This window comes from Faecalibacter rhinopitheci, from assembly GCF_015234135.1.
Classification (GTDB): Bacteria; Bacteroidota; Bacteroidia; order Flavobacteriales; family Weeksellaceae; genus Empedobacter; species Empedobacter rhinopitheci.
Map to the genome: position 1 here is coordinate 1 of NZ_JADGIK010000006.1, position 57,671 is coordinate 57,671.

The 57,671-nt window shown below is 29.3% G+C and carries 52 protein-coding genes; 16 read left to right on the top strand and 36 right to left on the bottom strand.

The window, feature by feature from the left end:
• Nucleotides 1–699: 699 nt before the first annotated feature.
• A complete protein-coding gene (locus IM532_RS09355; protein ID WP_194183196.1) occupies nucleotides 700–993 on the bottom strand; it encodes a FoF1 ATP synthase subunit delta/epsilon in 294 nt (97 codons plus the stop codon).
• An 82-nt stretch (nucleotides 994–1,075) separates the two neighbouring features.
• Nucleotides 1,076–2,584: a F0F1 ATP synthase subunit beta gene (gene atpD / locus IM532_RS09360; RefSeq protein ID WP_194183197.1), complete on the bottom strand. Its 1,509-nt coding sequence runs from the start codon at nucleotides 2,582–2,584 to the stop codon at nucleotides 1,076–1,078.
• Nucleotides 2,585–2,775: 191 nt separating this feature from the next.
• Here atpD and IM532_RS09365 point away from each other — a divergent pair, with 191 nt between their 5' ends.
• Nucleotides 2,776–3,702: a bifunctional riboflavin kinase/FAD synthetase gene (locus IM532_RS09365; RefSeq protein WP_194183198.1), complete on the top strand. Its 927-nt coding sequence runs from the start codon at nucleotides 2,776–2,778 to the stop codon at nucleotides 3,700–3,702.
• Nucleotides 3,703–3,734: 32 nt separating this feature from the next.
• Here IM532_RS09365 and IM532_RS09370 read toward each other — a convergent pair whose 3' ends face one another.
• The 7 genes from IM532_RS09370 to IM532_RS09400 all read right to left on the bottom strand — a co-directional run bounded on the left by IM532_RS09370 (nucleotide 3,735) and on the right by IM532_RS09400 (nucleotide 12,195).
• Nucleotides 3,735–5,315 carry a S8 family peptidase gene (locus IM532_RS09370; RefSeq protein WP_194183199.1) on the bottom strand — a complete coding sequence of 527 codons (1,581 nt, stop codon included), beginning with the start codon at nucleotides 5,313–5,315 and terminating at the stop codon, nucleotides 3,735–3,737.
• A 57-nt stretch (nucleotides 5,316–5,372) separates the two neighbouring features.
• Nucleotides 5,373–6,278, bottom strand: coding sequence for a hypothetical protein (locus IM532_RS09375; RefSeq protein ID WP_194183200.1), 906 nt, complete (start codon nucleotides 6,276–6,278; stop codon nucleotides 5,373–5,375).
• Entirely contained in the window at nucleotides 6,275–6,811 is a 537-nt protein-coding gene (locus IM532_RS09380) for an RNA polymerase sigma factor (RefSeq protein WP_194183201.1), read from the bottom strand. The genes IM532_RS09375 and IM532_RS09380 overlap by 4 nt, the downstream gene beginning before the upstream one ends.
• Before the next feature lie 149 nt (nucleotides 6,812–6,960).
• Nucleotides 6,961–9,207 (bottom strand): CotH kinase family protein, encoded by a 2,247-nt coding sequence (locus IM532_RS09385; protein WP_194183202.1) that lies wholly within the window; start codon nucleotides 9,205–9,207, stop codon nucleotides 6,961–6,963.
• 101 nt (nucleotides 9,208–9,308) lie between these two features.
• Nucleotides 9,309–10,304, bottom strand: coding sequence for an aspartate-semialdehyde dehydrogenase (locus tag IM532_RS09390; RefSeq protein ID WP_194183203.1), 996 nt, complete (start codon nucleotides 10,302–10,304; stop codon nucleotides 9,309–9,311).
• Between the two features lie 273 nt (nucleotides 10,305–10,577).
• Nucleotides 10,578–11,507 (bottom strand): T9SS type A sorting domain-containing protein, encoded by a 930-nt coding sequence (locus IM532_RS09395; RefSeq protein ID WP_194183204.1) that lies wholly within the window; start codon nucleotides 11,505–11,507, stop codon nucleotides 10,578–10,580.
• 277 nt (nucleotides 11,508–11,784) lie between these two features.
• The gene (locus IM532_RS09400) at nucleotides 11,785–12,195 is read right to left on the bottom strand and encodes a BrxA/BrxB family bacilliredoxin (protein ID WP_194183205.1); all 411 of its coding nucleotides are present in this window, start codon (nucleotides 12,193–12,195) and stop codon (nucleotides 11,785–11,787) included.
• Nucleotides 12,196–12,303: 108 nt separating this feature from the next.
• Between IM532_RS09400 and rnpA the strand changes: the two genes are divergently transcribed.
• Nucleotides 12,304–12,690, top strand: coding sequence for a ribonuclease P protein component (gene rnpA / locus IM532_RS09405; protein WP_194183206.1), 387 nt, complete (start codon nucleotides 12,304–12,306; stop codon nucleotides 12,688–12,690).
• A gap of 35 nt (nucleotides 12,691–12,725) precedes the next feature.
• On the opposite strand, the gene IM532_RS09410 is transcribed toward rnpA, so the two are convergent.
• From IM532_RS09410 to IM532_RS09465, 12 genes are all read right to left on the bottom strand, one after another.
• The gene (locus IM532_RS09410; protein ID WP_194183207.1) at nucleotides 12,726–12,932 is read right to left on the bottom strand and encodes a hypothetical protein; all 207 of its coding nucleotides are present in this window, start codon (nucleotides 12,930–12,932) and stop codon (nucleotides 12,726–12,728) included.
• Between the two features lie 12 nt (nucleotides 12,933–12,944).
• Entirely contained in the window at nucleotides 12,945–13,547 is a 603-nt protein-coding gene (locus IM532_RS09415; protein ID WP_194183208.1) for a MarC family protein, read from the bottom strand.
• Between the two features lie 108 nt (nucleotides 13,548–13,655).
• The gene (locus IM532_RS09420; RefSeq protein ID WP_194183209.1) at nucleotides 13,656–14,399 is read right to left on the bottom strand and encodes a LytR/AlgR family response regulator transcription factor; all 744 of its coding nucleotides are present in this window, start codon (nucleotides 14,397–14,399) and stop codon (nucleotides 13,656–13,658) included.
• Nucleotides 14,400–14,409: 10 nt separating this feature from the next.
• Nucleotides 14,410–15,915, bottom strand: a complete 1,506-nt coding sequence (locus IM532_RS09425; protein ID WP_194183210.1) for a histidine kinase — start codon at nucleotides 15,913–15,915, stop codon at nucleotides 14,410–14,412.
• Nucleotides 15,916–15,984: 69 nt separating this feature from the next.
• Nucleotides 15,985–16,605, bottom strand: a complete 621-nt coding sequence (locus tag IM532_RS09430) for a hypothetical protein (protein WP_194183211.1) — start codon at nucleotides 16,603–16,605, stop codon at nucleotides 15,985–15,987.
• Between the two features lie 162 nt (nucleotides 16,606–16,767).
• The gene (locus IM532_RS09435; RefSeq protein ID WP_194183212.1) at nucleotides 16,768–18,591 is read right to left on the bottom strand and encodes a BatD family protein; all 1,824 of its coding nucleotides are present in this window, start codon (nucleotides 18,589–18,591) and stop codon (nucleotides 16,768–16,770) included.
• On the bottom strand, nucleotides 18,591–19,442 hold the full coding sequence (locus tag IM532_RS09440; RefSeq protein ID WP_194183213.1) for a tetratricopeptide repeat protein: 852 nt from the start codon (nucleotides 19,440–19,442) through the stop codon (nucleotides 18,591–18,593). Before IM532_RS09440 ends, IM532_RS09435 begins: the two co-directional genes overlap by 1 nt.
• 13 nt (nucleotides 19,443–19,455) lie before the next feature.
• Nucleotides 19,456–20,469 carry a vWA domain-containing protein gene (locus IM532_RS09445; protein WP_194183214.1) on the bottom strand — a complete coding sequence of 338 codons (1,014 nt, stop codon included), beginning with the start codon at nucleotides 20,467–20,469 and terminating at the stop codon, nucleotides 19,456–19,458.
• Complete coding sequence (locus IM532_RS09450) at nucleotides 20,469–21,485, bottom strand: vWA domain-containing protein (RefSeq protein WP_194183215.1); 1,017 nt, start codon at nucleotides 21,483–21,485, stop codon at nucleotides 20,469–20,471. The genes IM532_RS09445 and IM532_RS09450 overlap by 1 nt, the downstream gene beginning before the upstream one ends.
• Complete coding sequence (locus tag IM532_RS09455; protein ID WP_194183216.1) at nucleotides 21,485–22,453, bottom strand: BatD family protein; 969 nt, start codon at nucleotides 22,451–22,453, stop codon at nucleotides 21,485–21,487. The genes IM532_RS09450 and IM532_RS09455 overlap by 1 nt, the downstream gene beginning before the upstream one ends.
• Before the next feature lie 3 nt (nucleotides 22,454–22,456).
• Nucleotides 22,457–23,329, bottom strand: a complete 873-nt coding sequence (locus IM532_RS09460) for a DUF58 domain-containing protein (RefSeq protein WP_194183217.1) — start codon at nucleotides 23,327–23,329, stop codon at nucleotides 22,457–22,459.
• A gap of 14 nt (nucleotides 23,330–23,343) precedes the next feature.
• Entirely contained in the window at nucleotides 23,344–24,327 is a 984-nt protein-coding gene (locus IM532_RS09465; protein WP_194183218.1) for an AAA family ATPase, read from the bottom strand.
• Between the two features lie 262 nt (nucleotides 24,328–24,589).
• Here IM532_RS09465 and IM532_RS09470 point away from each other — a divergent pair, with 262 nt between their 5' ends.
• The 5 genes from IM532_RS09470 (at nucleotide 24,590) to IM532_RS09490 (ending at nucleotide 26,986) form a co-directional block, all read left to right on the top strand.
• Entirely contained in the window at nucleotides 24,590–25,090 is a 501-nt protein-coding gene (locus IM532_RS09470) for an FUSC family protein (RefSeq protein WP_194183219.1), read from the top strand.
• 100 nt (nucleotides 25,091–25,190) lie between these two features.
• Nucleotides 25,191–25,442: a hypothetical protein gene (locus IM532_RS09475; RefSeq protein WP_194183220.1), complete on the top strand. Its 252-nt coding sequence runs from the start codon at nucleotides 25,191–25,193 to the stop codon at nucleotides 25,440–25,442.
• Between the two features lie 279 nt (nucleotides 25,443–25,721).
• The gene (locus IM532_RS09480) at nucleotides 25,722–26,156 is read left to right on the top strand and encodes a hypothetical protein (protein ID WP_194183221.1); all 435 of its coding nucleotides are present in this window, start codon (nucleotides 25,722–25,724) and stop codon (nucleotides 26,154–26,156) included.
• A 13-nt stretch (nucleotides 26,157–26,169) separates the two neighbouring features.
• Nucleotides 26,170–26,403 (top strand): hypothetical protein, encoded by a 234-nt coding sequence (locus tag IM532_RS09485; protein ID WP_194183222.1) that lies wholly within the window; start codon nucleotides 26,170–26,172, stop codon nucleotides 26,401–26,403.
• 181 nt (nucleotides 26,404–26,584) lie between these two features.
• Entirely contained in the window at nucleotides 26,585–26,986 is a 402-nt protein-coding gene (locus IM532_RS09490; protein WP_194183223.1) for a hypothetical protein, read from the top strand.
• A 92-nt stretch (nucleotides 26,987–27,078) separates the two neighbouring features.
• Here IM532_RS09490 and IM532_RS09495 read toward each other — a convergent pair whose 3' ends face one another.
• From IM532_RS09495 to IM532_RS09505, 3 genes are all read right to left on the bottom strand, one after another.
• Nucleotides 27,079–28,770, bottom strand: a complete 1,692-nt coding sequence (locus IM532_RS09495) for a hypothetical protein (protein ID WP_194183224.1) — start codon at nucleotides 28,768–28,770, stop codon at nucleotides 27,079–27,081.
• Between the two features lie 10 nt (nucleotides 28,771–28,780).
• A complete protein-coding gene (locus IM532_RS09500) occupies nucleotides 28,781–29,944 on the bottom strand; it encodes an ABC transporter ATP-binding protein (RefSeq protein ID WP_194183225.1) in 1,164 nt (387 codons plus the stop codon).
• Nucleotides 29,945–30,228: 284 nt separating this feature from the next.
• Nucleotides 30,229–31,419, bottom strand: coding sequence for a phosphoglycerate kinase (locus tag IM532_RS09505; RefSeq protein WP_194183226.1), 1,191 nt, complete (start codon nucleotides 31,417–31,419; stop codon nucleotides 30,229–30,231).
• A gap of 539 nt (nucleotides 31,420–31,958) precedes the next feature.
• On the opposite strand from IM532_RS09505, the gene rpiB reads away from it, so the two are divergent.
• The 4 genes from rpiB to IM532_RS09525 all read left to right on the top strand — a co-directional run bounded on the left by rpiB (nucleotide 31,959) and on the right by IM532_RS09525 (nucleotide 36,952).
• Nucleotides 31,959–32,396 (top strand): ribose 5-phosphate isomerase B, encoded by a 438-nt coding sequence (gene rpiB / locus IM532_RS09510; protein WP_194183227.1) that lies wholly within the window; start codon nucleotides 31,959–31,961, stop codon nucleotides 32,394–32,396.
• A 249-nt stretch (nucleotides 32,397–32,645) separates the two neighbouring features.
• A complete protein-coding gene (asnA, locus tag IM532_RS09515) occupies nucleotides 32,646–33,650 on the top strand; it encodes an aspartate--ammonia ligase (RefSeq protein ID WP_194183228.1) in 1,005 nt (334 codons plus the stop codon).
• 421 nt (nucleotides 33,651–34,071) lie between these two features.
• Nucleotides 34,072–36,231 (top strand): ribonuclease R, encoded by a 2,160-nt coding sequence (rnr, locus tag IM532_RS09520; protein ID WP_194183229.1) that lies wholly within the window; start codon nucleotides 34,072–34,074, stop codon nucleotides 36,229–36,231.
• 43 nt (nucleotides 36,232–36,274) lie between these two features.
• The gene (locus IM532_RS09525) at nucleotides 36,275–36,952 is read left to right on the top strand and encodes a LysE family translocator (protein WP_194183230.1); all 678 of its coding nucleotides are present in this window, start codon (nucleotides 36,275–36,277) and stop codon (nucleotides 36,950–36,952) included.
• Between the two features lie 96 nt (nucleotides 36,953–37,048).
• Here IM532_RS09525 and IM532_RS09530 read toward each other — a convergent pair whose 3' ends face one another.
• Both IM532_RS09530 and IM532_RS09535 read right to left on the bottom strand, forming a co-directional pair.
• Entirely contained in the window at nucleotides 37,049–38,044 is a 996-nt protein-coding gene (locus tag IM532_RS09530) for a glycosyltransferase family 9 protein (protein WP_194183231.1), read from the bottom strand.
• A gap of 7 nt (nucleotides 38,045–38,051) precedes the next feature.
• Nucleotides 38,052–38,477, bottom strand: coding sequence for a SufE family protein (locus IM532_RS09535; RefSeq protein ID WP_194183232.1), 426 nt, complete (start codon nucleotides 38,475–38,477; stop codon nucleotides 38,052–38,054).
• Between the two features lie 330 nt (nucleotides 38,478–38,807).
• Between IM532_RS09535 and IM532_RS09540 the strand changes: the two genes are divergently transcribed.
• From IM532_RS09540 to IM532_RS09555, 4 genes are all read left to right on the top strand, one after another.
• Complete coding sequence (locus IM532_RS09540; RefSeq protein WP_194183233.1) at nucleotides 38,808–39,764, top strand: 2-hydroxyacid dehydrogenase; 957 nt, start codon at nucleotides 38,808–38,810, stop codon at nucleotides 39,762–39,764.
• Between the two features lie 458 nt (nucleotides 39,765–40,222).
• Nucleotides 40,223–40,936 carry a pirin family protein gene (locus IM532_RS09545; protein WP_194183234.1) on the top strand — a complete coding sequence of 238 codons (714 nt, stop codon included), beginning with the start codon at nucleotides 40,223–40,225 and terminating at the stop codon, nucleotides 40,934–40,936.
• A gap of 26 nt (nucleotides 40,937–40,962) precedes the next feature.
• Nucleotides 40,963–42,345, top strand: coding sequence for a chloride channel protein (locus tag IM532_RS09550; RefSeq protein WP_194183235.1), 1,383 nt, complete (start codon nucleotides 40,963–40,965; stop codon nucleotides 42,343–42,345).
• 139 nt (nucleotides 42,346–42,484) lie between these two features.
• Nucleotides 42,485–43,573, top strand: coding sequence for a hypothetical protein (locus IM532_RS09555; RefSeq protein WP_194183236.1), 1,089 nt, complete (start codon nucleotides 42,485–42,487; stop codon nucleotides 43,571–43,573).
• Nucleotides 43,574–43,647: 74 nt separating this feature from the next.
• On the opposite strand, the gene IM532_RS09560 is transcribed toward IM532_RS09555, so the two are convergent.
• From IM532_RS09560 to IM532_RS09600, 9 genes are all read right to left on the bottom strand, one after another.
• Complete coding sequence (locus IM532_RS09560; protein ID WP_194183237.1) at nucleotides 43,648–44,349, bottom strand: OmpA family protein; 702 nt, start codon at nucleotides 44,347–44,349, stop codon at nucleotides 43,648–43,650.
• A 19-nt stretch (nucleotides 44,350–44,368) separates the two neighbouring features.
• Entirely contained in the window at nucleotides 44,369–44,884 is a 516-nt protein-coding gene (locus tag IM532_RS09565; protein ID WP_194183238.1) for a hypothetical protein, read from the bottom strand.
• Nucleotides 44,885–45,012: 128 nt separating this feature from the next.
• Entirely contained in the window at nucleotides 45,013–45,906 is an 894-nt protein-coding gene (locus tag IM532_RS09570; RefSeq protein WP_194183239.1) for a class I SAM-dependent methyltransferase, read from the bottom strand.
• A gap of 1 nt (nucleotide 45,907) precedes the next feature.
• The gene (gene mnmG / locus IM532_RS09575; RefSeq protein WP_317173010.1) at nucleotides 45,908–47,776 is read right to left on the bottom strand and encodes a tRNA uridine-5-carboxymethylaminomethyl(34) synthesis enzyme MnmG; all 1,869 of its coding nucleotides are present in this window, start codon (nucleotides 47,774–47,776) and stop codon (nucleotides 45,908–45,910) included.
• A 57-nt stretch (nucleotides 47,777–47,833) separates the two neighbouring features.
• Nucleotides 47,834–48,250: an rRNA maturation RNase YbeY gene (gene ybeY, locus IM532_RS09580; RefSeq protein ID WP_194183241.1), complete on the bottom strand. Its 417-nt coding sequence runs from the start codon at nucleotides 48,248–48,250 to the stop codon at nucleotides 47,834–47,836.
• A gap of 4 nt (nucleotides 48,251–48,254) precedes the next feature.
• Nucleotides 48,255–50,471, bottom strand: coding sequence for a patatin-like phospholipase family protein (locus IM532_RS09585; RefSeq protein WP_228063702.1), 2,217 nt, complete (start codon nucleotides 50,469–50,471; stop codon nucleotides 48,255–48,257).
• A gap of 82 nt (nucleotides 50,472–50,553) precedes the next feature.
• On the bottom strand, nucleotides 50,554–53,019 hold the full coding sequence (locus tag IM532_RS09590; RefSeq protein WP_194183242.1) for a bifunctional UDP-N-acetylmuramoyl-tripeptide:D-alanyl-D-alanine ligase/alanine racemase: 2,466 nt from the start codon (nucleotides 53,017–53,019) through the stop codon (nucleotides 50,554–50,556).
• Nucleotides 53,006–53,602: a thymidine kinase gene (locus tag IM532_RS09595; RefSeq protein WP_194183243.1), complete on the bottom strand. Its 597-nt coding sequence runs from the start codon at nucleotides 53,600–53,602 to the stop codon at nucleotides 53,006–53,008. The genes IM532_RS09590 and IM532_RS09595 overlap by 14 nt, the downstream gene beginning before the upstream one ends.
• Before the next feature lie 85 nt (nucleotides 53,603–53,687).
• Nucleotides 53,688–54,764: a glycosyltransferase gene (locus IM532_RS09600; protein WP_194183244.1), complete on the bottom strand. Its 1,077-nt coding sequence runs from the start codon at nucleotides 54,762–54,764 to the stop codon at nucleotides 53,688–53,690.
• Between the two features lie 86 nt (nucleotides 54,765–54,850).
• On the opposite strand from IM532_RS09600, the gene IM532_RS09605 reads away from it, so the two are divergent.
• Nucleotides 54,851–56,236: an exopolysaccharide biosynthesis polyprenyl glycosylphosphotransferase gene (locus IM532_RS09605; RefSeq protein WP_194183245.1), complete on the top strand. Its 1,386-nt coding sequence runs from the start codon at nucleotides 54,851–54,853 to the stop codon at nucleotides 56,234–56,236.
• Between the two features lie 454 nt (nucleotides 56,237–56,690).
• Here IM532_RS09605 and IM532_RS09610 read toward each other — a convergent pair whose 3' ends face one another.
• Complete coding sequence (locus IM532_RS09610) at nucleotides 56,691–57,455, bottom strand: O-antigen ligase family protein (RefSeq protein WP_194183246.1); 765 nt, start codon at nucleotides 57,453–57,455, stop codon at nucleotides 56,691–56,693.
• Nucleotides 57,456–57,671 lie beyond the last annotated feature (216 nt).

Sequence of the window (57,671 nt, forward strand, 5' to 3'; positions counted from 1 at the left end):
GCGTTAGCTTCTATGTTTTACAACTTCGAATTTCCTTTAGCTCTATTATTTAAGGATTGACCTAATTTGTATTCGGCTTTTATTTCTTTCGTCTTATATTATAATTTCAAATGAACTTCTCATTAATTCGCAATTCAACTTTCATCGTTTGCGGTTGCAAAGGTAATGCTTATTTTTAAACTACAAAATAAAATCTTAAAAAGTTTTTACTCCCGTTTAAAGCGCTATTACTTCACTGTTTTTTTCAATTTACAATACTACTCGTCTTTCGTATTGAGAGTGCAAATATAGAACATCTTTATTCACTTTACCAAACACATTTTAGAATTATTTCCTACGCTTTAACTAACTCACTGAACCTCCGTAGAATATTTTTTGAAATAAAATTAAAATACGTTATTATTCATTGAATTTATGTAATAATACATTTATGTGTTCTATATAGAAGGTGATTTTATGCCTAATCAACATAAAAAATCTATTATATAAAGGATGTATTTTTTTAGGATTTATATTTATCTTAAAATTTAGAGATTGGCTGACAGTTGAGCTTTTTCGCGTTAGGGATTGCAATGGATATCCTTTGCTAGCTAGCAAAGATAGAAATGGAAAGCCCGACCGAAGGGAACGCCCAAAAAAATATATAAAAAAAGCATCTTAATAAATTAAGATGCTTTTGTATTTTGGATAATGTAGTTATTAGCTTGCTAAAACGATTACATTATTGTTGCTCATTTCTAAAGTTCCTCCTTTGATATCAAATAACAAAGTTTTTGATTGAGATGGAGACGTGTATACTTTTCCTGATTTATTATTAAAATCTTTAAAAGTAGATTCGTGAACAGCAATTTTAATAGTCCCTTCACCTAAAGTAGCTACAATAGGGGCGTGGTTATTTAAGATTTGGAATTCACCATCTTTACCAGGTAAAGTGATTGCATCAATCTCACCGTCAAAAATTACTTGTTCTGGAGTGATAATTTGTAATTGCATATCCGTTATATTTTAAAAAAAAGAGTACTTAGTTGTCTTGTGAAAAGAAACGTAAGCACTCTTTATATCGTTATTCTTTTAATTATTTAACGTCTGCTAACATTTTCTCACCTGCTTCAATCGCTTCTTCGATTGTACCACGTAAGTTGAATGCTGCTTCTGGGTATTGGTCAACTTCACCGTCTAAGATCATATTAAATCCTTTGATAGTGTCTTTGATATCAACTAATACACCTTCGATACCTGTAAATTGCTCTGCAACGTGGAATGGTTGAGATAAGAAACGTTGGATACGACGTGCACGGTGTACAACTGTTTTATCCTCTTCTGATAACTCTTCCATACCTAAGATAGCAATAATATCTTGTAATTGGTTGTAACGTTGTAAAATTTCTTTTACACGTTGAGCTGTTTCGTAATGATCTTTACCTACAATTTCAGGATTAAGGATACGAGAAGTAGAGTTTAATGGGTCTACTGCTGGATAAATACCTAAAGAAGCAATTTTACGATCTAATACTGTAGTAGCATCTAAGTGAGCGAAAGTTGTAGCTGGCGCAGGGTCAGTTAAATCATCCGCAGGAACATAAACTGCTTGTACAGAAGTAATAGATCCGTTTTTAGTAGAAGTAATACGCTCTTGCATAGCACCCATTTCAGTTGCTAATGTAGGTTGGTATCCTACTGCAGAAGGCATACGTCCTAATAAAGCTGACACCTCAGAACCTGCTTGAGTAAAACGGAAGATATTATCTACGAAGAATAATACGTCTTTTCCCTGTCCTTGACCATCTCCGTCACGGAAATACTCAGCTAAAGTTAAACCTGTTAAAGCAACACGAGCACGTGCACCTGGAGGCTCATTCATTTGTCCGAATACGAAAGCAGCTTTAGAATCTTTCATTAATTCTGCATCTACTTTAGATAAATCCCAAGAACCTTTCTCCATAGAGTGAATGAAATCATCACCGTATTGGATAAGACCTGCTTCGATCATCTCACGCATTAAGTCATTCCCTTCACGAGTACGCTCACCAACACCAGCAAATACAGATAAACCTCCGTGTCCTTTTGCGATGTTATTCATCAACTCCTGAATTAATACCGTTTTACCTACACCGGCACCACCGAATAAACCAATTTTACCCCCTTTAGCGTAAGGCTCAATTAAGTCGATTACTTTAATCCCTGTAAATAAAACTTCAGATGCTGTTGATAACTCTTCGAATTTAGGAGCTGATCTGTGAATTGGTAAACCGTTTTCTTTATCTAAATTTCCTAAACCATCAATAGCATCTCCTACAACATTAAAAACACGTCCTTTGATTGCTTCACCGATTGGAACCATGATAGGTCTACCTTGAGAGAATACTTCTTGCCCTCTTTGTAAACCATCAGAACTATCCATTGCAATACAACGTACAGTATCTTCACCGATGTGTTGTTCTACTTCAAGAATTAATTTATCTTTTCCTGCACGTGGAACTTCTAATGCATCATAAATATTTGGAAGGCCTTCAGCGTTATCAAAAATAACATCAATTACAGGTCCGATAACCTGAGCAATTCTACCTTTCTTTTGATTTGCCATTATATGAAATGATTTAGTTTATTTTATTTGGGTGCAAAGGTAAGTCAATTCTAGCTTAATATACATATACATTTTAAGATTTTTATCATAATATTTTGATTATTAATCAAGAATTTACATATATTATGATATTTATAAAGAAAAATTGTTCCTAAAAGATGTAGGAGTTACATTTGCTAAAAATCAATTCTGTGGAAGTTTATCAATCGATACAAGGTATAAAGGCAATTAAAAATCCTATTCTTACATTGGGTATGTATGATGGTGTGCATATTGGTCACCAAGCCATTATTAATCAATTGAATAAGATTGCTAAAGATGTAGATGGTGAAAGTGTTTTGTTAACATTTGATCCTCATCCTCGTATGGTATTACAACCAAATTTTGATTTTAAGTTTATTTATACTTTAGATGAAAAAGAAAAAGCTTTAGAGAGATTAAAGTTAGATCATTTTATTATTCATCCTTTTACAAAAGAATTTTCGCAACTTACTTCATTAGAATTTGTTCGAGATTTATTAGTTAATCAGATAAAAATTCATACCCTAGTTATTGGATACGATCACCATTTTGGAAAAAATAGAGAGGGTAATTTTGAACAACTAGAAATTTTATCAAAAGAATACGGTTTTAATTTAGTACAAATTGAAGCTGTGGACTGCAACGATATTGCTGTAAGCTCTACTAAAGTGAGAAATGCTTTGGTCGAAGGAAATATAGATTATGTAAATAAAGCCTTAGGATATCCATATCCTATAAGTGGTGAAGTAGTACATGGTGATAAAATCGGTAGAACTTTAGGTTTCCCAACAGCAAACTTAAAAGTTGATGATTTAAAAATAATTCCATCACATGGTGTATACAGTGTAAATGTATTTATTAAAGAAAACAAATATTTAGGTTTATTAAGTATTGGTATTCGTGAAACTGTAACCAATTCGAAAGAATTAAGAGTAGAAATAAATATATTAGATTTTGAACAAGATATCTATGGACAAACTATTCGAATCGAATTATTAGATAAAATTCGAGATGAAAAAAAATTTAATAGTCTAGATGAATTAATAGAAGCAATGAATCAAGATAAAATACATGCTATAAAAAAATATTCTAAATAAAAGTATAAGGCTCCATATGGAGCCTTATACTTTTATTGGATAATTATTTTATTAGATTTTGTTTCGCCATTTCTAAAATATATGTTTAGCATATATATACCTTTTGGAAATTCTTGAATATTAATTTCATTATTATTATTTACCACTTTTAAAATTTTCCCTTCCATGTTAAATAATTCTAACTTATAAACTTCTCCTTTAGAATTGATTCTAACATATGATTTTGTAGGATTTGGAAAGATCTCATAAGAAACAGAGGATAAATCTCTTGTATTTAATGTATTAAAAATAGTTTCAAAATTTGGAATCCCATAACCTAATTGATTACTGTATACAGGATATAAATGTGCTGAATTTTCAATAAGATTTTTTAATTCGTTAATAGATTTAGTAGGATAAGCACTCATCAATGTTGCAATAGATCCTGCCATAATTGGCGAAGCAAATGAAGTACCATTTACGGAAACATAGTTTCCATTTGGAGAAACTGTGGGAACATAAACTCCCATTGCAGAAACATTAGGTTTATATATTCCTACTGCGTTTGGTCCATAAGATGTAAAACTTGCAGGATAATTATAACTGTCATTTGCGCCAATAGAAAATACTTCTGGAACATCGGCTGGAGCAGAAATATAATGCCAACTATTATCTCCATCATTTCCCATCGCATTTACTACAAAAATACCTCGAGAAGCTGCTATCTTAGCACCTTTAGAAATTAAGGTTGTTTCTCCATTCATATTCTCATACGTAAAATCGTACCTAGAATCGTCAAAAGTTGTATATCCTAAAGAAGTGTTTATAATGTCTACACCAACACTGTCTGCGCGTTCAGCTGCTTGAATCCAGTATAGTAATTCTTTTGGTGTTTCTGGGTTTGCGTCTTCCGATATATACAATGCATAATTAGCATCTGGTGCACTCCCCACATATGTACCATCTACATTTCCCGCCATATTTGCAAGTACCATTGTTCCATGAGAATCCTTTTGATATACATTGCTATGATTATTGACAAAATTATAGGTATCTATAATTCTACTTTCGTCTCTTAGTTTTTTAAAGGTTGCTACGGTATTAACACCAGGAAACCCAGCATCAATTACTCCAATTAAAATATTTTGACCTGTAAATCCAGCATCGTGAAGTGGTTTTAAATTTAATTGATTAATAAACTCTGTACTATATCCATAATCAAATTCTTGTATACGATTAAATTTATTCGTTACGATTGGATTTTCTCGCTTAGGATTAGTATTACGAACTAGTGATTCCACATTATCTACGAAAGGTAAATTTTGTAATTGATTAACGACAGTTTCGTCAGAAATTTCTACCATTATAGTATTTAGCCACTTTGAAGCGCCTACGTAATCTAAATTCAAATTCTTAATTTCCTGAATTTGAGTTGGTAAAATTGGGACATCTTTTTCGTCCAAAAGTATATCCCTATTAATTCTTCTGTCTAATGCTTTTTGAGAAAGCATAGATAATGGATTATTAAAAAAAACTGATGTATTGGTCTTTGGTTTTAAATTAACTAAGTATAGATCTTGACTCCAGGCTGTGGTTGTGCATAAAGTGAATAAAAATGGTAAAAAGTATTTCATTTAGTGTTTATTAATTACATCTAATTTAATACTTTAATATAAAATGACTTCTTAATTTTAATTAATTGATGGAAATAAATTTATGTAGTAATTATAAATACTTTCCTTATGGCTAATGATTTCAGCTAATATTTCAGGTTTAATTTTTTTAGAATTAGTTTGTACCGAAACATTTCCTTTTTCTCTTGTAAAAGAAATCCTAATTCCACCATTATCAAAGATTAATTTATTATTGCTTTTATTTAAAAATTTAATACTGATTTTATTTACTTGATCCTGAATTACAAATCTGTTTCTGTAAAATACAACGGAAGGGATATCTTTATAAACTTGTTTAGTAGCTCTAGAAGTAATTATACTATCAGATACATTCGCTTTATATAATTTTGCGGACGAAGCTGCAGCTAAGAAGATTGTATCTTCTTTTTTATTTTTCAAAGACATACTTCCATTAATAGGCCCTATTTTATTTTGTGCTAATAAAATAGATTCTGAAATTGTAGTTTTATCTATTTCAAGAATATTATCTACAGAATCTATCGCATTTTCAGTGATGCTTTCTGTTGAAATTTTAGGATTTTTCTTAAATGATTTGCCTTCTATTTTATTTTCATTTTTTACTATCTGAGGTAAATATTCATTTAAAATATCTTCCTTTTCATTAATAATTTTAGAATCATTAGTTTGCTCTAAATTATTTATATCTTTTTGAGTAATTGTAACTGTATTGATTTCCTTCTTATTCAGATTATCAATAAAAAAATAAAAATATGGGATAGCAATTAATGCGAATACAGCTGCGGCCGACCAAATACTTTGTATAAATTCTACAAAAGGCTTTTTCTGTTTCGGATTTAAACTATTTTCTATTTTATTCCAAACTATTTCGCGAGGTTTTTCATGTGGAATATTTTCCTCTGCTGTTTTACGAAATAATTCTTCTAGTGGATCTTTTTCGTTCACAATAAATTCGCTTTTAGGTTTGGGTATTTATTAAATAAATCTTTCAATTTTGTTTTTGCTAAATTCAATTGTGATTTTGAAGTGCCTTCAGAAATACTTAATTGTTCAGCAATTTCTTTATGTTTATATCCTTCTATTACGTAAAGAACAAATACAATTCTACATCCCTCTGGCAATAAATTTAAAAGTTGCATTATATCACCATTATCCTCATTAATTATGTTATCAGCATGTAATGACTTGTTGTGATCTTCAATATTCAATAAAAAAGTTTTATTCTTTCTAATTTCCATCAAACATTCATTAACAATTATGCGATGCATCCATCCTTCAAAATTGCCTTCATTTGAAAATGAATTGATGTGTTGAAAAATTTTTAAAAATCCTTTTACCAACGCATCTTCTGCTTCATGCACATTCACAAAATATCTTTTACAAACCGCAAAAAAACGCGAATCATATTTCTCGTAAAGCAATCGTTGAGCTTTAGTATCATTTTTTTTACATGCTTGAATTATGTGCTGTAGATCCAAGGACTATTTGTTTAAACTATATTATAGATGCGAAATTAATGGAAAAGGTTGTATAACAGTATCCTAAATTTAGTTAATATTTCTAAAATAATAAAAGCCACCGATTATTGGTGGCTTTTAATAAGTATATATGTTTAGTATTTATAAATTTATTTTTTGATAAATTTCTTTACTACACGCTTATTATCTTGATTAATTTCAATTAAGTATACTCCTTTATCTAACTTACTAACATTAAGAACTTGAGTAGTTAAAACTCCATTCTCAACATTTTGTCCTAACATATTTTTAATACTATATGATATTGAACTATTAGATTCTGATTTTATATTTAATACATCCGAAGTTGGATTAGGATAAAGCAAGAAATCAACTTTATCAATATCTCCAGTAGATAAATCGTTTTTAGCAAAAACAGCTTTAATCGTATAATCTAACGCTGGATTTATAGTCAACTCTGCATCTGTAGATGTATAATCTCCTTCCCAACGTAAAAATTTATAACCAGGTAATGCAACTGCTTGTAATTTAACAGGAACATTTTTAAAATAATCACCTGACCATGTAGAATAATCGCCATCAATACCTACAGTAGAATTATTGATTTCAATTGTATTTACTTTAACAAAACCTTCTTCAGGATTACTAGTTTTAGCTGTTAATTGGTAAGTACCTTCTAGGTTAAATTGGTTATTGATATGTCCTAATTGCGCTGTTCTTCTTTCATTGGCAAACTTTCTTAATTTGTCAATATTAGTTTCCCATACATCTAATGATGGGATTAAATTCCATCTTTCAATATGCTTTGGCATATCTGGTTCTAAAACACTTTTGATATTTTCAATAAGATTCAGAACATGATTTTCTTTATAACTTGTGTTTAATAAATCTGAAAATCTATTTATAAAATAATTTTTATAATTAGCATTTGTTAATAAACCATTAAAAATATAATTTGTATAAATAAAACCTCCTACATCATTACTTAGTGCATGAGCTAATGTATTATGATTTGCAGTATTATTAATCCAACCTTCACCACCGTTCATTGCTACATCATAATCTTTTACTAACCATCTCCATCTTCCATCTTGTCCAAATTTTGCAGATGGATTATAATCAACACGTTTTCTGAAATAAACATTGTTATTCTGAGGCCAGTCAAAATTAGCCGCATAAATCCCCGTAATGTGGTAATCAGCTAAATTAATTTCATCTACATATGTAATAGCTTCTTGAAATTTTTCTTCCGATTCTAAATTTACATTTTGGAAAAAATTCATGGTTTGATTGTAAAATTTATCATCACCTAAATCTACAATACCATCATTTTCAAGATAATCTAATTCATCTTCTTTAATTCCAAATACTCTTTCAAAATACTTTTCATCATACCTTTCTCTTATGTTATAAATACCATAATACTCTCCATTAACAAATGTATTTACAGGTTGATAATTTTGAGTTTCAGAATTCATATGCTCATTCAACTTATGAATTAAAGCATCTCTAAATAATGTAGATTCAGTATCTTGTCCAGAATTTCTTAAAATTAGTCTTTTAAATTTATCGTATCCATAATCTTTAAAAAACTGATGATTGAAATTTTTACTTCCATAGGCATCCTTTGCATAGATACGGAAAGGTCTATTAGCAAGGTATCTTGTCCCGTTTCCATTATTTCTTAAACCTGCATCATGATTTAATTTAGAAATTTTATTTTCTAAGTAAATAACATTCAGTCTAATCTCTGATTCAGATCCACTTGCCCAATAATTAGCTGGAGTAAAAGCATTTATTTCTGTTTGAGGATTATTTTTTCTCCACTCGTCAAATGTTCTCCCTGCAACAAATAATCCTTTTTCATAACCAAATAAATTCTCATCATCCGTTGTGAAATTTATAATTGGTAATGTGTAAGTATTTTCATTAAAAAAATAAACTTGTGTTACAGTATTTGAAGTTGCATCATTAGAAAAAGCTTTAGCCCTTACAACAAAACTTTTATCTATTTTAGTAGATGGAAAATAGGGTTGTGATTTAAATGTTGTGGAAATATTAGCAATACGATTCGGCTCAGATGTTCTATTATATACTACAATTGGATTTGTATATTTATTTGATTTTAATGTGTTTTCATAAAATTGAAATTCTGTGTCCTCTGGATATTGTGGATATTGTTTTTTGTATTGATAAGTTCTCCCGTCTAAATTATTAATATCAGGTTCAGAACCATCTAACGTATAAATAATTGTTGTATTAGGATCCTTATGACTTAAAATAAGTTCAAATTGAGAATCATAAAATCCTGATTCTTTAGAAAATTCAGGTAAATCAAGAGATTGACCGAATAAAGGAGTTATAAATAATAAAGGTAAAAAATAGATGTTTTTCATATTTAATTTTAAAAAAAACAAAATTAACAATATTATCTAAACAAAAAAAAGTTGATGAATTTTATTCATCAACTTTAACATTTTAAAATATTTGAAAAATATTATTTTACTAATTCATTCTTAACTAAATACTCTGCTATTTGCACCGCATTAGTTGCTGCTCCTTTACGTAAATTATCCGCTACAATCCAACAGTTTAAAGCATTTGGCAATGATAAATCACGACGAATACGTCCTACAAAAACATCATCTTTACCTTCAGAATAAAAAGCCATTGGATACGTGTTTGTATCTGGATTATCTTGTAAAGTAACTCCTTCTTGATCTGCTAACAATCTTCTAACGTCTGCTAATTCAAAATCATTTTCAAATTCAATATTTACAGATTCTGAGTGTCCTCCTTGTACTGGAACACGAACTGCAGTTGCTGTAATATTCATTTCATCTACGCGCATAATTTTTTTAGGTTCACGCGTTAATTTTAATTCTTCTTTTGTATAACCAGTTTCTTCATCAAAAACATCGCAATGAGGCAAAGCATTTTTGAAAATTTGATATGGATAAACTTTCGCAACATTTTCTCCTCTTACTTCACCCTCCAATTGTTGTACTGCATCTTTACCTGTTCCTGTAACAGATTGGTAAGTAGAAACTACAACACGTTTAATGCCATATTTTTTATGTAATGGATTTAAAACCATTACTAACTGAATTGTAGAACAGTTAGGATTAGCAATAATTTTATCTTCAGTTGTTAAAATATCTGCATTAATTTCCGGAACAATTAAAGGAATATTTGGTTCCATTCTCCATGCTGAAGAGTTATCAATTACAGTTGTACCAACTTCAGCAAACTTTGGCGCCCATTGTTTGGAAGTTTCTCCTCCTGCAGAAAATAGTGCGATATCTGGTCGCAACTCTACTGCATCTTGCATTGATACAATTGTATACTTTTCACCTCTATATTCAATAGTATTTCCTACAGATTTTTGTGATGCAACTGGGATAATTTCAGTAATTGGAAAATTTCTTTCTTCCAAAACTTGGAGTATAACTCTGCCGACCATTCCGGTAGCGCCTACGACTGCTATTCTCATTGGTTCTTTAACTTATTTAATTAATGAATTGAACAGTAAAATTAGCTAAATATTCTTTACTTATTTACCTATTTTTCACATTTATAGCATTAAAAATTGAATGAATATATATGGCAGAAATATATTCATTTGTGCTTACCTAAGTTTGAATAATCTTAAAATATATAAGACCTTATCAGAATAAAATTGTGAGTAAAAATATTATAAAATAAAAAAGTAGAGCAAAATGCTCTACTTTTTTTATAAAATTAAATATGTTTTATACTTTATTAATTATTTTTTGATGAATTTTTGGATACGTGTAACACCTTTATCATCTTGTACTCTTAAGAAATAAACACCTTTGCTTAAATTAGCAACATTGATTTTTCCTTCCTTTGAAGCACTTGGAGTTCCTACTACACGTCCTGTTACGTCAGCAATCTCAACTTTTGCAATGTTAGAATCTTTTAATGAAACTACAACATCTGTAGTTGCTGGATTAGGATATACTGCTAATTTATCAGAACCTAACTCAACAGTTCCCATTACACCTTCTGCAGTACCAACTACATTTAATAACCAACTAGAGTTAAATCCTAAATCTTTTATATCTACTGGCCATTCCTCAACACAATCTGATCCAGGCCATCCAATAAATGATGGTGCTGTTTGAGGATCTTCATTATTACCAAACCATGCTCTTGGTCCACCTTCAACCCACTCATAACCAATACCTACACCGAAATCTGTTCCTGCTGGAATAACCGTAGTTGCAATAAGAGGTAAATTTATCCAATCATTATTTTGAGTTGGTACTGTCATAGATCCATATGCATCTGTTACAGTAAGATTTTCAATTTCTGTTGCCGTAATATCAGTTCCTGCTGGTACTGTTGCTACTTCAGCCCACATTGTAATTCCTGTAGAAGAAGTAGAAAAATTAACTTCAGTTACAGTAAAATCTGTAGTAATCCCGTAAGAAGCTAAATTAAAGAAACGTGAGTTATAGTTGGTAGAATTCTGACATAATGGTGTAGAATCTAAAGATGGATTATCAGTATATTGTACTAATGTATGCTGAGTCTCTGCTAAATTATTATTTGGAGCTGTTGCTGTTGCTGCAGGTAAACCATCGATAACTTGTACTTTTTCTAATGATTTAGTTTGTCCAAATGCAACTGAAAAAGCTGCAACCGATAAAAGAGTAAAAATTTTCTTCATATTATATATGTTATAGATTATTAATTCAAAGTGTTATTAATTACTAATTTACATATTATTTTTAATTCACAAAAGTTTTGCGCATTTTTTTATGGATTACGCTTTAATAAAAACAAATATTTAATACATTTATTAATAATACACAAATTACTTATGAATGTCTTAAAAAGATAAATAAACCATAAAACTTAATTTATTATTCGTCTTAAATTATTTCAAAAAAAAAAGCGCTACATATCAAAGATATGTAGCGCTTTTTTTTATTATGAACTAAAAATTATGCAAACTCGTTGTAAGCTTGTTTTAGATTTTCAGCAATTGCATCTGCAGAGTGTCCTTCTATGTGATGACGCTCTAACATATGAACTAATTCTCCATCTTTAAATAAAGCTACAGCTGGTGAGCTAGGAGGGAATGGTGCAAAAAATTCTCTTGCTCTATCCACAGCCTCTTTATCAAATCCTGCGAAAACTGTAGTTAAGTTTGTAGGTACTTTATCATTATCTAAAGATCTTACAACACCAGGTCTTGCTGCACCTGCTGCACAACCACATACACTATTTACCATAACCAAAGTTGTTCCTGGTTTAGCGATTGCTGCTTCAACTTGTTCTGCAGTTGTTAAATCTTCAAAGCCGTTAGAAGTCAATTGCTCCTTCATTGGCATAACTATTTCTGCTGGGTACATATTTGTAAATTTTATATTTAATTTAATTAAAAGTCAAAGTTACATATAATCTAAAACTTTTAGAATACTTACCTTTGAATTCTCAAATTTACGAAGAAGTTTAAACACATGAAATTGACATTTGGTAAGAACGAAAAGTTAAAAAGTAAGAAAGCAATCGAATCATTGTTTTCAGAAGGTCAATCCTATGTGTCTCATCCTATAAGAATTGTTTATAGAATTCATCCAAAAAGAGACTATACAATAAGAATAGGAGAGAGTGTTGCAAAGAAAAAATTTAAACATGCTGTAGATAGAAATCTCCTAAAGAGACGTATAAAAGAAGCTTATCGCCTAAACAAAGCTTTAGTAAATATTTCTGAAGAAATTTCTATTGATATTCTGTTTATATATACATCATCTAAAATTAAAGATTATCATACAATTGATAAAATGATGAAAGAAATTCTTATAAAATTAGATACTATTATTAATAAAAAAGAGCAACCCGAATAGGTTGCTCTTTTTTATTTTAAAATTGAAACTTATTATTAAGCTACTTTTTTAATATTATTTTGAAGTTTGAAAAATCCAAAAAATACAAGTGCTAATATCAATCCGCAGATAGAAGATCCAATTCCAATAACCATTGGAAAGTTTTCTTCTGCAGAAAATCCTGCGCTATAATCAACCATGTAAAGGTTATATCCTAATGCACCTACTAATATAGCAGTGATAATATAAATATATGTTTTCATCGTAAATGAATTTTATAAATTAAACTCTTGGATAAATAATGCTCCGATATTAGAAGTAAATAACTTTATCGCAATTGACAACAAAATTACACCAAAAACTTTCTTTAAAACTGATAAAACACCAGCTCCTAACCATTTTTCTAATTTTCCTGCAAATTTTAACACTAAGTAAACAACTAACATGTTTAAAATAATGGCTATTACGATATTAATATCTGCGTACTGCGAACGTAGTGAAAGTACAGTTGTTAAAGATCCAGCTCCAGCGACAAGAGGAAAAGCAATAGGAACGATGGAAGCAGAACCTGCATCAACACCTTTTTGAATTTCAACACCCAAAATCATTTCTAAAGCAATGATGAAAATAACGAAAGCTCCTGCTACAGCGAAAGATTGTACATCAACACCCACCAAATTAAGAATCTTAGTACCAAAAAATAAAAATGAAATCATTAATATTCCAGCTGCAATGGATGCTTTTTCTGATTCGATGTGACCTACTTTACTACGAATTCCTACAATAATTGGAATACTTCCTAAAATATCAATTACAGCAAAAAGTACCGCAAATGTTGTCCCGATTTGGTTTAAATTAATCTTAGAGAAAAATTCCATAGATAGTATATATTTAATGTTTTTTTAACTTTCGCAAAGTTAATTTATTTCTTTATTTCTCACAATGAAAATAACAAGCAACTAATTAATAATCAAAAACTAATTTTTTTAAGAATCTTCTAACCAATCCCTAAAATCTTTCACTTTTTCGCGACTAATTATACATTCTTGTTCCGCATATTTATTTAAAATAACTTTTAATCTGGAATTAGAGTAAACATAAATATCTGTTATTGCACTAATTTTGACGAGTTGACCTCTGTTGATTCTATAAAATAACTTAGGATTGATTAATTCTTCAATTTTATCTATAGTATAATCAAGCAAATATTTTTTGCCTTCTTTGGTATATGCATAGGTTCCTTTATTCTCACTATAAAATATTTCCACATCATCTGTTAAAAACATTTTTAATGATGTACCAACCTTAGTTGTAAAACGTTCTTTATAAGATTTCTCATGCTCAAAAAGAGATTTTATTTCACCTAGATTAACTGTTAAATTCTTATGTTTTTCAAATTTATCAATCGCAAAAGACAATTCATCCTCATCTATAGGCTTCAATAAATAATCAATACTATTTAACTTAAATGCTTTTAAAACATAATCATCGTAAGCTGTTGTAAAAATAATAGAAGAAGTAATTTCAACTTCATCAAAAATTTGGAAGGATAAACCATCTGATAATTGAATGTCCAAAAAAATTAAATCGGGCTGTGGATGACTGCTCAACCAAAGAACACTTTCTTCAACAGAATGTAACATTTTGTCTACCTCATATCCTAATTTTTCGATACGACGTCGGAGTAGGCGAGCAGCTGGTTTCTCATCTTCTATGATTATAATATTCATGCGATTAATTTCATTTCTTTGTTTGTCGATTCTTTGCTAATAATTCTGAGGTCATTTCTTTTTCCCAATTTTTATTGAACCCGAAAACTTTTACAGTCATTATAGTAATAGAAATTACAGTTCCCAATAAAATAAATAAATACCACCAATAATCTGGACTTGTTAAGTAATTAATAGCTAATAAGAAAACGTTTCCTAAAGCGATTGTGATCAAAGTATTATAAAATTCTTTCAATTCTGTTGTACGTTCAATAGCTTCCTGAAATGATATTTGATCGCCTTCTAATACTTTTATTTTTTGGGTAAGAATAGGAAGTTTAACTCGAAATTGTTCTTCCGTTTGTTGAATATCAATTTTTTGATTTGAAATCAATTGATAACGATTTTTAATGTTATTTAAACCAACTCCTGTCGAGTCTTTTATCGATTCTTTGGGTTGAAAGGTATTTTCAATAATCAAAAAATTATCTTCTTTATAAATTCTGATTTTTAACGGTTTTGTTTCTGTAGCAATATTATGTTTGATCGTGTTTTCTAATAAAATCTGCAGGGAAAGTGGTATTATAAATTCGTTTTCCTTAAGTTCTTCTATTTCTAAATTAAAATCAATACTATTCTCAAAACGTAATTTTAATAGATTAATATACGTTTTTGCAAATTTTATTTCATCTTCCAACGGAACAATTTCTTTGTCTTTTTGCTCTAATAAATAACGATAAATTTTAGATAGAGATGTGGTGAAATCAACTGCTTTATCTGGATTTTCTTCAATTAAACCAGTTAAAACATTTAAGCTATTGAATAAAAAATGTGGATCTAACTGATTTTTTAATGTCTCGAAATTTGCCGTTGCTGTTTCTGCTTTTGTAGATTGCTCAACAATTTTACTCTCAAGAATATTTTTCTTGCGGTCTATAAAATAAAAAATTGCTAAAAAAATTGCAGAAATAATCCCAATTACTATATAATTGGCTAATTGATTATAAAAAATATCCTCTCTAAGAATAGGATTTATAATCTTCACAAAAACATAATAGAGTAGTAAGTTGCTAATTATAGCTTGTGAAAAATATTTTATAAAAACATAACTATTGTATCCTTCTTTAATAATTTCTTGACGATAGTCGTAAAATATTTTAGATCCAATAAATGATGCCCAAACACTATATACAAAATACCATTTAAAGTATATTGTGCTTTCAGCAGATAAAAAATATTCTATTCTTGCATTTGGAGTTAAATAGAAAATGATTGAATAAATAAAAAAATTACCTATCAGTAGAATAAATAAATTTCTGAAAACCCTCTTTTTATCAGAAACTTTTCTTCCTACAATTACCATATAAATTAAATATGCTAAAAATATATACGCCAATAATTTTTGGAAAAATTGACTAATGCTAAATTCATAATTTATATTTTGAGGAAAAATTTCTAGAACAAAGTCTAAGTACATCAAAATAGCAACTATTGCAATAGATGTTAAATAAATCAGAGCATCATTAAATTTATTCATAAAGCTATAAGTTCTAAAAGAATTATAATTAGTCGTTGGATGAGTTGAAAAAATAGAATGATCATTATCTTACTTTTTACAATCATTATTTAACAACGTTTTCGCACGCTCTTTTCCCCAACTTGGTTCAAATACATCAACTAATTCATTTTCAAATAAATCTAAAGCTTTTTCAACATTTTTACATGATGATTTAATATCTCCACCTATAAATTTTGCAGCATTAATATTAAACTCTGCTTGCCCCAAAATAGTACGTGGATTTTTTGGCTCTAAAAGTAATGCATGAGCGTAAGTAGCATTTACATCTTCCATCAATGCCATTCCGTTTGCCATAGGATTTAAAACAATTTCTGAAGTTAAATTCAAGGCTTTTAAATTTAGAATTTCTGGATGATTTGGAAAAGATTCTTCTAATTGAGCAATTAATAATTTTGCTTCATCTATTAAGTTTTCTTTTTCCATATTATTTTCTTTTTCAAATGAAAGAAGAGTTTGAGTAAAGGCTATGTAATATTTAGGTAATCGTTCGGTTGGATAATTATTCTGAATTTTTTTAAACGATTTTAAACCAGCTTCATTTCCACTTTTCCACTGCTCAAAAGCTTGTTGCATTTCTGTCTCAAAATTGTTTTGTGCAAAAGAAATGGTTGCTATACATGTTGCTATAATAATGAATAAATTTTTCATAATAATGTTTTTTAAAATTGTTGAAGTAAAATTCCATTATTATAAAAATGTATCAAATATTATGTAGATGAATTGTCGAATTCGATGGCTGAGTTGTAAAAAAAAGAGGAAACAAATTAATTTGTTTCCTCTTTTTAGAAAATTTTATATAAAAATCTATTCTTACTTAATGAATTGATTTACTACTTTTTCTGTTTGTAAATATACTTCAGTTAGATCATCGTTATAAGATCCAATTGCAGAATATTTTGCTTGTCGAGCTTTATTCAATAATGTTTTCCATTCATTCACTAATGAATTATCCCATCCATTTTGGATTAATTTTTCACCAACACTGTAATCTGAGAAATTAGCTAAATCTGTTCCTGAATATTTCATTCCTAATTGACATAAAAGATCTTCCTGAAATTTATAAAATACTTTAGGATCAGCATTGTTGATGTTTTTTTGCAAGTCTGACAGTTTATTATTTAAATCTTTTTTACTTTCTGTACTTACATTTATTTTTTCAGAATAAGAACTCATTTTTTGATTTGTATATGGTTTTGTAACATAATTATCTTCTGAATTTTTTACTTCATTACTAGATAATATTTCTACATTTTCATCTTCTTTTTTACGTCGTAAAAGAAAAAGTCCTACCATACTCATAACTAACAAACCACCAGCTGTTAAAATCCATTTAGAATTTCCATGAGTTACTTCATTTGTAATTTGCGCAACAGAATCAGATAATGATTCTTTGTTAACCGCTTCGTCATGTCCTTGATAAGCTAAACTATTAGATGCTCCATTTACAGTATCAGAAGTAGTACCGTCCACAGAAATATTAACTTCATCTGATTTTAATGTAATATATTTTTCTTTCTCTGGATCAAAGTAAGAAAATTCTACTGGTGCTATTGTATAATTTCCTCCATACTCAGGAACCATTACAATATCAGCCGAAACTGAACCTTGCATTCCATCTTCATAATTTTTAAAATTATTAGTTTTATTCGGAGGATAAATTTCAAGATTTTTTGGTTTTTTAATTTCTGGTATTATTACAGTATTAAAATTCCCTTTTCCTGAAATTTTAATTTTTAAATTAGAACTTTCATTGGTATTTAATTCTTTCTTATCTACCGCAGAAACTAATTTAAAATCTCCTACAGCTCCGCTAAAATTTGCAGGTTTTCCTTCTTCTGGTAATGCTTTCGCATTTATTATAATAGGATTACTTTTAATTTCATATGCTTCGGTTCCATAAATACCTGAAACTAGAATATCCATAGAAAATGGATCAATTTCTATTCTTCCAGCCTTTTGAGGAAATAAGTTATATTTCGCAACTTCTTCTGAAAAGTACGGTTTGCCTGAAACCATTTCTTGCTTAATAGTTTCTGGACGACTAGTTACCATTTTTGGACTTAAACCTTCTAATTTTCCTTGACGAAAATTTCGTTTACGATTTAATAAACCTAAATCCCTCGAATAATATTTAACAATTAAACTAACTTGCTCATTAACATAAGGATCAGTTTTAGAAACATTTGTTTGAAGAAATACAGGTTGGTTTTGTACAGATTTATTTTGAACACTTGTCGTATTTGATTTGGTAACTTCAATTTCAATAGGTTTAGTTGTGTAAAGCTTTCCATTGATTTCAATTTTAGCTGAACCAATTTTTAGTTTCCCTTCCTTTTCTGGATTAAAAATTAAGATTATTCCATCTTGAATAACTCCTTTTCCATTAACGTATTGAATGTTCTGCGTTTTATTTTCTCCTACTAACCTAAAACCAGGATGATCAGGAAATCGCATAGGTTTATCAATGCTATAATCCATGGCATCTGCTTCAATAAAAAAACCAACTTGTAATGTTTCTCCTACAGAGAGTGTTTTTCTATTGGCTTCTGCTTTGAAAGATACATTTTGGCATAACGCTATTACAGACGTTGTAGCCAATATAAACATAGTACTTAAAACCTTAAATGCATTCATTACCAATCTTTGGATGTTTTTGTGCCTTGTTTTTCTGCTTTTTGCTGAATAATTCGGCGTTGTGTTCTTGCTTCTTGTTCTTGGAGCGCTTTCAACATTCCTTCTCCAACTCCGGAAGGTGCATTATTTTGTTCAGCTCCTTCACCTTTAGAACCTTGTTTAATATCTTTATTTTTTTGTTCTCCTTTTCCCTTCTGATTTCCGTTTTGTCCTCCATCTTTAGGGTTGTTTCCTTTATTTTCTTGTTGATTTTGATCAGCCTCGTTAGATTTATTATTTTGTTGTTGCTGTTTATTTTGCTGATCTTGATCCTTTTTATCCTTATTTTGTTGCTGTTGATTATTCTGGTTATTTTGCTCCTTATCTTTAGAAGAATCATTTTTCTGATTGTTCTTTTTATCTTTTTGTTGCTCTTTTTCTAGCATTTTTTTAGCATAAGCTAAATTATACCGTGTAGCTTCGTCATAAGGATCATTTTTTAACGCTTTTTTAAAACTTTCTACAGCTTTGCTATAGTCTTGTTCTTCGAGATAGGCATTTCCTGCATTATGGTATGCGGAATGTTTTTCTGATGTTGACTTAGCAATTTCTGCAGAACGATTATAATGAGTAATACTTTCTTTGTAACGTTTTTGCTGAAATAAAGCATTACCTAAATTAAAATTAGCCTTTACAGATGTAGGATCCTCCAATGCAGCACGCTTATATGCATACTCTGCATTATCAAATTTACCTTTGCTATAATAATCATTTCCTTCTATAATATAATCTTTGACTTTTGATTGTCCAAAAGCAATAGACGAAAATATTAAGATGAATATAAAATTGTAATTTCTAATATATTTAATCATCACACTTACAAAACTACTTAATTCTACTCTTAAAAAACTTATATTCAGATGTTAATAATTCTATAAAAAGTAACAATACAGCAAATCCTAAAAACCACTGAAAAATGTGGTTCATGTTCTTTGTAGTAGAAGTTGCTATTTCATTCTTATTCAATCTTGTTTTGTATAATGATAGGTTTGAAATTCCTTCTTGAATTGTATTTAATTGGATATAAGTTCCATTAGTTTGCTCAGCTAATTTTCTTAAATTATTAGACTCTAATTTTGAAATAACTGTATTCCCACTATTATCTCGTTTATAATCATCTTGGTAACCATTGTAATACATTGGGATTGGCCCACCTTTATCTGTTCCAATTCCTATAGATGCAATATGAATATTATTGTCATTTGCAAGTTTTATGGCATTTGTCGTACTATTCTCATTGTCCTCTCCATCAGAAATTATGACAATCATTTTACTCGAATTTGCTGACTTTTCTAACAGTTTAGAAGCTTCTTGAATAGCTTTCTCAAAATCAGTTCCTTGACTCGAAATTAGTTCTGTATTAACATTAGATAAGTAACTTTCTATAGCAGCATAATCATTCGTTAGCGGAGAAATTGCAAATGCATTTGCGGCAAATACTACTAGACCTGTGCGATCTCCACCTAATTGATGAAGCATATCACCAATAAATTTTCTAGATTTTTCGATACGAGATGGTGCAACATCTTGTACATTCATACTCGACGATAAATCTGATACAAAAACAATATCTATTCCTTCTCGTTTTACTTCAATTTCTTTTTGTCCCAATAAAGGATCCATCAAAGCAATTATAATTAACAATACAGCACTACATGACAAGAATAATTTAAATAAAAATTTTCTTGATGATACCATTGGAAATATAAACGGTAACAAATGTTTATCTGCAAAAGTCGATTTTACACGTTCTCTCCATCTGTAAACATTGATTGATAGAAAGACGATTACCGCCAATGCGATTAACCAAATTATTTGTCCAAAATCACCCCACTGCATTAGATTAATTCTTTAAATACGGTTCTTCTCAATACAATTTCTAACAGCAATAATATTAATGCTGGTAACAAAAAGCGTGAAAATAATTCAGTATAGTTATAATATTTTATTTCGTTAATTTCTGATTTTTCTAAATGATCTATTTCAGAATAGATATTTTTTAACGTTTGATTGTTTGTTGCTCTAAAGTATAATCCTCCCGTTTTATCAGCAATATCTTCTAAAAGAATCTCATCAATTTCTACTGGTCTTAAGTCGAATATCAAATTTCCATATAAATCATATCCTGATGGAAATGGTGCTTGACCATTTGTACCAATTCCTATAGTGTATACCTTAATACCTTTGGAAGCAGCAATTTCTGCAGCTTGCCTTGGTGATACATACATTAAATCTGCAGAAGGATTTATACTTTCAACACCATCGGTAATGAGTATAATTACTTTAGAAACAGCTTTACTATCTTTTAAATGGTTAATAGCTGTTGCTAATCCAATTCCGATTGCAGTACCATCTTCTAAATTACCAGATTGTAAACGATCAATTTCAGAGATTAACATATCTCTATCGGTTGTAAGTGGAACGCGAGTAAGAGCTTCACCAGAATATTCGACAAGGCCGATACGATCCGTTTTTCGCTGCAAAGCAAAATCTTTTGCAACATCTTTTAATGCAGTTAACCGATCAGGTTTTAAATCCTGTGCCAACATACTTAATGAAGTATCAACAGTCATTAAAATATCAACACCTTCGTCTGCCTTTATTTGAGTAGTTATATCTACAATACGAGGACGAGCTAAAGCAATAATACATAATCCTAAAGCAATCATTCGCATAGCAAAAAGTAATGGCTTATATCGTGATAAATTACTTTTTACATCACCAAATGGCTTTAATGAACTGATTTTTAAAGAAGCTTTTTTCTGTCTTGATTTACGAATTTCACGAAAAATGAAAAAAGGTAAAACAATTAATAAGGCTAAAAACCAAGGCGTTTGAAATTCGAAATTAAACATTAGCTATTATCCCATTTTTTGTATTTCTCCCCAGTTACATCATCCTCTGTTGCGGTATCGTTTTCCGGAAGATTTAATGGTTTTATACGTTCTACAAATTCTCCAACCCACTTTCTGTAAGTCTGATTTTTTTGATCATCAAATTCTTGTTTGGCAAATTTTGCTAAATCAGCATCAAATAAAAATTTCTTGAATTCAATTTTGTCTTCCTCTAGAATATCAGTTTTCTCAGTTATAAACTGAACCAAATCATCAGATAATAATTCTAAAGCAGAAACTGAATACACTTTTCCGATATAACGACGAAGTAAAAAAGATAATTGAGTGTAAAATTCTTTCTGTTCTCCTCTTTTTAAATATTTCTTTGCATCAATACTTTTTAATCCATCAATCACTTCTTCGTAAGGTGTTTTAGGAATTTTGTTTTTTAAATTTCTTGATTTTGATCTGATATATAATACAATCAATACAATTGCAATAATAAAAGCAATTAAAGCTGCAATGCCAATAATCCAATACTTATTCCAATAATCTTTTAACGTGTATTCTTCCGTCATTACTGGTTTTATGGGATGTACTTTAGCCTGAGCAGTATCCACTTTTACATCTTCTACATTTATTTGAAAAGATGGAGTTTTAAAAGTTTGACCATTAATAATTACTGGAATTGTACGAATTAGGAATTCTCCTTCATCAAATGAAGTTAAATCTAATTGATGGATAATTTTATTTTGCTCACCTTCCATTACTGTATCAAATTTTTGATCAATAATTTCGATGTGGTGAGATAAAGTATCTTTTAATGTTTGAAATTGAATCTTATCCCCTTTTTTGTAATCAACTTTATATGTTAACCTAACGGGTTCTCCTATTCTTATTCTGGATGTATCAATTTTAGCTTCAATATCTTGACCAAAACTTGTTAACATACCAACAAACAAAGTACCTAAAAGTAATAGTTTCTTCATAATCTAAAAACGATGACTTTTAAAATAATTTAACAATGGATGAACATAATCTTGATCAGATTGAATAGATAAACTTCCAGAATTATTCTTCTTAAAAATCGCATGAAATCTTTTATCCAATTCGTAATAATATGAAGCATACATTTTTCGTGTTTCCGGAGAAGAAGTATCAATAAGTCTTAATTCTCCCGTCTCTTGATCTTGAACATTTACCAAACCTATATTTGGAAAATTTGTTTCTTTCTCATCATATATTCTTAATCCAGTAATATCATGTTTTTTAGAAGCTACGCGCAATGAGCGATTATAATCTGAAGAATCAATAAAATCAGATAAGATAAATACATTTGATTTTCGACGTGCTAATATCATGAATTGTTCTAATGTCTGATCTAGATTCGTCAACTTACTTTTTGGTTCATAAGTGATTATTTCCCTTACAATTCTTAAAACGTGTTGCTTCCCTTTTTTTGGAGGAATAAATTTTTCGATATGGTCTGTGTACAAAATTAGACCAACTTTATCATTGTATGTTGTTGCAGAAAAAGCCAAAGATGCAGCTATCTCTGCAATAGTTTCCATTTTGATTTGTTTTTTTGTTCCAAAAGATTCAGATGCAGATATATCAACTAATAAGTACATCGTTAACTCTCTTTCTTCTTCGAAAACTTTTACATAAGGTTCATTATAACGAGCGGTTTTATTCCAATCAATATTTCTTACATCATCACCATATTGATAGGGGCGTACTTCGCTAAAAATCATACCTCGCCCCTTGAACGAACTATGATATTCTCCCATGAATAAGTTGCTCGCTTTCCGCTTACTTTTTAATTCGATACGTTTTACACGTTTTAAGATTTCTTTAGTTTCCACAATTTTATGATTAACTAAGGAACAGGTACAACATTAAGTATATTGTCGATAATTTCTTCAGAAGATATATTTTCTGCTTCAGCTTCATAACTTATACCTATACGATGACGCAACACATCTTTTGCCATTGCACGTACATCATCAGGAATAACATATGCACGTTTACGTAAAAAAGCATATACTTTAGAAGCCTGGGCTAAATTTATTGATCCACGTGGTGATGATCCAAAAGAAATCATAGGAATAAGTTTTTCCAACCCATATTTTTCAGGATGGCGTGTAGCACTTATAATATCTAAAATATATTTCTCAATTTTTTCATCCATATAAACTTGTTTCACCATTTCTCTAGCTTCAATTAATTCTTGAATAGAAATAACTTTCTCAACTTTAGGAAAAGTATTGTTTATAGAATTTCGTAGAATTAAACGTTCTGCTTCTAACTCTGGATAAGTAATAACCGTTTTTAACATAAAACGATCGACCTGAGCTTCTGGCAAAGGATAAGTTCCTTCCTGTTCTACTGGATTCTGAGTCGCCAAAACAAGAAAAGGATTATCTAATTTATACGTTTCATCTCCAATTGTCACCTGTTTTTCTTGCATTGCTTCTAATAATGCAGATTGTACTTTTGCAGGCGAACGATTGATTTCATCAGCTAATACAAAATTAGCGAAAATCGGACCTTTCTTAATTTTAAAATCGTTTTCCTTCACGTTATAAATCATTGTTCCTACAACATCTGCAGGTAACAAATCTGGTGTAAATTGAATACGAGAAAATGAAGCGTCTACAGCTTCAGAAAGAGTTTTTATAGCTAATGTTTTTGCTAATCCAGGAACACCTTCTAATAAAACATGCCCGTTACCTAATAAGCCAATTAATAAACACTCGACCATTTTCTCTTGACCGATAATTGTTTTATTAATTTCTGAAGTTAAGCGAGTAATGCTTGTACTTTTAGCTTCTATCTGTTCGTTTAATTGTTGTATATCCAAAATTTCGATGAAATTTATTTAGTTCGGTTTTAGTTCTTTTCAAATTTCTTTAAAAATAAGAACTAATAACTAAGTTTATTGACTAAAACTTTCTTGCCGAATTGTTAAAATATGTTAAATTACAATTTATATTACAGTCTACTGATTTTTTGATTGCTTTAAGTAGTAAGCTAATAATATACCATAATTGTTTTAGAATATGATAATGTTATTCGCATCAAAGAAACTTCTAGTAACTTTGTAAAAATTATATTTTATTAAAATGGTTACTAGCATAGTAAAAAGAGCTATAAATTCTCAATTTTTGGTTTATTTGCTAAGATGTATAATTGGATTCTTGATAGGATGGATATTAATATTGAAATTTCCTCAATATGATTTCTTTTGGGCTTTATTATCCATTATTCTAGTTATATCTCCTGAGGAAAACCAAGCAAAAAAACTTACGATAGATCGATTTAAATCCAACTTCTTAGGTTCTTTATCAGGACTTGTAGTTTTTTTCTTACCTATAGATGATCTTTATAAAATAATACTAGGTATAATTATTACTTGCATATTTTGTAGAATTTTTAATCTTCTTAATGTGGCCAGAAGTGCATTAGTAGCTGTTCTTATTATATTAATAGAACATAAAAATGATAGCTTGTTTGCACCAATTTCTCGATTTCTTACTACAGCTGTTGGATGTTTTATAGGTTTAGGTGTTACTTTAGTTACCTCTATAATGATACAAGAGATAAATAAATTTTATGAGAAGTAAGTTCTTTAAACTTTTTACGTAAACTTTTTTTAATGAGATTGGGGTTAGAAGCTTTTTAGGAATAACTTTTGTATACCATCAAGTACTTAAAAACGTTTTAATGAAATTCTATATTACCTTAATTGCCTTCGTATTTAGTGTTGCATCTTTTGCCCAAACAAGAGTTAAAGTTGTTAATAACATTAGTTTTGAGAATGTTATACACGCTAAATCTTCGTCGCATCATCATAGTCCTCGACCTAGACCACATTACAGAAAACCACACAAAAAAGTACATCACTATAATCACAAGAAGAGACACCATGCACATGGAAATGCTAAAATGTTTCCACATAGACATCATCGCCGTTAATTCATATAAACAAGGAATTAAAAAAATGCTTTAGACTTTTATAGTTTAGAGCATTTTTTTTCGAAAAAATCTTAATCGATTATATCGTTATAACTACTCTAAGAACAGGATTATATTTTACATATTTGTTAAATAATTAGATATAATTCCCCATTAACCGACAATACAAGCCGGTTTACCTCTATATTTTTTGTAGGAATTTTTTGTTGTGCACCTTTGTATCAACAAAAGAGATAAGCGCTATTTCTTTTACCATTGTTAATTTATAATATAATAAATATGAAAAAGTTTTTCGCATTAGCAAGTATGATGATAGTTTTATCAGTTTCTGCACAGCAACATAAGTCTAACTATGGTTCAAAAGATAAATTTGAACATAAAGTAGTTCATGCAAAAAAGCAAGATTATCCTATTGCTCCTTATAAATCTTCGACTTATCAAAACGCAAAACAGTTTGAGCGTTATGATTTATCATCTAGCCAAAGAAAAAAAATTACTTCTTTATTTGATACTAGACAAAAAGATTTAAAAGACTCTAAACATAAAAGAGGATTTGATTATGCAAAATATGATAAAGATTTTGAGAAAAAAATTGAAAAAATATTAAGTAAAAAACAATATCAACAATATAAAAAAGATCAATATAAAGGAAATAAATCTAGACATGTACAAGGTAAACAGCCACAAGTAAAAGTTATAAAAAGAGGTTTTTAAAAAATAAATAATTATGAAATATTATATCGCAGCTATAGCATTTGGAATTGGAGTATTTTCTTACGCACAACGTGGACCACATCATCATCCAAAACCGCCACACGGAAAATTTGTAAAACATGATTACCATAAAGGTCCTCGTAAACACAAGCATTATGATAGAAGACATTCTCCTAGAGAAATTAATCATCATCACCGACCAGCTCCAAGACCTCACAATAGAGGAATATATGTAGTTATTAAATAATAATAGCTTCTTTTGAGAACAGATAATCGGTTAAAAAAATTGAGCAGAATGCTCAAGAAAAGTGAGTTTGTAATCTAAATATAAACTCACTTTTTTATTTTTTTAATCTTTCTTTATAAATATATTGTCTTTTTTTGGTATGAAATATGTATTTATCTGCTCAACCAAATCATAAAGTGTAATGAAAAATATATTTGCAATAGTAGCATTAGTCTTTTCTTTTTACGTTTCTGCTCAAGTTGATGTTTTACAAAAAACGGATTCATTAAAAACTGAAGCAAACGAAAAATTAGTTTTAAAGAAAGAAAGTTATCCAATTTCTATTGAAGAAGAATTTAAGAAATATGAAAATTTAAATCTTAGTTCTAAACAGCAAAAAGATTTAAAAGATAACTTGTTATTACAAAAGCAAATTCAGCAAAAAAAATTGGATCGAGTAGAAAAATTTAAATTAAATAATTCAATTAATATTCCTGATTCTCATGCAACATATGATTCTATACAGATTAAAAGATCTAAAAAGATAACAGATGATTATGGTGTAAAAATTAAAAGAAAATATAAATCCAATTCAGTTAAATAATATTCATAATTAGTAATATAAAAAAGTTAGTCTTATTTTATTACCTAAAGCTATTTATGCAAAAAAGCGAGTTATTAACTCGCTTTAATCATTTATTCTTCGGCCATTGCTTGCCATTTTCTGTATAGTTGTATAATTCCGTAAAATAGAATTATAAATAGAATTGGATTAAAATAGAAAAATAATTCAATTATCTTATCAATTATCACAATCTCAGGAAGATCATAAAGTTCATAATAATTAATTTTTTCTCCTCCTTGCATATATAGAATTTCTAGCCTCATTTCTTTGTAAAAAGACAAAACAACTAATCCTATAAAAAGTGTGGTTACTGTAAACCAGTTTAGCGCTACTCCAGTAATAATTTTATTTTTATTTAATTTCAATCCTCTAAAGGTTACAATGATGAATATTAAATAAAATAGAATAGGAATTATAAACTGTATATACGTATTTAGGTCAAATACTTGTAAAAATAAACCTAAACATGTACCTATTATAACTACTATTCCACTACCTACTAGACTAATTAACCAAACTTTGAATGATGAAAATCTAAAAAGAATGATATGTAAAGTAATGATTAATGCTGCAAGTATGTAATATTGAAATGAATCAAATATATTTGAATTGTACTTAGCAATTTCAAAATGTGTATATATATCTATTAATGATTTTGCATTTATATAATCTTTTTCAAATTTGTTATTACCATTATAATACTCGCTATTTTGTAATTCATGAGAAATGAAATAATAGGGATATTGTGGAATATAATCTAGCCAATTTTTGTCTTTAAAACGATAACCTATTTTATATTTATCTAATAATTGTTGATAACTATTAGTTAATTTAACTATTTCACTTCTATTATTAGTTTCTAAAATTTTTATTAATTCCTTATCATAATATTGATGTGTAAATTCTGGTTTTGAGCGTACTTGAAATTTTATATCACTATAATTATACAAACTGTACAAAACTGTTTTATCAATATTGTATGCTGCCTCTACATTTAGCTCAGGATTTATAATTTCTGGCGATTCCGATGGATTTATATTTTCATATAAGTTATTCTTCCCTTCTTGATAATTATAAAAAGTTCTATTAAAACTTATTTTAGTAACAGGATAATTCCCTTTTAATTTATTAACCAATAGATCATTGAATTCCTCATTTCTGAAATAAGGTTCTTTAATATCTATGAATTGTAAATTTTGTTTTTTATTTCTGGTATATAAACTAAGAAATTCCTGCTCCGAAACCAATGTATCAAAAACCGGTACACTAAGATTTCTTGAAAAATTATCATAACCATATTCTTGTTGTAAAGTAAATGCCGACACGCGATTTATTAAATCTACATCTTTATCAAATTGCTCATCAGTAATTGTATTTGCTACATGCATATCTAATCCTGCTCTAAATATATTTGGAACACATAGAAACAGAGAAATTATACTAAATACACCTAGAAATTCTTTAAACAAATAATTTCTAGAAGTAGGATAATTAGATTTAAATCTATTATTTTTTATGTAGAAATAAAGCCATATAATCAATATAATTACAATAAAAAGAAAGTAAAAAACTCCATAATAATTGTTTAAAAATATTGCAGAAATGTTTTCTTCTAATAACTGAGATGTATTTTGATAGTGATAATATCCATTAATAAATGCTATACAATTCACCAGAATTCCTATACCTAAAATCCATAACAATTTAAGATTCCAAATCAACGGATGATTTTCAATCAGATATTTATTTATTTTTTTAATCATATTATACAAATTAGTTAATAAAGAATCTACGACTTGATGAAGAAATATCTCGGATGTATTTAATCTCTAAATCAGATTCTCCAATTATTTTCAATACATTTTTCATAGAAATTTTTATTGGAAAATAAGCGATATAAGATCCTCCATTAAATTTTACATCAATTAGTTCTAAACTTTCTAAAATTGATATTAATTCCTTTTTACTATTATTTACATCAATTTCTATGATGGTAACATTTTCATCTTTTTTTTCTTTATCAGTTTGATACCTTAGTTTTCCATGTTCTAAAAAAATAATTTCTGTAGAAACTTTTTCAACTTCGTACAATTGTTGTGAACTAAGTATAACCCCAAAAGGGTTGCTTATAGATTGTGAGAGGAATTTTAGATCTTCTAAAATTACTTGTTGAGCCATAATATCTAAATTAGCTAATGGTTCATCCAATAATAACACCTTCGGTCTACGCAATAAATTTCTTACTAATTCAAACCTCATCTTATAACCTGATGACAGTTGACTCCATTCTAATTTCCTATATTGCCAAAGTCCCAATCGGGCTAACATGACCTGAGCAAGTAAAAAATTTTCTTCTCCCTTTATATTATACGAGCTTAGAGTGAATTGCAAATTATCCATTAAGTTTCCATATAACTTCTCTATTCTTTGGGGAACAAATACTAATTGAGATTTTAAATCATAACTATAAGATTTTGCAGTAGAAAAATGATAATTGATTTTTCCTGCGCTTTCTTTTAATTCTCCACCTATTAATCTTAATAAAGTAGTTTTACCATTTCCATTTTCTCCTACTAAACCGACAACTTCCCTAGTTTTTAGATCAAAAGTAATGGGATGAAGTTTAAAGTTTCTATTGCTATAAGCTTTTTCAACATCTTGTGTTGAAATTAAAACTTCATCTTCTTTAAATTTAGGAATAGGAGCAGAGTCTATTTCATTTAATAATTCTAGTGCCTTTATTTTCTTAATATCCTCTGGCATACTGTCTTTATAATAAATATTGGAATATTCAATAATCTTTTGGAAAAATTTAATATCACCCATATCTAATACTAAATCAATCATACGACGATAACCTAAATTAAGATCATTTTGATTGATATGGCTTTCTACTTCTATAATTTGTTCTTTATATACATTCATGTGTTTTTCCATGTAATTTTAATAAATATAGGTAAACATCTTCTGTCATAAGTTATCTCAAATTCAAAATGGCTGAAAGTAGCTAGGTTATTTATTTAAATTAAAGAAGAAGATTAGAGAGCTTTTTCACATCATTTATTAGGATTTACAATGTTATTTTTTTTTGTTATTAACTCTGTTAATAACCTATTAATTAGCTGATTTTAAATACTATTTAATTAACAATTTAAGTTTTATAAAACAAAAAAAATCGGACAAATGCCCGATTTTATAATTCTATATTTTTAGAGTTTTAGTTAGTTTAATATAGCTGCCACCCCTGGTAATTCCTTTCCTTCTAAGGATTCTAACATTGCTCCACCACCAGTAGAAACATAGCTTACTTTGTTCTCGTATCCAAATTGTTTTACAAATGCAACAGAATCTCCACCACCAACTAATGAAAAAGCTCCATTTGCAGTCGCTTCAGCAATAGCATCTCCTAGCGCTATTGTTCCGTTAGCAAAATTTTCCATCTCGAATACTCCTAATGGCCCATTCCAAAGTATTGTTTTTGATTTCTTAATAACTTCTGTATTTTGTTGTATAGTTTTTTCTGCTACATCCATTCCCATCCATCCATCAGGAATTTCTCCTACAGCTGTTACTTGGCTATTGGCATCATTATTAAAATCATCTGCAATAACATTATCTATTGGTAAATAAACTTTTACATTATTTTCTTCGCATTTCGTTAGAATTTCTTTCGCTAAATCTAATTTATCATTTTCTACTAAAGAATTTCCAATGTTTCCACCTTTAGCTTTTATAAAAGTATATGTCATTCCGCCACCGATAATTAGGTTATCAATAACAGGTAGAATATTGTTAATAATTGTAATTTTAGATGACACCTTTGCTCCCCCAAGTATCGCAGTAACAGGATTTTCTCCTTCTGTCAACACTTTGTTAATAGCTTTTAGCTCTTGTTCCATTAAGAGACCAAAACATTTATTTTCTGGGAAAAATTCAGCAATTATAGCAGTTGATGCATGTGCACGGTGCGCTGTTCCAAAGGCATCATTTACATAAACATCTCCAAAGGCAGCCAATTGTTTTGCAAAATCTTTATCTCCTTTTTCTTCTTCCGCGTGGAAACGAACATTTTCTAATAAAAGAACTTGGCCTGATTTTAGATTTAATACTTTTTGTTTCGCATCATCACCTATAATGTCTTCAGCTACAATTATTTCTAAACCTAATATTTCCGAAATTTTGTAAGCAATATTTTTTAAAGCGTATTTGTCATTGAATTCTCCTTTAGGACGTCCTAAATGGCTCATTAAAACGACTGCACCACCATCCTTTAATATTTTATCAATCGTTGGCTTAGCAGCTCTTATTCTAGTATCATCAGTCACGTGGAAGTTATCATCCTGCGGAACATTAAAATCAACACGTATTAAAGCTTTCTTGTTTTCAAAGTTGAAGTCGTTAATTGTTTTCATTTTGTTTTGTATTTTAAGTTTCACAAATGTAACTAATCTTTAAATTTTAAGCTTAAAATCCATTTAATGCTTTTCAACTATCAACATTTATAAACAATAATAATTATTAAAGTTTTTTTTAATTTAAATAAAAAGAAAAATATGCTACTACTATTAGCACTGTTAATATGTTCATAACTATAAACACATTAATTTTGTTTAACTTCTATTAACAGGTTATTATTTGTAAATTTGCTTTGTAATGAGAGCTTTAGTTAAGGTATCAACAAATTATAAAATCTGTTCATAAACACATTTTGTGGAAAAGTCATTTGCTAAAAACTATTGATAAAGGTGTGTAAATGTTTTCTGCTAAAATGAAAACTTTGACTTGACTGGTATTATAATTTTTCTAATTCGAATTTTGATTCAGATTACCAAATTTTTCTACTCAAAACTTATTAGAATTATTAATACAGATCTTAACAAGTTGTTACTGTATCCTAAGTCTTGATTTACAGTATTTTAAAACACAAACATAAAAAACAGTTGTTAATAGTATGAAAATAGTGATTGGATCAGACCATGCAGGGTATGAATATAAGGCCAAATTAGTAACCTTATTAACAGGTAAAGGGATTGAGGTTGAGGATATTGGACCGTTCTCAACAGATAGTGTTGATTACCCTGATTTTGCCCATGCAGTTTCCGAAAATGTTGAGCAAGGCAAGTCAGACTTTGGAATTCTACTTTGTGGAAGTGCACAAGGAGTAACAATGACAGCTAACAAGCACCAAAAAGTTCGTGCAGCTCTTTGTTGGATGACGGATATAGCAGCATTAGCGCGTCAGCATAACAATGCAAATGTTTTAACTTTACCTGCACGCTTCATTGCTTATGAATATGCAGAGCAAATTGTTGAAACATTCCTATCTACAGAATTCGAAGGAGGAAGACACGAAAACAGAGTGAATAAAATAGCATGCTCATCTTGTTAATAGTACATTTTATTATTAGTATAAAAATCTAAAAAGGCCAGCTCTTCAGAGCTGGCCTTTTTAAATAAAATTTAATAAATGAATTAATTTAATATATATAGTTTAAATTATAAACTATATAATAGATATAAGGTTTTGTTTTTAATAATATATAAACCAATTTTAGCAAATATGAAACTTTTATTTTTTTCTTGATTTAATTTTACACCAGAATATTGATTCTATCAAATTATTTAAAGAAAAGAAAAAATGAGCAGAGCATTACTACTTAGAGAACAAGCAATATCTTTTGTAAAAGATACCTTCTCTAAATCGTTACAAGAAGAGTTAAACATCATTCCAGTTTCAGGACCATTAGTGGTAGTAGATGGTACAGGAATTAATGATGATCTGAATAGTATAGAACGTCCAGTAAAGTTTCCGATCAAATCTTTAAATGATCAGAATGCAGTAGTTGTCCATTCTTTAGCAAAATGGAAACGTATTCGATTGAAAGAATTAGAATTAGAACCTGGTGAAGGTATTATTACAGATATGCGAGCACTTCGTCCAGACGAAGATTATTCTCCTATCCATTCTATTTATGTAGACCAGTGGGATTGGGAAAAGGTTATCACTGCATCAGATCGTCAACTAGATTACTTACAATATACAGTATCTTCTATTTATAAAGTAATAAAGCAAACAGAATTAAAAGTTGAAGAAAAATATCCTACATTAAAATCTATTTTGCCAGAAGAAATTACTTTTATTTCCTCTGAAGAATTGTTACAAAAATACCCTAGTTTCACTCCTAAGGAAAGAGAAAATGCAATTGCCAAAGAATACGGAGCTGTATTTATTTATGGAATCGGAGGAGTATTAAGTAACGGAGAATTACATGATTCTCGTTCTGCAGATTACGATGATTGGAGTACAGAAAATAGAGCAGGATTTACAGGGCTTAACGGTGATATAATTGTTTGGAATCCTATCTTAGAACAAGCCTTTGAACTTTCATCAATGGGAATTAGAGTAGATAAAAAGGCTCTTTTAAAACAATTAGAAATCAGAGGTGCATTAGATAGAAAGGATTTGTTATTCCATTCAATGTTATTAAATGATGAGTTGACTGAATCTATAGGAGGAGGAATCGGACAATCTCGTTTATGTATGTTGATGCTAAAACTGCAACATATCGGAGAAGTCCAACCCAGTATTTGGGAAGAAGGAATAAAAACTCAGTTAAAAGACCAGGGTGTTGAATTATTATAACCTTTAATAATATGTTATAAAAAAAGTCGCTATATAGCGACTTTTTTTATTTTAATTAATGAAAAATAAAGGTGTTAATAACTGTATATTAAGAGTGTTAAGTGGTTGTTTTAAAGTATTTTGTAATTGTTTATAACCTAAATTCATTCATTCTTGTTTATATAATAATTTAATTCAATTTTTGGCTTAATTTTCGCAATATTACTTCTTGTATTACCTATCTTGTAATTAAACATTTATACATTTACCTAACAAATAGATTATACTAAATAACTTATATTACCTTTGCAAAGGTTATGTTATTTATGTTATTAACATGTAGTATTAATAATCGATCATTTCATTGATTTATAGATATTTGATGTGTTAATAAGCAAATGAATAATAGATTGATATTTTAATATCAAACGAGAAAAAAATTATGCCAAGAAAAGAATTTAAAAATAATAAAGCTTCAAAGAAAGAAAAGAGTATTACTAAATATACTAAGAGTATAATTGAGGTACTTTTCCAAAATCCAAAGAAAGCTTTAAACCATAAACAAATTGCTGCTGCTTTAAAAATCGATAATCGTATTGAAGTAGAGTTATTAATTAAAAATCTAAATGTTCTACTAGCCGATAAAAAAATCGTAGAAGAAGATAGAGGTAAGTACAAAATAAATGAAACCAAAGATTATCATATTGGTACTATCGATTTAACATCATCAGGTAGTGCTTATGTTATCGTTGAAGATTTTGAACAAGATGTTTTTGTACAGAAAGGGAAAACAAAAAATGCTTTACAAGGAGACGAAGTTAGAGTATATCTTTACCCTTGCAAAAAAAATAGTACAAAATTAGAAGGTGAAATTGTAGAAATTACAAGCCGTAATAAAACAGAATTTACTGGAATTTTTGAAATCGCAAAAAATGGAAATTTTGGTTTTGTTGTGATGCAAAATGGTAACAATGACTTTTTTGTACCAAGCGAAAAATTTAATGGAGCGAAGAATGGTGAAAAAGTTGTTGTAAAACTGAGCAATTGGCCAGAAAATTCTAAATCACCCTTTGGTGAAATTGTACATGTATTAGGTGATCCAAATGATACCGATGTAGAAATACATTCGATCTTATTAGAATATAATTTACCTGCAGAGTTTCCAGTTGAAGTAGAGGAAGAAGCAAATAACTTAGACACTTCTATTGATGAAGCAGAAGTAGCTAAGCGTCGTGATATGCGAAATGTAACAACCTTTACCATAGACCCAAAAGATGCGAAGGATTTTGATGATGCTTTATCTATTCGACAATTGGAGAATGGAAATTGGGAAATAGGTGTTCATATTGCTGATGTATCACATTATGTACGTCCAGGATCTTTAATAGAAAAAGAAGCTTATAAGCGTGCAACATCTGTATATTTAGTAGATCGTGTGGTGCCTATGTTACCAGAAGTTTTGTCTAATGTTGCGTGTTCATTAAGACCTAATGAGGATAAATACACTTTCTCTGCTGTGTTCGAAATGGATGATAATGCTAGGATATTAAATTCTTGGTTTGGACGTACGGCAATTCATTCAGATCGTCGTTTTACATACGAGGAAGCACAAGATATTATTGAGGGTGCTGAAGGAGATTTTAAAGATGAGATTTTAAAACTAGATCAATTAGCTAAAATCATGCGTACAAAACGTATGGGAGTAGGAGCAGTAAATTTTGATAAAGTTGAAGTTAAGTTTGATTTAGATAATGAGCATAATCCACGTGGAATTTTCTTTAAAATATCAAAAGATTCTAATAAATTAATTGAAGAATTCATGTTATTATGTAACAAGAAAGTTTCAGAATTTGTAAGCTTAGATAAAAATGGAAAAGATAATGGAAATACTTTTGTTTATCGTGTACACGATGAACCAAACCCAGATAAGTTATTAGATCTTAAGAAGTTTATTCGCCAATTTGGATATAGTTTAGAAGTTGGAGATCGTAAAACAACCATCCAATCCTTGAATAAATTGTTGTCTGAGGTTAAAGGAAAACCAGAAGAAAATATGATAGAAACTTTGGCAATGCGTTGCATGGCTAAAGCAATCTATACAACAGAAAATATTGGGCATTACGGATTAGCTTTCGATTATTATTCGCATTTCACTTCTCCAATCCGTCGTTATCCGGATATAATGGCTCATCGCTTACTACAAGATTATTTAGATGGTAAAAAATCTCCAAATGAAGATATTTACCAAGAGAAATGTAAACATAGTTCATCGTGCGAAAAAATAGCTTCGGATGCCGAACGCCAATCTATAAAGTACATGCAAGTAAAATACATGGAACAATTTGTAGGGGAAACATTTGAAGCATTTATAACAGGTGTACAAGAATATGGACTTTTCGTAGAAATACCTTCTACACGCTGTGAAGGATTGATCAGATCTCGCAATATGGAAGGCGATCATTATTATTTTGATGATAAAAACCACGCATTGGTCGGAAGAAAAACTGGAACTAAATATCAATTAGGGAATCCTATTCGTATTAAGGTACTTAGTGCAGATTTATTAAAGAAACAATTGGACTTCGAGTTAGTAGAAGATTAATATTTGGATATAAAGTCTTACCTTGCAGCCCTTAAATCATGTTATGGAATTAATATTTTCAGCCATACTGATCGGTTTTGTACTTAGTACAATTTTGATAGGACCTGTTTTCTTTTTATTAATTGAAACAAGTATCCGAAAAAGTTGGAAGTCAGCTGTTACTTTAAATTTAGGAGTAGTTGCCGCAGATATTTTATGTATTACTGCTGCATATTTTGGGAGTAAGGATTTTGCAGAATATATCACGATGCATCCTAAGTTTTATCGTATATATATTATCGCAGGTTTCTTTGTAATGGTGTACGGTATTTTTATGTACTTTTCTAGACCTAAATTACATTTAGATAACAACGATCAAGTAGTCAGCAACAATTATATCAGAACTTTTTTCAATGGATTAATCATGAATTTACTTAACGTTGGTGTCATCGTTTTTTGGTTTGTGATTGTGTCTTCGATTATGATTAAATATCCAGTGCCAAGTGATTTTATAACTTATATGGGAGTAATCTTAATCACCTATTTTAGTATTGATTTAATTAAAATATTTCTAGCAGGTAAGTTGCAAAAACGTATCACAGATGAAATGGTTTTTAAAATTAGAAAAGGAGTAGGGTTTTGTTTACTAGTTTTCGGAATCATCATTACGCTAAAAGGCTTTGGTTTTTTTAAAGAAATAGATCAGAAAATTGAAAAGCAATTAATTTATCAATCAGAATAATACAAGAGCTATATAAAAAAAGAGCCAATTCTTTATGAATTGGCTCTTTTTTTATCTTTAATTTGAAACAGCAACAAAAATTATTCTTATTAAGTTTTATTGCTTTAATCTTTTTATAATTTCTTGATACACATAATCTGAGCTTAAATTTTGAAAATAATCAAAATTTTCGAATCCCTTAGGATCTTTTCCAAATATAGAAGTTGGCCTACACTCCATATGTTCATCTTGTATTATATCTGTATATGACTGTCCATAGCCTAAAAAACCGGCATAAGGATGCGTTCCGCCCCATATAGAAATACTGCGGGTTCCCATCAAAGAAGCTAAATGCATATTTGCACTATCCATAGATATCATAACTTGTAATTGCGCAATTCTTTCTAACTCCTTTTCGAAGTTTAAAGTACCTGCCAGTGAAGTAATATTTGAGTCAAATTTTTCCCAAGTTTTTAATTCTTCTACTTCAGCTTTTCCACCACCAAATAAGTAAATTTTGTAGCCATCTTTAGCTAATTGTTTAGCCACAAATTTCATCTTTTCTAATGGAAACATTTTACTTGTAAAAGCAGCAAATGGAGCAATTCCTATCGCTTTTTTATCTTTTTCTACTTGCGGATTTAGTTGATGAGATAAAGTTAAATCAAATCCTAATTCTCGAAAAACATCAGCATAGCGTTCAGTTGTTAATTTTAACTGTTTAAAAACCCTATTTTCTTGAGAGACTAAAGCTTTTTTTTCTGCACGACCTTTATCTAGTGTACCAGTTTTTATACCGTTTAATTTAAATAATGCTGTAACTACTTTCGTGCGAATTACATTGTGTAAATCTGCTACATAGTCAAAGTTATATACTTTTAGTTCATTATATAACTTTAGCAATCCGAAAATACCTTTATAATTATTATTTAAATCAATCGGAATGAATTTGATGCGAGGATTTGATTTAAAAATTGTTGCCATAAAAGGTCTAGATGCAACATATACCTCAATTTCTGGATTTTGATCCAAAAATTCTTCCAATACAGGTGCAATCATAGTTACATCACCTAAAGCAGAAAATCTTAGCGCTAGCAATTTCTTCTTTAACATAAAAGAATTATGAATTCAATTTTGATTGAAAGGCAATTGCATAAAACTTAAATTGTTTTACCATTGCTAATAATCCATTTGCACGAGTAGGAGATAAGAATTCCGAAAGTCCAATTTCATGGATAAATTCTGTATCAGAATCTAAAATATCCTTCGGTGCTTGATTGTTATACATTCTAACCAACAAAGCTGCAATTCCTTTTGGTAATATTGCATTAGAATCTGCTTTGAAATGGATTTTATCACCATCTAAATCGGCATCTAACCATACCGAAGATTGACAACCTTTGATAATTTTATCATCCGTTTTTGTTTCTTCTGGTAAGGTTTCTAAACTTTTACCTAATTCGATTAAATATTCATAACGCTCTTCCCAATCTTCAAAAAATGAGAATTCGTCAACTATTTCGTTTTGAATTTCTTTAATTGTCATGCTACAAAGTTAAGGAGAAATAAACTTTTTAACCGATTTGTGAATAACGTATTTTATCAATTCATTGTCAAATATTTCGTGTATTTAGAAGTTTATAATTATATAAAGATTATGGTCATTATTTAAGCATTATTTTTTACAATCTTCTTGTTGAAATTATAACATATAAAATCATTTAATATTCAACTATACTGCAAAATCACTTCATGTTATTAACAAAAAATGGTATTGATTTACAATTGATTAAAAGGTTATTCACATAGTTATGAATAGTTTGTTTATAAGGTGTGAATCTCAAAAAGCTATCGTAAATTTGAATAAAATTTTAAGATGAAAACAGTCTACAAAATATTAGCTATTGATTCCAATCATGAGTGTTTAAATCAAGGCTTAAGAGATGCGGGATTTATAGTCGATGAAGATTATATATCATCCAAAGAAGAAATTGCTAAAATAATAAATGAGTACGATGGAATGATTGTTCGTTCTCGTTTTCCAATTACCAGAGAATTTTTAATGAAAGCTACAAATCTTAAATTTATAGGTAGAGTTGGAGCAGGATTAGAAAATATTGATGAAGAATATGCTGCAGAACGTGGGATAGTTTTATTTAATTCACCTGAAGGAAATAGAGATTCTGTGGGAGAACATGCAATAGGAATGTTGTTGATGTTGATGCATCATTTACGTCGTGCAGATAAAGAAGTTCGTCAAGGAATTTGGAATCGTGAGGAAAATCGTGGAGACGAACTGAAAGGTAAGACAGTTGGTATCATTGGATATGGGAATATGGGTAATGCTTTTGCAAAACGTCTTCAAGGATTTGGAGTAGAGACAATATTTTATGATATATTACCAGATAAAGGAAATGAATTTGCAAGACAAGTAGAGCTTTCAGAATTTTTTGATCGTGCAGAAATTGTTAGTTTACATACTCCTCAAACTCCTGAGACTATGCAAATGATAAATTCCAAATTTATTAATCAGTTTAAAAATCCATTTTATTTTATAAATACTGCACGTGGTAAAAGTGTTGTTACAAAAGATTTGGTGCAAGCAATGAAATCTGGAAAAGTTATTGGAGCTGCGTTGGATGTTTTAGAATTTGAAAAATCAAGTTTTGAAAAATTAGTTGTATCAGAACTCCCAGAAGAATTTAAATATTTAATAGAGGCAGATAACGTTGTATTAGCACCTCATATTGCAGGATGGACACATCAGTCTAAAGTAAAATTAGCTGAATTTATTCGCGATAAAATTATCTTATGGAGTAAAGAAAATACATAATTATAGTATACACAGCATATCATCTAAGAGTGCTTCTTGTAAAAGAAGTACTTTTTTTATTTACTAAATTTAGAATACACTTTCCATATAATAATTACTGCTCCAAAGACTGCTAAAATATTTAATATTCCCCAAATAATAAATTTTGGTTGAATAGAAAAGGTAAAAAATTCTTCCATTATTTCTGTGGTATTATTTAACGTTTGCCGAAGTTACCTTTATCCACATTTGTGAATAACTCTTATTCACAATTCATTTTTACATTTATCAACAGCTTATTTAAAACTTATAAAATATTAATTTATTGTGTTTTAACTAAAAATTTAAGTAATTAACAAAATTTTAAAATTGTTAATTTTAATAACTTTATCACTGTATTAACATATTCTGAGTTATTAATTAACACAAATCAATTTTTAGGTATATGGATTGAGGTAACTTTGATAAAAAGATATAATATGAATTATAAAATATTTAAATCCGAAAATAGAGGTGGAGCAAACCATGGGTGGCTAAACACAAAACATTCTTATTCATTTGCTAATTATTATGATCCACAGCGAATACATTTTGGTGCTCTTCGCGTGTTTAACGATGATGTTATTACAGGAGGAATGGGATTTGGAAGACATCCACATGATAATATGGAAATTATAACTATTCCAACTAAAGGTGGATTAAAACACGGCGACTCTATGGGAACTGGATCAGTTATAGAAGTTAGTGACATTCAGGTAATGAGTGCAGGAACGGGAGTTTCTCACAGTGAAATGAATGCGTATGAAGATTTAACTACATCTTTTTTTCAAATTTGGATTATTCCTAATCAATTAAATGTAGAACCACGTTATCAACAAATTTCTATGGTTGATTTTGCGGTAGAGAATGAGCTGTACCAGATATTATCACCTAGCAAAGATGATCAAGGTGTATGGATTCACCAAAATGCGTGGATGATGAAAGGAAATTTTACTGAGGAAAAAGAAGTGAATTATACTATTCATCAACCAGAAAACGGGATTTTTATGATGGTTGTAGAAGGAGAAATTATATTTGAAGGAAAAACATTAGAGCGTAGAGATACAATTGAAATTTCTAATGCCGAATTTATTCAATTTAAAAGTTTACCAAATACTGAAGTTTTATTGATAGAAGTGCCAATGAATTTATAACTTTGAATACTCAACCTATTTAATTCATGGAAACGCCTAAGCAAAAGATTCTTAAAGATATAAGTCAACATCCCGTTACAAATAAAAGATTTGAGTCTACTGCTTTTATTTTCCAAAACTTACCATTATGGTTTGCTTCATGTATTATAGGTTTGGTAGCAGTTTTATATGCTGAAATATTACATTTTGGAGAATCTACTTTTTTAAATATTTATAAAGCCAACAAAGCTTGGGTTTTTGTACTTGCTCCTGTTTTTTTCTTTCTATCATATATATCAGTTCAAAAATTTGCTAAATATTCTAATGCTAGCGGAATTCCCCAAGTTATAGCTGCTCTTAACTTACCTAAAAAAAAATCGAAAAGGCTAATTAATCAATTACTTAGTATTCGTATTATTTTAGTTAAGATATTAAGTAGTTTTTTCATGTCGTTAGGAGGAGGTGTGGTTGGACGAGAAGGACCAACTATACAAATTGCAGCATCTATATTACATGTAGTAAATAGAATGATTCCTGATTCTTGGCCAAAGATTTCACACAAATTAATGATAATAACTGGTGGAGCAGCAGGTTTAGCAGCAGCTTTTAATACGCCACTTGGAGGAATTGTTTTCGCGATTGAAGAATTATCTAAAAATCATATCAAATTTCTGAGAACTACTGTGTTTTCTGCTGTAATTATTGCAGGATTTACTGCACAAACTATTTTAGGACCATATTTAGTTTTTGGCTTTCCGAAAGTTGAACCAGATGGATGGAGGTTTTTTCTTGTATTGCTACTAGTTACATTTCTTTGCGGAGTAGTTGGAGCATATTTTGGTAAAGTTGCATTTATAGTGAATACATTTAAAAGGAAATTAACCAAAAGGAACCAATTTATATTTGGCTTTATTGCTGTTATGGCATTTGCAACCGTAGTTTTTTATACGAATAAAGATAGTGTAGGAGCAGGTAATTTATTATTAGATAGATTGCTTTTTGAATCGGATAAAAAAGTTGAATGGTATACAATTCCAGCACGTTTATTTAACGGAATTGTATCTTTTACGAATGGTGGAGCAGGAGGTATATTTGCCCCTGCATTAAGTTTTGGAGGTGCTATAGGAGCTTTTATGGGAGATCTTTTTACATTCAACCCAAAGCAAATAAATATGTTAGTTCTTATCGGAATGGTTGCTTTTCTTACTGCATTTACACGATCTCCTTTTACTTGTGCTATTTTAGTTCTTGAAATGACAGATAGACATTCTGTAATATTTTATATGTTAGTGGCTGCTTGGGGAGCAAATTTGATTGCAAATATGATAGATAAAAAATCATTTTATGAAAAGACAGCCGAAGTCATTACAAATGATTTGTTAAACACATTAGAACCTACAGAACATAAATCTTCTCATTCAGTAAAATAGATGATTTAATTTATTGACAATTAGTGAAATGATGTACTTTTGTCTTTTAATTATTGTTTTTAAATATTAAATTAATAAACAAAATTTAATTAGGTTAAAAACAAACCTAATATCATAAATTTGCGCAAAATTTTTCAACATGAAAAGAGTCTTACTTATAGCATCATTATTATTTGTTTTTAGTTGTAAAGGTGATAATCTTGAAATAGATGGTCGTGATCAAATTGTTTTTAATCAAACTGTTGATGACATAGCTAAAGATTTGCCATTATTACAACAAACGAAGTTTAAAGAAGCTTTAGACATTGTTTACCATTATCGTACTAATGCTACAAATAATGATGAACAACGATGGAGTGCAGTTCGTAATCTTCTCGATGGGAAAAACTCTGATGAAGTTTTTGAACTAGCTGAAAAGATAGCTTCAGAAAATGGTTTTACTTGGAATAGAAATCAGGTTCCTTTAGCTAATGGGATACCATTGCCAGGCTCTATAATTTCTGAAGAAGAAGTTCCTCAGGAAGAAGTTGAAATAAATAAAATTTCCCGATTCGATTTTAGAGTAAGTAACGAAACAGAAGGTATTAGATTAGATCCTTTCTTTTTTGATAAAGATGGAAAAGAATTACAATTAGATAAAGTGAGTAATGCTACTGTGGAAGTTTTTAGTGGTGGTCAAGTAATATATACACAACGTGCAACTATCGATCCTAATTCTATGGATGCATTGTATCGTAATAATGGAATTTTAGTTAAGTATGTCAATCTTGATCCTTCTAAGATACAAGCAAATCATGTAGATGTATTGGTTCGTATTCCTCATCCTGAACGTTACTTAACACAACGTAAATCTGTTCAGTTACCTGATAATTTGGTTGCTGGAAAAGTTGAAAATAAAGTAGATTCTATTTCTAAAGTTATCAATAAAGATATTTCAATGATTACGACCTTAAGTAATCGTTTTATGCAAAACATCGCTAAGAAAAATTATTCTGCAGCATTTGCTTTAACTCGCAATAATGACTGGGCAACTTTCCAAAAATTTTCTTCAGATCATTCAATTGCACTTCTGGAAAATTCTAAAATAAAAGATACAAAAGTTTTGGATGGAGATGAGAAAGTAACTGTAGTAGAAACAAATGTAAGTTTAGAAGATAATACAACTAAAAGATATATATTAACTTTAGAAAATCTTAACAATAAGTGGTTTATCGTTAATTTAAAATAAGAGTATAATTAAGAATATATAAAAAAACCTTCAAGTATTTGAAGGTTTTTTTTATGTATATAATGTAAATTTTATTAGTTACCAGCAGCTTCTTTTTCTGCATCTGCTTTCATCTTAGCATTCGCAGTAATAGCAATTTCTACACGACGATTAGCTGCACGTCCTTCTGCAGTAGAATTGTCAGCAATAGGTTCTTCTAATCCTTTACCTGCTGAATTTAAACGAGATGATGAAATCCCATTTGCAACTAAATAATCTTTTACAGATTTTGCACGTTGCTCAGACAATGGTTTATTGTAACCTTGAGAACCAACATTATCAGTATGTCCTACAATTAATAAATCAGTATCTGGATATTCATTGAATATTTCAATTAATTTATCTAAGTTTTGTTTTGCTGTAGAAGTTAATCCTGATTTATTATATTCAAAAGTTACTTTTGAATTTTCATCTAAGATCAAGTTAATACCTTCTTCTGTACGTACAACTTCAGCACCTGGTAAAACTTGCTCAATTTTTTGTGCTTGTTTATCCATTTTATTACCAATAACTCCACCAGCAGCACCACCTACAGCAGCACCAATTACAGCACCTAAAGCAGTGTTACCTCCTTTACCGATATTGTTACCTAAAATTCCTCCAAGTACTGAACCAGCAACTACACCAATACCAGCACCTTTTTGAGTATTATTTGCATTTTGAACTGCTGAACATGAAGATAAAACGAATGCTCCTCCAAGAACTAAAGCAGTTAATTTTGTATTTAATTTTTTCATAATTTTTTTATTTAATTGATTAACGTTGGAATGTATATACTACTTGAGCTATTTTGCCATTAGCATTTACATCTTGTACTAAAGTCATAGAATTTGCATCAACATAATCTACTCTTAATTTGTATCCCGCTGTATTTTGCTTAGCTTTTATTCCTGTTATATCTTTAAATGTAAAGTAAGTCGTATTCCCTTCCTCTTTAATATCCCAGATTATTTTAGCTGTACCAGATGGACAACCTGCATCAGAATTATTAAAAGTATAAGTACCAGTTTTGTTATTCTGAACTAAGTTCCATGTTGAACCTTCGTAGCATGTAGGGTTAGCCATATCAAATACTGTAGAAATAGACTCTGTAACTTTTACATTTCCATCAATTTTTTGATTGTCTAATCCATTTACATTTACATTAGATAATGTCCAAGCTCCACGAACTTCTTTACCTGTTTCTTGTTGAGATTTAGCAACATTTGTAGCTGCGCATGAAGTTAAAATCAATGCAGACCCTACAACTAATGTTAGAATTCCTTTTTTCATAGTTTTTATTATTTTAATCAAAATTGGCTTAAAAAACGGCTTTTATAGATTTAATTAAAAGCACTTTTTAATTTTTTTAATACTCATATTCATTTTAGTCTAAAATATTGCCTTAAAACTTATTTAAATCAATTTTCAGTTCGGATGGTATAAATTAAAGATGAATATTGTCCAGTTTTTTGCGCCTTGAAGTTTGATTTCATTCCGATATAAAAAGCTTTCAAAAAAGCGAAGGAATTATCCTTATATTTTTCAGAAAGTAAACTAACGTAAAATGCGTCTAACTTCATAGGACTTACGTTTTCAATTTTCATACCAAATTTTTTAATTAATGATTGGATACTTTGAGGATTAAAATGCCATAAATGTCTTGGGACATCATATGCTGCCCAAACATTTCCATAATAGGTTGCATCGTAGGAAAGATGGTTAGGAACTGCAATGATTAATGTACCGTTTGGAGTTAAATGTTTTTTTAATTCTGATAATATCTCATTCAAATTAGGAATGTGTTCTAATACATGCCACATTGTAATAATATCAAACTTTTGGTTTATATCTTTTAATTCACAATTCACAACATTGTCTTTACCAATTTTTGATTGAGAAATTTCAAATGCCTTTTCATTTGGTTCCATTCCTAATACATCATATCCATTTTTTTGCATATGTTGTAGAAAATCTCCAGCACCACAACCATAATCTAAAATCTTTTTACCGTTTGTTGTTGAGCGAATTAAATTTAGCTTTTGATTTAGATTATAGACTTTAGCTATTTGATAAATTTTCTCAAAAAGTGTTTTTTTACCATCTGTATGCGAAATGTAATTTTCACTTTCATAATATCGTGATAAATCATTTAGAGGTTGGGGAAAGGTATAATGTACACCTGTATTACTATCCTTATAAATTGAAAAATCTTCTTTCGTAAGAAAATGATCTTTTAGATCTAATACTTTTATACCAGAAAATCCTTCAATTGAAGGATTCTGGTGTGTTGTTTCACGTGGAACGTTATTCATTTTATCTTCCCATATGTATTAATAAAACACTAATATCAGCTGGAGAAACTCCACTAATACGTGATGCTTGTGCCACAGTAGCCGGTCTTATCTTATCTAGTTTTTGTCTTGCTTCGATAGACATTGAACCCATAATACTATAATCAATATTTGTAGGAATTTTAAGATTTTCTAAACGCGTTAGTTTATCCGCATTTTGTTGCTCTTTCTTAATATATCCTTTATACTTAATCTGAATTTCAGTCTGCTCTAATTCCTCTTCATTAATGTTATTCTCTTCAATAAAATTAGCAACACGATTTAATTTAGTAAAATCGGCTAATTTTAATTCTGGGCGAGTAATTACATTAATCATTTTATTAGGCTGAGCCAATGGAGACCCATCACGTTCTTCAATCATTTCATTAATCTCAGCTGGTTTTACAGAATGCTCTTCAAAATAGTTAACCAATTTTTCAGCATTTTTAAACTTTTCATCCATACGTCTTAAACGCTCTTCAGAAGCTAAACCAATGTCATAACCTTTACGTGTTAATCTTTCATCAGCATTATCCTGACGTAATAAGATACGATATTCAGCACGAGATGTGAACATACGATAGGGCTCTTCTGTTCCTTTAGTAATTAAATCATCAATAAGAACACCTATATAAGCTTCATTACGATTTAAGATAAATGGATCTTTTTCTTGAATTTTTAAAGCTGCATTAATTCCAGCCATTAATCCCTGTGAAGCTGCTTCTTCATATCCTGTCGTTCCATTTATTTGTCCTGCACAATATAAGTTATCAATTAGTTTAGTTTCTAATGTATGTTTTAATTGTGTTGGTGGAAAATAATCATATTCGATAGCATAACCTGGTCTAAAGATTTTAGCTTTCTCAAAACCTGGAATTGTTCTTAATGCTTTAGCTTGCACATCATCGGGTAGGGAAGTAGAGAACCCATTTATATAATATTCTACAGTATCCCAACCTTCAGGTTCAGCAAATATTTGGTGACGGTCTTTATCCGCAAATCGATTTATTTTATCTTCTATAGATGGACAATATCTCGGTCCTGTAGATTTAATTGTACCATTAAACATTGGTGAACGATCAAAACCTTCACGTAACATATCATGTACGTCTTGGTTGGTATATGTAATCCAACATGAGCGTTGCTTTGTCAGTTTAGGTGTGTTTGAATACGAAAACTTAGAAGGGTTTTCATCACCAGCTTGTTCCATCATTTTTGAAAAATCCAACGAACGACCATCTACACGAGGTGGTGTTCCTGTTTTCATACGACCTGCTTGAAAACCTAAATCTACTAATTGTTCAGTAATTCCAAATGCTGCACCTTCTCCCATACGACCACCTCCAAATTGCTTTTCTCCAATATGAATTAAGCCATTTAAAAATGTCCCGTTAGTTAAAACTACTGCTTTAGAACGAATCTCCATTCCCATAGCTGTACGAACTCCACAGACTTTACCACCTTCTACGATTAATGATTTTACCATATCTTGGAAAAAATCTACATTTTCAGTACGTTCTAGTGAAAGACGCCATTCTTCAGCAAATCGCATACGATCTGATTGTGCTCTTGGCGACCACATAGCAGGACCTTTAGATAGATTCAACATTTTAAATTGAATCATTGTCTTATCTGTGATGATTCCTGAATAACCACCTAATGCATCAATTTCGCGTACAATTTGTCCTTTTGCAATTCCACCCATTGCAGGGTTACAAGACATTTGACCTATACTTTGTAGGTTCATAGTAACCAATAATGTTTTGGCTCCTAAATTAGCAGCGGCAGCAGTTGCTTCGGCTCCAGCATGTCCACCACCAACTACAATTACGTCATATTCTGATTGAAATATCATGGATATAATCTTGTTTATATTTTTATAAAAACAAACAATGTTCCACGTGGAACATTATTTAATTTGAAATCTATTTAAGTAAAAATCTTCTTTTTCTGTCATGATTCTTTTCTCATCTTCACCTTTATCAGGATAACCAGCAAAATGAAGGATTCCATGAATCATCACACGAGCTAATTCGTTTTCAAATGAAACATTATTTTGCTCAGCATTATCTGCAATTCTTTCTATACTAATAAAAATATCACCTGTAAGGACATCATCTTCTGAATTATCAAAACCAATTACATCAGTATAATAATCATGGTCTAAATATTGACGATTAATTTCTAATAAGTACTCATCATCGCAGAATATGTAATTTAATTCCTCGATTGACTTACCTTCATTACTCATACTTTCAGTAATCCAGTCAATCCATTCTTGACTGTTTTGTAATTCAAATTCTGTTTCGTAAAATAATTCTATCATTGTTTTAAAACCAATAGCCTAAGCTTAAATTAAACAAACCTTTGTTTGTGTGAGGAGAAAATGACCAAATAAAATTAAGAGGTCCTAAAGGACTATCATAACCATAATTTGCTCCAAACCCTAAATATTTATAATCTAAAAGTTGAATATGCTCTAATCTATCTTCTACATTAGCTAAATTAGCAAATACACCGGCATAATGATTTTTAAGTATTTTAAATTGAAGCTCAGATCCAATAATTAATTTATTATCTCCAATTACTGAGGCAAAAGGTAATCCATAAAACTTCGTATAATTTAAAAATCGTTGTCGAACATATCCTCCAACTATAAACTTTTGAGGGTCTGTATTATTCCCGTTAAAAAAGGTTCCAAAGTTAGCAGTAAATCTGTAACTTACGAAATTATTAATGTGAAAATTAGCTTCTAAATCTGCTTGTAATTCATAAATTTTATCAAAGTTTTTAACATTTGAATCAAAAATATATTTTAGAGAAGAATAAAATTTAAATCCACGCGATGCAAAATTAGGATTATTACGATTATCAGCGCCTATATATGTATAGGCTTTCCAGTAATTACCACGGTTATCAGCAGAGTAAGGAAAATTGGAAACATTAGAAATATTCTTTGTAAAAAGCTCTATGTATTGATGCTCTAAACCAAATCCTAAAGCATATTTTTCTTTGATAGTTGATTGGATATAAAATTGATTTATAAAATCATTAAAAGTATAATTTAATTCACCTAAGTCTGGATGTTCTTCCGTACTTAGATCTCGTAGATCTACTTCCTTTTTAAAACGATACATTCTAGATCTTATACCTACGCTAGGATAATATCCGTTGTCTACAAAATAATTCATGTTGTAACGAATATGATCGCCTACTACAAAATCCGTAGACAGTGTTGAATTTTTGAAAATTAAATTTTTGGCCGTAAAGTTTAGTAACAAACTAGTTTTGAAAAAATCATCATAATGAAGTCCAAAACGTAGTTTCTGTTTTACTGGATTTTCTGTAATAACGAGATCAAGATTATAATCTTTGACGTCATTATCCATTAATTTGTATTCAATCTTACTAAAATTTCCTGAAGAATAAAGTCGATTAATTCCTTGTTGAATTTCTTCAAAACTTGCTAATTGTGGTGATTTAATTTTTAGTTTTCCCTCAATATAATTTTTATTAAAAGTAGAATTACCGTTAATATTCACATTTTTTACTAAAATATACTCTTTCAGATCTAAAGATTTCCTTTCATTATTTAGATTTCCTTGTAATTTAGCAATGTTCTGAAGTGCTTCAAATTGTAAAGTGGCGGCTTCGGTACCAGTTTTTAATATAGGATCAATATCTCCAAAACTAGTTACATTATATCCATCCATTTTTGGTACAATCATAAGATCAACTAATTTTCGTTGCTCTTCAGATTTTTTTTCCATGTTAAACTTTACGATTTGCATCATAACATCAGTTGCAGAAGTTAACTCATCAGCAGTTTTTAGAGGGTCTTGTAAATCGACTCCAATGATGATATCTGCTCCCATATCTTTTACTTCTTTTACTGGAAAGTTGTTGAGAACTCCACCATCAATATAGAGATCATCCCCAATTTTAACAGGTTTTATCATAGAAGGATAAGCGCCACTAGCAAGCACTATTTGTGGCAAATATCCTGATTTGAATATCTTTTCTTCTCCCGTTACTATATTAGTTGCAATACAAACAAATGGAATTGGAAGATCTTTAAAATCAGTAATGTCATGTACATGTCTAAATAGGTATGTTAGCATATCTAGTGGTCCTTGCCCGTTAGATATAGCCTGAGGTATAGTAAGCTTAAAATTATTAAATGGAAGTTCTAATATATATTTTTCACTATTATATTTTTCGAAATATGGAATTTCTTTTCGATTTTTTTCATTGATAATAAGAGACGTTAAGTCGAGTTGTTTAATAATTTTTTCTAATTCATCTGGAGAGTAACCCGCAGCGTAAAGCCCACCTACAATAGCTCCCATACTTGTACCACCTATATAGTCAATCTTAATGCCTGCCTCTTCTATTTTTTTTAAAGCACCTATATGAGCGTAGCCTTTTGCACCACCACCACTTAATACAACACCAACTTTTGGTCTATAAGTAGGAGTAATACTGTCTTGGGCAAAATTTATTGCAGGAAGTAAGAAAACTGCTAATATGAATCGTCTTATGCTCATTAATGTACTGATTATTATCTTATAAAGATACTTTAAATAAAGATTAAAAAATAAAGGTTGTGAATTTCACAACCTTTATTTTTTAATCTTTATAGTAAACTCTATTTACCCGCATGTCTATGGAAGTTAAGACTTCATACGGTATAGTATCCAGATCTTTTGTAATATCTGCTAATGTAGGATAAGATCCGAAAATGATTACTTCATCACCTTCGTTACAATCTATATCAGTAACATCGATCATCATCATATCCATACAAATTGTACCTGTGATAGGAGCTAATTTTCCATGTATACCAACTTTACCTTTTCCATAGCCTAAAGATCTTCTTATACCATCTGCATATCCTACAGGAAGTGTAGCTATTCTTGACTCTCTTTCAGCTTTAAAACGTCTTCCGTAGCTTACCGTTTCTCCAATTTTTAGAGTAGATATTTGTGAAATAACGGTTTTAAATTGAACTACAGGTTGCAATTTTTTATTCATAAAATCCGTGTATTCAGAATATCCATACATTCCAATTCCTAAGCGAACCATATCGTATTGATGATCATTAAAAGCTACGATACCAGGAGAATTAAGGCAATGTTTAATAGGTTTAATATTTAATCCATCAGACAAAATATTATATCCATTATTAAAACGCTTTAGTTGGTAGTTAACATATTCTTTTTCATCTTCCATATCTGCTGTTGCTAAATGTGTGAAAATGGATTGTACAAAAACTTGAGGAGTTTGTTTTAATGTATCAATTAAATGTTCATATTCTTCTTCGTGAAAACCAAGTCTATTCATTCCTGTTTCCAATTTTATATGAATCGGATAAGGTCTTGAGATTTGTTTTTCTTTAAGTTTTTTTACAAATAAATCTAATACACGAAAGCTATAAATTTCTGGCTCTAATTGATAATCTATTACAGTAGAATAACTACTTTGTTCAGGATTCATTACAATGATCGGTAACGAAATTCCAGCTTTTCTTAATTCTTTTCCCTCATCAGCAATAGCTACTCCAAGATAATCTACACCATTATTTTCAAGAACATTAGCTACTTCAAAACTTCCAACTCCATAACTATTCGCTTTTACCATGCACATCATTTTTGTACTTGGTTTTAATAAAGAGCGATAAGTGTTGATATTTTGAATTAAGTGTTGAAGATTTATTTCTAAAACCGTATCATGTGTTCTAGTTTCTAATTCTTCTGATATTTTTTCTAATTGAAATGGACGAGCTCCTTTTAAAAGAATTGCTTCGTTATATACATTTTGACTTTTGAAATGAGTCAAAAATTCTTCTGTTGATGTATAAGATCTGACATAAGATTGAAACAAATTTTTATGTTTAGAAATTTTATTTCCAATTAAAACAATTTCTGTAAATTGATAAGGATTTACTAGATCTGCCGTTTGTTGATACAATTCATTATCCGGTAAATTACTTTGTAAAATATCAGTTAATACCAGCGTTTTTCTTTCTTTAGCTTGTTGATTAAGTACATTTAGACCAATTTTTAAAGAATTTAAATCCGAATTAAAAGAGTCATTTATAAGAACGGAATTATTTATAGCTTCTTTAATTTCAAGTCGCATTTCAATAGGCAGTAACTTCGCAAATCCGTTAACGTACTCTTTGTAATCAACGTTTAATGCGATTAAAGTCGTTAAACAGATTAGGCTATTTTTTATAGAAGCATCATCTGTGAAAGGAATAGAATAAGTGTATATCTCGTTATTATGTAAAATAGAAATTTCAGTATTTATTTCTTGAGAGATAATTTGTTGGATTTGTACAACAGCTTCTTTACTATATCCATAAGTAATCCGATCTATTTTAGATAAATGTTTATCAGATAATATAGTTTGATGAAGTTGAATGTTCTCTATATTATATACCAATTTATTTACATTGGTAAATAGTTTAAGTTTTTCTTGAATTAGTTGTTGTTCATTTTGAAAGTTTTCTAAATGAGCATTCCCGATTTTAGTTAATACACCAATGGTAGGACGAATTATCTCTTCTAATTTTTCCATCTCATTTGGCATAGAAATACCAGCCTCAAAAATCCCTAAAGTAGTAACATCGGTAAGTTGAAGTACAGAAAGAGCGGTACCTAATTGTGAGTTGTAACTTTTTGGACTACGAGATATATTGAAATTTTTCCATAACAATTGGTTCAACCATTCTTTTACGATAGTTTTCCCATTAGAACCTGTGACTCCGATAATTGGAATAGAAAATTTTTGGCGGTGGTATTGTGCCCACTTTTGTAGTGCAGTTAATGGATTTTGAACAATTATTTGATTAATGTTATCATAATGTTGTATAGGTTGAGAAACCACGAAGTTTCTGATACCTTTATGATATGCATCTGCAATATAAAGATGTCCATCTTTCTGATTTCCGGCAAGGGCAAAGAAAATACCATTTACAGGATGAACAATTAAACGTGAATCGAAAAAAATTTGTTCGATAAGCGTTTCACCATCTCCGATCAATTGACCAGAGACGATTTCAACTATAGATTGTAAATTATAATTTTTCAATTTTAACTTTATTATTTACTTCTAAATAAGCTTTACGGCTTAAAGGTTCATATTCAGAAGTTTCTCCTAATTCGACTAGTTTTTCGCTATCGATAATTCGATGAGAATAATGAGCCAGTCCTCCAGTACGTACGCAAATAGCGTGCACTTTTGTAACATATTCTGCAATTGCCATTAGATTTGGCATTGGACCAAAAGGTCTTCCCTTAAAATCCATGTCTAAACCAGCTACAATTACACGTTTACCTTGGTTGGCAAGTTGATTAGCAACTTCTACGATACCTTCATCAAAAAATTGTGCTTCATCAATACCTACTACGTCACAATCATCAGCCAATAATAAGATACTAGATGAATATTCTACAGGTGTGCTTGTAATTGAATTTTGGTTATGTGATACTACCTCACGTTCTGCATAGCGTGTATCTACAGTAGGTTTAAAAATCTCCACTCTTTGTTTGGCAAATTCGGCACGTTTTAAACGTCGAATTAATTCTTCTGTTTTACCAGAAAACATAGAGCCGCAGATAACTTCAATCCAACCTGTTTTTGTTTGATCATGAAAGGTGTTTTCGATAAACATAATAAATGATGCGTTAGTGTTTACTAAAAATAATGAGCAAATTTACGGAATAAATTATAAGATATTTTTTGAGCTTAAATAAATCTTAGGATTTATACAAATCTAGTAATTTTAGAAAATTTTTAGATTTATTGAAATCAGCATCACAAAATAAATACGAATTCTCACTAAATTCTTCTCTTAAAGTAAGATTTTCGAGTTTTTTAAAACTTTCAATAGCTTCCGTGATTGAATTAAAAGTGTATCCATTGAAGTTATTTTTTACAGTGTCTCTATTTCCTATTACATTACTAACAACTAAAGGCTTTCTTATAGCCATTGCTTCTAGAATAGATATAGGTAAACCTTCCCATAATGAAACTTGCGTATATATATCTAGCTGATTAATTTTTTTCAGTAACTCTTCACGAGAGCTTATCCATCCAGTAACTTCAATATTTGGAGCTGTAATTTCATTAATCAAATCACCATTACCAATCCAAATAAACTTATAATGAGGTAGATTTAAAGCTAGATCATTAAAAAAAGATGGGTTTTTTTGTGGGCATAGACGACCTACAGTTCCAATGGTTAAAGTTTCATTGTGTGGTTTTTTGTATAAATTATTTGGTAATTCTAAATCTACTCCGTTTCTAATTAATACCGCTTTCCCATATTTTTTACTTAGTTCATATTCTGTATCTCCAGAGGCTACAGTAATACCACCAACAAGTAATGGCATCGTTTTTTCAATAATTTTAAATATTATTTTTTTAGGGGAAGATATATTTTGTTGGACAAATGAATATCCATGAGGGGAATAAAAAATTTTATTTTTTTGAACTATATTATAAGCAGATATTCTTCCTAAAACAGTCGCTTTAGCAGAATGAAGATGTATAACATCAGGTTGTATCTTTTTTAAAATTAATCTTGTTTGCTTTAGTACTTTATAATCAATAGAGATATTTATATTTCTGATCATATCAATCTCATAAAGTTTTATTTTGGGATTAATTTCTTTTATAAATAAATCTTTATTAAACTCTTCTCTATTCGGACTGTATATAAGGTGTACCTGTAATGATTCAGTTACATCGTTTTCAACTAAAAAGTTACACAAATCTTTCACATAGGTGTATACACCGCCTCCGAAAGCTTCCACAAAATGTACTATTTTCAAAATAATTGTTTACAACAAAGATAAAAGTTTATAGTATTTTTATCCCTTAATTATAAATATTTATCTTAAAATAAAATAAACATAAAATGCAATATAAAAACAAAAAAAATGCAAATCTTAGATTCCTTAATATTTTACTAGATTTTTCCCTATTAAGTTTATTATTTATTTTCTTTTTGTATTTGCATTATCCTAATTGGGAGAGAAGTGTAAATGGTTTAAAAATTTTGCTACTTGTACAATATAAATCTTTTTTAATATTTATATTTTCATGGTTTGTTATTGCAGAATATGTGAAATATTATTTATTAAATGAGAATATAAAACTGGGAAACGTATTTAAAAAAAGTATTGTACAAAGTGCGTTATTTTCAATTATTCTATTTGCAATTTCTGGAATTAAAGACGAAAACTTATATTCAAATTTTGAAACTTTAGGTTTTTCAATCGTAATATTTATATATGTGCTAGTTTCTAGATTATTATTTTATATAATAATACAAATAAGATTAAATAATGGATACTATTTGAAGAATGCAATATTAATAGGTGAAAATAAGATTAGTAATAGCTTTTTAGAGACTCTCCAATCACAAAAGCTTTCAGTTTTTTTAGAAAAAATATATACGAATGAAAGTTTTGTAGAAGAAGAATATTTAAATCATTTAAGAAACCCTAAATTAGATATTATTTACTTAAGTTTAAATTCAGGATTAGATGAAAGGCAAATAGATTTCATCTTATATAATGCACAAAATAAATATAAAAAGGTTGAATTTATTTCTGATACTTTTATGGATTATAATAATAATTTAGAAATAAATTATTATGAAACTTTTCCAGTTCTTAGTTTTTCAAGATACCCTTTAGATTTTATACGATATCAAGTTTTGAAAAGGCTTTTTGATATATGTTTTTCACTTGCAGTATTATTTTTTTTAGTTCCATTTGTTTATCCACTTATTGCACTATTTATTTATATAGATTCAGGTTTTCCTATTTTATATAAACAAAAGAGAAATGGATTATTTGGTAAAGAATTTCTATGTTTAAAATTTAGAACTATGAAACCTAATAAAGATAATGATATTAAAGCTACTGTAAGAGGAGATAGTCGTATTACTGAGATAGGAAGAATTTTACGTAAGACAAGCTTAGATGAATTACCACAGTTTATAAATGTTTTGAAGGGAGAAATGTCAATTGTTGGACCTAGACCTCATATGATTTCGCAAGATGCTCATTATGCTAAAATCATTAATGAATACACCCTTAGACATTATGTAAAGCCTGGTATTACAGGTTTAGCGCAAGTAAAAGGATATAGAGGAGAAATTAACTCAGACCGTGATATGGAATTAAGAATTATGACGGATATTTTTTATGTAAGAAATTGGTCTTTTTACATGGATATTGTAATAATTATTAAAACTGTTTTTAAAATGTTCTTAGGAGATAAAAATGCTATATAATTAAAATATAGCTTGTAGAACAAATTATCCCTTGTCTACAAGCTATATTTTGAATTTCTTAAACAGATTATTGTTTTTTTAATAACTAATTTGATATCAAAGGATAGAAGATTAATTATAGAATCATCCTAGTGTGATCAATGGTCCTCCTTATATAGGAAATATGTATAGACTAATAAGAGTATTAAAAAGGGAAAACTTTATGCTTACAAATGTAGGGAATATTATTCCTACGAATATATATATTGTATTATAGAAAATATGTTATTTACCATGTATCAGAAAGAAAATCCCATTATGGATTAAGAGAATCTTTAATACCTTGGCAAACAATATACCGCTTTGACATTTTAAAAAATATTGAAGCATTTTCAATTTAAAAGCAAAATCCATTACGATTTTTTCATAGTGGATTTTGTTTTATATAGAATAAATATGACTAAATATCAATCAACTATACCACTATTTTTTCAGTTCTTTTAAGGGAAAGAAAATAGTAAAGTATAAAAAGGTAACAGCCTAGTTGTCTATGAAATACATTTTCGACTGAAAAGAACAGTATAAAAGAAACAATAATTGCGAAAGGTGTAAAATATCTTTTAGTCATCCATAAAGAAATTATACAAAAAGCGGTGAAAAGAATTAAAGCTGGAAAACCACCAAAAAGAAAGTAATCAAAATATTGAGAATGGGTATTAAAACGCTCATTTAAATAATAATTTCTCTTCTCTATTTTTTCAATTGATTTTTCATAATTAATGACTAGATAATCTTCTATTAAATTGTAATTCCCGTATCCAATTATTGTGTTGAAATCTTCGTTATTTCTTATAGTATTTATACTTTCCCAAATAACAAATCTAGGCTCATGATCTACTAATAATTCAATGTTATTATGATTTAATCTTTCTTGAATATTAGGATTATAACTTAAAAGAAGCATAAAAGCTATGCAAGATGTAAATCCTAAAGTTACTTTCTTAAATATGTTTAGTTTAAGGTAAAAAAGGATATAAATAAGAGCAATTATTACAAAGCTAATGATTGATAATCTAGCCGTGATAAGAATTAAAAATGTAGCAAAAAAAACGAGAATAGAAGAGTAAATATATTTATACATCTTAAGCTTTGAGTTCATAATTAAATCGAAACTTAAAATAATATTTAATAAAACATAAAAGCCTAAATAGGGACGATGTATTTTTAAAATATCTACCATTTCTCCTTCGTTAGCAAAGGGAATAAAGTTATTTTGAGAATAGAAGATTACTGTTCTAATTAAACATAGCACAACGAAACAGATGCAACTTATAATGGAAGCTTTTTTGATAGAATCGAATGAAAATTCTTTTTTGTACAACATGAATAGACTTCCTATACCCAAAATTGGTAGAAACTTCCATAATGTTTTATTGGCTAAGTAAGATCCTTGTAA

Excerpts from the sequence above, each read along its gene's own strand:
- IM532_RS09355 (WP_194183196.1), bottom strand. The coding sequence starts at position 993 with ATGCAATTACAAATTATCACTCCAGAACAAGTAATTTTTGACGGTGAG.
- atpD (WP_194183197.1), bottom strand. The coding sequence starts at position 2,584 with ATGGCAAATCAAAAGAAAGGTAGAATTGCTCAGGTTATCGGACCTGTA.
- IM532_RS09370 (WP_194183199.1), bottom strand. The coding sequence starts at position 5,315 with ATGAAATACTTTTTACCATTTTTATTCACTTTATGCACAACCACAGCC.
- IM532_RS09385 (WP_194183202.1), bottom strand. The coding sequence starts at position 9,207 with ATGAAAAACATCTATTTTTTACCTTTATTATTTATAACTCCTTTATTC.
- IM532_RS09390 (WP_194183203.1), bottom strand. The coding sequence starts at position 10,304 with ATGAGAATAGCAGTCGTAGGCGCTACCGGAATGGTCGGCAGAGTTATA.
- IM532_RS09395 (WP_194183204.1), bottom strand. The coding sequence starts at position 11,507 with ATGAAGAAAATTTTTACTCTTTTATCGGTTGCAGCTTTTTCAGTTGCA.
- IM532_RS09400 (WP_194183205.1), bottom strand. The coding sequence starts at position 12,195 with ATGTACCCAGCAGAAATAGTTATGCCAATGAAGGAGCAATTGACTTCT.
- rnpA (WP_194183206.1), top strand. The coding sequence starts at position 12,304 with ATGAAATTGACATTTGGTAAGAACGAAAAGTTAAAAAGTAAGAAAGCA.
- IM532_RS09410 (WP_194183207.1), bottom strand. The coding sequence starts at position 12,932 with ATGAAAACATATATTTATATTATCACTGCTATATTAGTAGGTGCATTA.
- IM532_RS09415 (WP_194183208.1), bottom strand. The coding sequence starts at position 13,547 with ATGGAATTTTTCTCTAAGATTAATTTAAACCAAATCGGGACAACATTT.
- IM532_RS09420 (WP_194183209.1), bottom strand. The coding sequence starts at position 14,399 with ATGAATATTATAATCATAGAAGATGAGAAACCAGCTGCTCGCCTACTC.
- IM532_RS09425 (WP_194183210.1), bottom strand. The coding sequence starts at position 15,915 with ATGAATAAATTTAATGATGCTCTGATTTATTTAACATCTATTGCAATA.
- IM532_RS09430 (WP_194183211.1), bottom strand. The coding sequence starts at position 16,605 with ATGAAAAATTTATTCATTATTATAGCAACATGTATAGCAACCATTTCT.
- IM532_RS09435 (WP_194183212.1), bottom strand. The coding sequence starts at position 18,591 with ATGAATGCATTTAAGGTTTTAAGTACTATGTTTATATTGGCTACAACG.
- IM532_RS09440 (WP_194183213.1), bottom strand. The coding sequence starts at position 19,442 with ATGATTAAATATATTAGAAATTACAATTTTATATTCATCTTAATATTT.
- IM532_RS09445 (WP_194183214.1), bottom strand. The coding sequence starts at position 20,469 with ATGCAGTGGGGTGATTTTGGACAAATAATTTGGTTAATCGCATTGGCG.
- IM532_RS09450 (WP_194183215.1), bottom strand. The coding sequence starts at position 21,485 with ATGTTTAATTTCGAATTTCAAACGCCTTGGTTTTTAGCCTTATTAATT.
- IM532_RS09455 (WP_194183216.1), bottom strand. The coding sequence starts at position 22,453 with ATGAAGAAACTATTACTTTTAGGTACTTTGTTTGTTGGTATGTTAACA.
- IM532_RS09470 (WP_194183219.1), top strand. The coding sequence starts at position 24,590 with ATGGTTACTAGCATAGTAAAAAGAGCTATAAATTCTCAATTTTTGGTT.
- IM532_RS09475 (WP_194183220.1), top strand. The coding sequence starts at position 25,191 with ATGAAATTCTATATTACCTTAATTGCCTTCGTATTTAGTGTTGCATCT.
- IM532_RS09480 (WP_194183221.1), top strand. The coding sequence starts at position 25,722 with ATGAAAAAGTTTTTCGCATTAGCAAGTATGATGATAGTTTTATCAGTT.
- IM532_RS09485 (WP_194183222.1), top strand. The coding sequence starts at position 26,170 with ATGAAATATTATATCGCAGCTATAGCATTTGGAATTGGAGTATTTTCT.
- IM532_RS09490 (WP_194183223.1), top strand. The coding sequence starts at position 26,585 with ATGAAAAATATATTTGCAATAGTAGCATTAGTCTTTTCTTTTTACGTT.
- IM532_RS09495 (WP_194183224.1), bottom strand. The coding sequence starts at position 28,770 with ATGATTAAAAAAATAAATAAATATCTGATTGAAAATCATCCGTTGATT.
- IM532_RS09500 (WP_194183225.1), bottom strand. The coding sequence starts at position 29,944 with ATGGAAAAACACATGAATGTATATAAAGAACAAATTATAGAAGTAGAA.
- IM532_RS09505 (WP_194183226.1), bottom strand. The coding sequence starts at position 31,419 with ATGAAAACAATTAACGACTTCAACTTTGAAAACAAGAAAGCTTTAATA.
- rpiB (WP_194183227.1), top strand. The coding sequence starts at position 31,959 with ATGAAAATAGTGATTGGATCAGACCATGCAGGGTATGAATATAAGGCC.
- asnA (WP_194183228.1), top strand. The coding sequence starts at position 32,646 with ATGAGCAGAGCATTACTACTTAGAGAACAAGCAATATCTTTTGTAAAA.
- rnr (WP_194183229.1), top strand. The coding sequence starts at position 34,072 with ATGCCAAGAAAAGAATTTAAAAATAATAAAGCTTCAAAGAAAGAAAAG.
- IM532_RS09525 (WP_194183230.1), top strand. The coding sequence starts at position 36,275 with ATGGAATTAATATTTTCAGCCATACTGATCGGTTTTGTACTTAGTACA.
- IM532_RS09530 (WP_194183231.1), bottom strand. The coding sequence starts at position 38,044 with ATGTTAAAGAAGAAATTGCTAGCGCTAAGATTTTCTGCTTTAGGTGAT.
- IM532_RS09535 (WP_194183232.1), bottom strand. The coding sequence starts at position 38,477 with ATGACAATTAAAGAAATTCAAAACGAAATAGTTGACGAATTCTCATTT.
- IM532_RS09540 (WP_194183233.1), top strand. The coding sequence starts at position 38,808 with ATGAAAACAGTCTACAAAATATTAGCTATTGATTCCAATCATGAGTGT.
- IM532_RS09545 (WP_194183234.1), top strand. The coding sequence starts at position 40,223 with ATGAATTATAAAATATTTAAATCCGAAAATAGAGGTGGAGCAAACCAT.
- IM532_RS09550 (WP_194183235.1), top strand. The coding sequence starts at position 40,963 with ATGGAAACGCCTAAGCAAAAGATTCTTAAAGATATAAGTCAACATCCC.
- IM532_RS09555 (WP_194183236.1), top strand. The coding sequence starts at position 42,485 with ATGAAAAGAGTCTTACTTATAGCATCATTATTATTTGTTTTTAGTTGT.
- IM532_RS09560 (WP_194183237.1), bottom strand. The coding sequence starts at position 44,349 with ATGAAAAAATTAAATACAAAATTAACTGCTTTAGTTCTTGGAGGAGCA.
- IM532_RS09565 (WP_194183238.1), bottom strand. The coding sequence starts at position 44,884 with ATGAAAAAAGGAATTCTAACATTAGTTGTAGGGTCTGCATTGATTTTA.
- IM532_RS09570 (WP_194183239.1), bottom strand. The coding sequence starts at position 45,906 with ATGAATAACGTTCCACGTGAAACAACACACCAGAATCCTTCAATTGAA.
- ybeY (WP_194183241.1), bottom strand. The coding sequence starts at position 48,250 with ATGATAGAATTATTTTACGAAACAGAATTTGAATTACAAAACAGTCAA.
- IM532_RS09585 (WP_228063702.1), bottom strand. The coding sequence starts at position 50,471 with ATGAGCATAAGACGATTCATATTAGCAGTTTTCTTACTTCCTGCAATA.
- IM532_RS09595 (WP_194183243.1), bottom strand. The coding sequence starts at position 53,602 with ATGTTTATCGAAAACACCTTTCATGATCAAACAAAAACAGGTTGGATT.
- IM532_RS09605 (WP_194183245.1), top strand. The coding sequence starts at position 54,851 with ATGCAATATAAAAACAAAAAAAATGCAAATCTTAGATTCCTTAATATT.
- IM532_RS09610 (WP_194183246.1), bottom strand. The coding sequence starts at position 57,455 with ATGGTAGATATTTTAAAAATACATCGTCCCTATTTAGGCTTTTATGTT.